Consider the following 56,465-nt stretch of genomic DNA (forward strand, 5'->3'; position numbering starts at 1 on the left):
CTGTTGCCCTGCCTGTGGCTGGGCTTCGCGGTGCAAAATCCAGAGACCTCCTTTTCAACCTTTCTGATTATCGCATTGCTTTGCGGTTTTGGTGGCGCGAACTTTGCCTCCAGCATGTCGAACATTAGCTTCTTCTTTCCAAAAGCCAGGCAGGGCGGTGCGCTCGGCATCAATGGTGGGCTGGGTAACCTTGGCGTTAGCGTGATGCAGCTGGTCGCGCCGATTGCCGTTTCGGTGTCCCTCTTTGGCCTGTTCGGTAGTGAAGGTAAGTCGCTCGCCAACGGCAGTACGCTATGGTTACAAAACGCTGCCTGGATCTGGGTTCCGTTTCTGGCCATCGCCACGCTTGCAGCCTGGTTTGGTATGAACGATATCGCCTCTTCGAAGGCGTCAATCCGCCAACAGTTACCAGTGTTAAAACGCGGACACCTGTGGGTGATGAGCGTGCTTTATCTGGCGGCCTTCGGCTCTTTTATCGGCTTTTCGGCAGGCTTTGCCGTGCTGACCAAGACCCAGTTTCCCGAGGTCGAGATCATGCATTACGCCTTCTTTGGGCCGTTTATCGGCGCGCTGGCGCGGTCATGCGGCGGTATGCTGTCTGACCGTCTCGGCGGTGTAAGAGTGACGCTGGTTAACTATGTCTTGATGGCCGTTTTTGCCGCGCTGCTGTTCCTGACGCTGCCGGTCAACGGTCAGGGTGGTCATTTCGTTGCCTTCTTTGCGCTATTTATGGCGCTGTTCCTGACGGCCGGGTTGGGCAGTGGCTCAACTTACCAGATGATTGCAGTTATATTCCGTAAAACGACGGCAGAAAGGGCTTTAGCGCAGGGTAAAACCGCCGAGGTAGCACAGCGCGAAGCGGTGACTGATACGGCGGCGGCACTGGGCTTTATTTCCTCAATAGGTGCTATCGGTGGCTTCTTTATCCCGCAGGCCTTCGGCATGTCGTTGGCGATGACCGGCTCACCGGCGGGAGCGATGAAAGTCTTCCTGCTGTTCTATGTGCTCTGTGCGGCGATCACTTTTTACGTTTATGGGCGTAAAGGCGCAAAATAGCGGCGTTAACGGGCAAGTTTAGCGTTCTTCCTCCATACTCTTTGAATGGTTAGTTCTCTCCGTTGGAGCGTTATGTTCACTCATCGATTAGTGTTTCCAGCCAGCGTCCTGCGTGGACGAGGCGCAATAAAGCATCTTGGTGCCATGTGTGGCCGACTCGGGCAGCGCGCGCTGCTGGTGGGAGGGGAGCGCGGCATTGCCAGCGTCGAGGAGCAGGTGGCCGAACAGCTTGACCAGCAAATGGTCAGCTATCTCGGGCATGACATGCTCACTGGACAGTGCTGTGAGGAAGAGATTAAGCGTCTCGCCGACCGGCTAAAATTGCAGGGCGTCGAGGTGGTTGTGGCGACCGGAGGAGGAAGGGCGCTCGACACCGCCAAGGCGGCGGGCGTGCTGTGTAATATTCCCGTTGTCACGCTGCCGAGCGTCGCAGGAACCTGCTCGGCCGTTACGCCGCTGGCGTTTCGTTATCACAGCAATGGGCAGTTTCGTGATATGTATCCGCTGGCGTACGGGCCTGCCGCGGTGGTGATTGACGCCGACCTGCTGGCCACATCACCGCTGCACTGGCTTTCCGCCGGACTCGGCGACACGCTGGCTAAATGGTATGAATACCGTGCCATTAGTGACCTCGGTCAATTGACCGGATTGTCTGGTGTGGCGCGCACCAACAGCGAACTCTGTTTTACGCTCATCAAGCACTATGCTGCTGACGCCTGCGAAGCGGTAAGAAAAGGGCAGGCCAACCTGGCGCTCGAACAGGTGCTTGACGCGATTTTCCTCTATGCAGGGTTGACCTCAATTATGAGCAATGGAGCGCATACCGGCGCAGCCCACGCCCTTTACGACGGTTTTACCGCCTGCGAGAAAACCCGCCACATCGCTCACGGCCTGTTGGTCGGCTTTGGTAATCTGTGCCTGCTGGCGCTGGAGAATCGCAGCGACGAAGAGCTTCTGGTCGCCCTCGAGCTCGCCCGCGCCAGTGCTATTCCAGTACATTTAAATGAAATATCTCCCGACCTGTCTGATGCCGACCTCAGTCTGATTATCGATCAAAGCCTGCGAGCGCCCGACATGGCGAACATGCCGACTGAGATAACGCACCGGCAGATGCGCGAGGCGATAGCGCGAGTTCAAACGTTAAGTTTGGTGAAAACTTAAAAAATGAGGTTTTTGGCTGCGCGCCGGCTCTTGCTAACGACCGCTTACTGGGCTGCTGCCCTAGACCTGCTTTTTAAGGTCAACGTCAATTAACTCCGAGGAGTTTTTCCGGTTTGAAAGCTTCAAGGGGTATTTACCTTTCCGCGCCGTCCTGAACCCGCCAATAAACTCTTAGGTAAAACCGTGTTCAGCCTTTGGGCGTTGCCTGCCAGAATAAGGGCGATTTCTGACGGTGGGCATTAGAGATGCCGCACGTTCCCCGCCAATGTGAATCTGACGCAGAAAAGACATCATATTTACAGCAGTTGAGGCAACAAAGAAAAACAAAAAAATCCCGCCGTTAGACCGAGCATGGACTTGACCTCAAGGCTGCCGATTTTTGTTTAGAAGCGGGTTGCGGATTCGTGACTGCGCCCAGCGTGCAAAGCACGTGCCCTTGACCTAAAAGCCCTTGACCCAAAAGCTCTAAAAGCGAATCAGGACCGCTATGCCCTCCGCCCCCCTAACGCCAATAAGCTCACCACACAGGTAGCAACCACGTAATAAGCCGGAATATCGAGATTGCCAGTCTCCTTGATGAGGCCGGTGATAATCAGCCCAGCACAGCCCGAAAACACCGCATTTGATAGCGAATATGACAGCCCAAGGCCGGTGTAACGTGTGTGCGTGGGGAACATCTCTGCCAGCATCGCCGGGCCGGGGCCCGCGACAACCCCGATGGCGGCACCGGCTATCAGCACCGCAATACCCTTAAGCAGCAGACTGCTTTGCGCGTCTTGCAGCAGATGCAGCAGCGGGAAGGTCAGCAGAATAATGACCCCCATCGCCGCAATCATCACTCTTTCTCGGCCAATTTTATCACTCAGCATACCTGCTGGCAGAATGGCTAGCGCGAAGCCGACGTTAGCCAGCACCGTGGCCACCAGCGCCTGTAAAAAGGTCGCATGCAGCGAGGTTTGCAGATACGACGGCATCACCACCAAAAAGGTATATCCACCGGCCGACCAGCCCATCATGCGGCCAATGCCCAGCGCGATAGCCTTTATCGTTTCGCCAAACGAGGCGTTGAGCAGTACGGCACCTTCGGCCTGCGTCTCTTTAAATGCCGGCGTTTCATCGAGGCTCAACCGCAGCCATAGGGCAACCAGCCCCATAGGCAGCGCCAGCAGGAAGGGAATGCGCCATCCCCACTGAGTTAACTGTTCGGGGGCCAGTAAATGGGCGAGCAGAGCAACAAGACCCACGCCGGTCAACAGGCCCAGAGACACGGTGAACGATTGCCATGCGCCATAAAGCCCGCGCTTGCCCTTCGGCGCAAATTCGGTCATCAGCGACACCGCGCCGCCAAATTCGCCGCCGGCAAATAATCCTTGCAGCATACGCATCAGGGTCAACAACAGCGGCGCGGCCACGCCAATCGAGGCATAGGTCGGTAACAGACCGATAGCGGCCGTCGCAATCGTCATCACGACCACCACGGCGATTAACGTCGGTTTGCGGCCAATCCTGTCACCGATGCGGCCGAAAACAATCGCGCCAATCGGGCGACAGAAGAACGCCAGCGCAAAGGAGGCGTAGGTCAACATCAGCCCAGTCAGTCCGCTTTGTCCCTCCAGGGTGAAGAAGTTACCGGCAATCACCGTCGCCAGATAACCGTAAACGCCAAACTCGTACCATTCGATAAAATTACCGACCGAACCTGCCACCAATGCGCGGCGAGACTGCCCGGCAGTGAGGGATGTTGCGGGAATATCGTATGCCATCATCGCCCTTGAAAAGTGATTGTCTGATTATAAGCGTCCCAGATTTTCTAAGGGGATGGCGAAACAATGTCAATGAATTTCATTGTATTAAGGGAGGCAGCACAAGGTTTTGAGAAAAACAAAGGCGTGAAGCGGAGAGGTTTTTTGCCGCCAATCCCTGGCGGGCAAAGTTTGCGTGTAGCGGTCAGAGCGTATGGATATCGATGCCATCGCCGATGTTGCTTTTCTGGTAATAGGCGCGTGGGACTTCAACCTGATACTGCTGGTCACCGTAGGCCACTTCCAGAATGTATTTTTCGTTTTCATAAGACTCGATGGGAATAAATCCAAAGAAGCCTTCCGCCACGCTGATGGTGCGCGACGAGGGTACGGCATAGCGATGAACCACCTTGGCGCGGAGCGGCTGTTGCTTGCCGGTGATGTGGTTCCATACCAGGTTAACCGGTTGCGACAGTGTGCTCAGCACGCCTGAGGCCAGCGAGTTCAGGTCGCTCAAACTGGTTTTCAACGCGGCGGTTGAATACCAGGCGGAACGATCGTCAGGTTTATGTGTTGACATGATCAATACCTCGTTGGTCTGTATATAACCTAATTACTATATTTTTCTGGTCTTAAGATCCAATCATTTTTTCAACTAAGTTAATCCAAAACGGAAGCAAACGGGCGATAAATTGCCCGCTAAGCGTTTATTCGGTAGGGATACGGCGGCGTTTTTCGGCCAGCAACAGCGGGCAGGAAGGGCACATGGCGACGTCTCTCAGCTCATAGCGCAGGCAGCACTGGCGGCGATACAGCGGGCTTTGCGGATCCCTGGGATTTTCAGGGCGCAGCGGTTGAAACAGTGGATTTTTCCTTCCTGCCGCCAGCTCGCGGGCATCCATTAAGGCATTGCCGTCGCGAGTGTCGGCCGCAATTAATTCGGCTTGCTGAATGCCCCAATTGACGCGAACCGCCGCGTTGCCCCAGTAAATCCCAGGCTTGAGACTGGAGGTGTCGGCAAGAGCCTGACACACCGGACGCAAATGTTGTTCGATCATCTCTTCGAAGCGGTGGAACGGCGATTCGGCGCGCGGGGTAAAGGCTTCACCTTCTCCCTGCAGGTAAATCTGACTCGGCAACCCCTCCTCCTGCAAACTCATAAACAGCTTTTCGGGATGGATGGGCAGTTGCCAGTTGTGGCTCAGGGAAATAATGACCCAGCTTGGCAGTAGGTTGGCGAAATACCACTGAGACCACATTGAGATGCGCGCACGGCGTTTGTCGATTTGCCCCGCATCCTCGGCGTGAACGGCCAGATAGCGTTCGAGCAGTCTGGTGCAGCCTTGTTCGCTGGTCAGCAGGCTCAGAGGCAGGGCGTCCGCCACCTCAGGGGTCATAAACTTGAATTGATCGGCAACCCAGGGTATTGGGCCATCGCGAAAGCTATCGAAGAGTGTCTGCATAATCAAAAAAATGAATCAGCCAATACTTTAGAGATAACGCAGAGTATCTAAATCTCAACAGAAATAATAATTATTTCTATTTCTGTTTGTATTGGCTGTTACAGGGCTCGCAAATAAGCGCCATAAATTTGCCTTTTTAGAGCAGCTTAGCGTGCTCAAGAATGGCTTTGACCTGCGCCTTCTTCTCATCGCTTAGCGGCTGAGCCGGGCGCAGTGAGTTAACCGGAATATCCACGCCAACCAGCTGAATTGCATACTTAATCACGTTGTAGAACGGCGTATCCAGCGCATAGAGTGGCGGTAACCAGGAAAGTTGCTGCTGAAGTTCGACCGCCTTGTGGAAATCTTTATCGCGCCACGCCTGATAAATACCGCAGGTGAGCTGCGGGGCAAAGTTGGCGCTGGCAGGGATTGAGCCCGCGCCGCCTAAAATCAGCGTCCCAAACAAGTATTCGTCATATCCGGCAAACACGGCAAAGTCTGGGCGCACCGGTAACACGGCCTGAAGGGTTTCACGGATGTGGTTAAGGCTGTCTACCGTATCTTTCAATCCCACAATATTCGGGTAATTCAGCGCCAGTTTGCGGACAACGTCGACCGGGATCGACTGGCCCGTGAGTGCCGGAAAGTTATAAATAACGATCGGCAGATCGAGGTTTTCGGCCAGGTAGCTGTAGTGCAGGGTGATGTTTTCTTCCGCCAGCGGATTGTAGTAGGGATTGACCACAACAACGCCGTCAGCGCCGACGCTTTTGGCATGACGGGCGAAGCTCAGCGTCGCCTCGGTACCCGGATGCGCGGCGCCAATCAGCACCTGCACGCGCTTATTGACGTAGGCGGTGCAAAAGCGTGCAACCTCGTGGCGCAGGTCGTCGGACATATGGGCAAACTCCCCGGCGCTGCCGAGGAAAAACAGCCCATTTACGCCACCGGCAATAGTGAAATCGATGAGACGTTTCATGCCTTCTTTATCGAGCTGTTCGTTCGCGTCAAGGATAGTCGGGACCGGCGGGATCACGCCGTGAAACAGGGACGTTGTCATTTTGCTTTCTCCATGCGCATAAAAAAAGAAACACCCTCCTTTATAGAACGATGTTTCATTTTTATATAGCGCAGGGGGAAAATTACAGCGCATTCATTGGAGAAGTTGAAGCAGAGTCACATCTTGTCGCTACATCACCAGCGCCTGACCGTCTTTGCGTGATTCGCTTCCGGCGAGGTAGTGACCCTGTGGATGGCGGACTATCACCTGCGCGCCGCCGAAGTTGTGACCCTGTAACGGATCCTCGACCAGCAGTTCATGCCCCATGGCACGCAGCGCCGCGAGCGTATTGGTGTCGAGCGTGGACTCGATAGCGACCTGCCGCCCTTCAATCACCCGCCAGCGCGGTGCATCGATCGCCGCCTGAGGATTCTGGCCGTAAAGCATCACCCGAATCGCCAGCTGAAGATGCCCCTGAGCCTGCATTGGGCCGCCCATCAGGCCAAACGACATCAGCGGTTTGCCGTCGCCGTCGGTGGCAAACGCCGGAATAATGGTATTCAAAGGGCGCTTGTTCGGTGCCACACAGTTGGCGTGCGCGGGGTCGAGCACGAAACCGCAGCCGCGATTCTGCATGCTGATCCCGGTGCCTGGCACCACGACGCCCGAGCCAAAGCCCATATAGTTTGACTGAATGAACGATACCATCATGCCGCTTGCGTCGGCGGTGGTCAGATACACCGTGCCACCCGGCTTCGGTGAGCCATAGGTCACGTCACTGGCGCGTTTTGGGTCAATCAGGCTGGCGCGCTGCTGTAAATAGTCGTCGCTGAGCAGATGCTCGGGACTGAAATGCATATGGTCGACGTCGGCGATGTGCTGGTCGAGATCGGCGAGTGCCAGCTTCATAGCCTCGATCGACAGGTGCAGCGTCTGCACTGAATCCACCGGCTGCGAGCCAAAGTCCAGCTTTTCGAGAATACCGAGCGCAATCAGGGTGGCGATACCCTGTCCGTTTGGCGGCAGCTCATGCACCGTGCCACCGGCAAACGGCTGTTTCAGGGTCTCGACCCAGTCAACCTTGTGGTTTGCCAGATCCCCAAGGGTCATCGCACCGCCGCAAGACTGGCTGTGAGCGATCATCTTCTCGGCCAGCTCGCCGCGATAGAACGCTTCACCTTCACTTTTGGCGATAAGCTCCAGCGTGTCGGCCAGCGCCGGGTTACGGAAAATTTCGCCGACTTCAGGTGCGACGCCGTTCGGCGCAAAGCATTCACTGAAGCCGGGCTGATCGTGCAGCTTATTCACCGCCGCCTTCCACAGTCGACTAATCAGCGGCGAAACGGGAAAACCCTGGCGTGCATAATCGATAGCAGGCTGTGCCAGAGTGGTCAGCGGCAGGCTGCCAAACTTTTTTGCCAGCTCAACCCATGCCGATACCGCGCCCGGCACGCTGACCGAGTCCCAGCCGTAGGTCGGCACCGCGTCTTTACCGGCAAAATATTCTGCCGTCCAGGCGGCAGGCGAACGGCCCGAGGCGTTGAGTGCGTGCGTTTCCTTGCCGTCCCACACAATGGCAAACGCGTCGCTGCCCACACCGCAGCCGCTCGGCTCTACCACGGTCAGCGCCATTGCAGTTGCGACCGCCGCATCGACGGCGTTACCGCCCAGCATCAACATACGCATCCCGGCCTGTGCCGCCAGCGGCTGTGAGGCGGAAACCGCATTGGCGCCGATCATGCTCGGGCGCCGGGTCGGATAGGCAACGTTAAAATCGTAAGACTGAGACATAATGACTCCAGTAAAAAGTAAACCCCTGAAACGCATCAGAATAACTCGCAGACAAAAAAACTATCACACTCGCTGCCTGAATGACCGCGCTTTTATTACACCAAAATGTGCTAAGCACCTACCTGCGGGCCTTTTGCCCCATATGAATAGCAAATGCCTGTCACCTTGCACCGTGTTGGGGATTGTTCCTACGGCGCTCGCGGTGGTTATTTAATGTACAAAACTGTCGAGCCGCATACAGGCTGTTAATTAATCGGTTAGTTAAATTTGGCATGATGGTTGCAGAATGGAATTGGGTTTTTTAGAGATGGCAAACTTTCTACCGGGGGTTTACAAGCATGAAAATGAAATCTATCGCTGTGTCTGCCTTGTCGTATCTTTGCGTTACCCTTGCCAGTGTTTCGGCGACAGCACCCGCCTTTGCGGCAGAAGCGCCTCTGGCTATGAACGCCGAGCTGCATGCCCAGCTTCCTGAAAAAATTCGTCAGAGCAAAGTCATCAATCTGGTGACCGACGCGCACTATCCCCCCTGCGAGTCTTTCGCTGAAGATAATAAAACTATGGTCGGATTCGAACCGGACCTGTGGGACGCGATGGGGCAGGTACTCGGCGTGAAGGTCAAGCCGGTATCGATAGATTTTGCCGGTCTCATCCCAGGCGTGAAAAGCGGCCGCTATGACGTCGCCGTCGAATGCATCTCCGACAGCCTGGAGCGCGAAAAGCAGGTGACCTTCGTTAACTATGCTTACGCCACCAACGAGGTCTATACCCTTGCCACCAACACCCGCGTCAAGGCAGACCCGCTGACCCTGTGCGGATTAAACGCCGGGGTGCAGACGGGCACCGACTTTGAGCACGCCATCAACGAGATTTATACCCCGAACTGCGTTAAGCAGGGCAAACCGGCGGTCAAGACCGTTACGCTGCCGTCGGCGGACGCAGTACTGCTGGCGCTCTACGCCGGACGCGTCGACTTTGTGCTTAACGATGCCGCCGCAGCGGGGGAAATCAAGAAAAAAGCCCCGCGGCCAATTCGGACAGTGCAGATGCCTCTGATGCCTAAATACTATCTCGGCATGGTGGTCGCGCATGAAAACGACGCGCTGTCGCAGGCGTTGCTTAAAGCGCTCAACGTGCTGCATGAAAACGGCACCTACGACAAGATAATGGCCAGGTGGGAACTCTCGGACGTACGTCTTGCCAAGCCGGGCATCAACCTGATGAAAACCAACCCAATCTGAAGCGAGGACTGAACTATGCGTCAGTCAGGGCATAACGCCGCTATCGCAAACGTCGAGACCTGTGACGTGGTGATTATCGGCTCAGGCGGTGCTGCGCTAAGTGCGGCGCTGCGGGCAGCGCAAGGGGGACTGTCGGTGATTATCCTCGAGAAGAGCCCTCTGCTGGGCGGCACCACAGCGATGTCCGGCGGTGCGACCTGGGTGCCTGCCAATCATCATGCGCGTGCGGCAGGTCTGGTGGACTCGCCGGAGGAGGCGTTGCAGTATCTTCGCGCGACGGCGCCCGAAGGCTGGGCCGCAACGGAAGACGCCCTGTGGCGTGCATTTGCCACCTCTGCCTCTGAGATGCTGGCCTTTGTGGAGCAGTATTCGCCGCTGCGTTTTGCCCTGACCGACGAGGCGGATCCGCTGGCGGGTTTCGCCGGTGCCAAGCCCCGAGGCCGCATGCTCGCCCCTTTACCGTTGGCCGCCAGCCTATTGGACCATCGCGGATGGAGGCTGCGGCCCTCGCCATTGCCGCAGCTTTATACCTATCACGAGGTGATTAAAGAGGACATTTGGCACCATCCGCTAGAAGTTGCCTGTCGACTCTCGCCCAGACTGCTGTGGCGCTGGGGGCGGCGGCTGCGCACCAAAGGTGGCGCAATGATTACCGGCCTGCTGGCGGGGTGTGCGGCGCTTGGCTGTGGTATCCAAACGCAGGCGAGGGTAGTCAGCCTGCTCACCGAGGGCAGCCATCGGGTGGTAGGCGTGCGCTATCGTCATCGGGGACGGCTGATTGAGCTCAGGGCGGCACAGGGCGTAGTGATCGCCAGCGGGGGATTTGAAGGCGACGTGAAGCGCCGAGCAACGCATTTTCCCGGTCCTGTGGATTACGTCTGTAGCCCGGACACCAACACCGGCGACGGGCAGCGTATGGCGGAAGAGATAGGCGCCGAGCTGGCGCATATGGATCAGGCCAACATCGGCGGTGCGCTGCCGTGGCGTTATCAGGGGCAACCTTGCGGGCTGTCGGTTTATTTTCACTACGAACCGAATGCCATCCTGGTCAATGCACAGGGTCAACGCTTCACCAACGAATTTATCTTCAATCTTGGCGAGCGCCTGGACGCGCGTGACGCTCAGGGCAATCCTCTGCATTTGCCTGCGTGGCTGGTGGCCGACGCAGAGCTGCTGCGCCGTTCACCGATGCTGAAGCTGATAGCGCTGCGCCATCCTCAGTGGATGGTTAGAGCCGACACGCTGGCGCAGTTGGCCTCGGCGCTCAATCTGCCTGAGGGGAGCCTGGAGGCTACCGTCGCCCGATTCAACCAGTTTTGCGAACGGGGCAGAGACGACGATTTCCACCGCGAGCGGTCCACTGCCCACGGCGAGGCGGATGCCCGTTTCCATGGTGGCCTGATGAAAATCGTCAGGCCGCCGTTTCTGGCGATGCCGTTCAATCGTTCCTTTCTTGCCACCAAGGGAGGACCGCGCACCGATGAATTTGGCCGCGTGCGCCATCGCGAAGGCGGCATCATTCAGGGGCTTTTCTGCGCGGGCGTCGCGATGGCTAATCCCATCGGAACAAGGGCGGTAGGGGCTGGTACGACGCTCGGCCCGAACCTGACCTGGGGATATATTTGCGGGCGTACGCTGGTACAACAGGCGGCGGGCGAGTTTCACCACCGTATGGAAGAAGCGTCATGAGTGACCTCAACGACAAAATTGCGCTGGTAACCGGCGGAGCCAAAGGCATTGGCCGCGCCATCTGTCTCGAGCTGGCGGCAAGGGGTGCCAAAATTGCATTGGTTTATCGCCGCGACGGTCTGAGTGCCGAAAAAACGGCGCAAGAAATCCGACTGGCGGGCGGACAGGTCGGCCTTTACCAGGCGGAGTTGACCGAACGACAGAGTGTAAACCGGGCAGTGGCGCAGGTCGTCGCCGACTGGGGCGCGATAGATATTCTGGTCAATAACGCCGGAGCCAGTGCACCGGCCAGCCTGCTCGAGTTAAACGACAGCCAGTGGCAACAGGTTTTGCAGTTCAACGCCACCGGCTGTTTTATCACTAGCACCGAGGTGGCAAAAGTCATGCTTGCACGCGGCGGCAGCATTATCAGCATCGCCGGGGCATCGGCGCATCGTTGTTATCCCGGCGCAGGCGCTTTTGGACCGAGCAAGGCGGCAGTGGTTAATCTCACGACTCAGATGGCGATGGAGTGGGCACAGTACGGTATTCGGGTCAACGGCGTCAGCCCTGGCCCGATTCGTGAGGCCGACGACGGCTGGCAGCAGCAGGAACCTGCGTTGGCGGAAGAGGTAACCCGGCTGCCGCTGCGCCGCGCCGGCACGCCGCGTGAGGTAGCGAAGGCGGTGTGCTATCTCGCCAGTGAAGACGCCGGTTATACCACCGGCCAGATGCTGATTGTCGACGGCGGTGGCGTCTGCACCTGGTATCTGGCCCCCTGAAATCAGGAGAACATCATGGCATTAGACAGCATTGCGGTCGTAGAAGCGCGTCAGGTGGTGAAGCTGTTTAACGGCGTCGAGATCCTTAAAGGCGTGGATTTACGTATCGAGAGCGGCGAAGTCGTGTGCCTCATCGGCCCGTCAGGCTCTGGAAAATCGACCTTCCTGCGCTGCATTAATCATCTTGAAAAAATCGACGGGGGGTCATTGCAAGTGTTTGGCGAGTGGATCGGCTATCGGCAGGTGGGCGACAAGCTGCACATTCTCAAGGAGTCGGAGATTGTGCGTAAACGCGCGCGTATCGGCATGGTGTTTCAGCGCTTCAATTTGTTCGCTCATATGACGGCGCTGGAAAACGTGATTGAGGCACCGATGCAGGTCAAGAAAATCCCGCGCAGGCAGGCCATCGAAGAGGCAAAGGCGCTGCTCGACCGCGTTGGGTTAAGCCACCGCTACGATGCCTATCCGTCTGAGCTTTCGGGCGGTCAGCAGCAGCGGGTGGCGATTGCGCGCGCGCTGGCAATGAAGCCAGAGATCATGCTGTTCGACGAGCCGACCAGCGCGCTTGACCCGGAGTTGGTCGGTGAGGTGCTCGACGTGATGCGCAATCTGGCGCAAGACGGCATGACCATGGTGGTGGTAACGCACGAAATGGCCTTCGCCCGCGAGGTGTGCACGAAGGTCGCCTTTATGGACAACGGCGCGATTATTGAAACCGGCACGCCGCAGAGCCTGTTTAGCGCACCGGCCCATGCCCGCACACGAGACTTTTTAAACCGCGTGCTGTGAGTTTGCCAGCAACGCAACCGGAGTCCTTCCTTCAGTTTGAGAGAATGAGAGAAATGATGACAGATAATCAGCCTCATCCGCGACTCGGTCTGGCGCAGAAAGACGTCCCGCCGCGCACTCAGCCTTCGGGCGCGCCGCAGCCGGTGCCGCCGCCGCTCAGCGTGGTCGCACCGCGCTATTACGGACGCTGGGTGTCGCTGCTGGTGGCTATTGTGCTGGTGGCAATGGTGGCCCATTCGATGATAACCAATCCCAATTTTGCCTGGGGAACGGTTGGCAAATATCTCTTCTCACCGACCATTCTCGAAGGGCTGTGGGTCACCGTTTGGCTAACGGGGGTGATTATGGCGCTGGCGATTGTATTAAGCATTGCGCTGGCGGTGATGCGGCTGTCGCATAATCCGCTGTTGGCCGGATTTAGCCGCGGTTATATCTGGTTCTTTCGCGGTACGCCGGTGCTGGTGCAGTTAATCTTTTGGTACAACCTGGCGGCGTTATATCCAACCTTCAGTGTCAGCCTGCCTTTTATGCCAACGCTCTATTCCGGCAGCATGAACGACTTAATTACGCCCTGGACGGCGGCGATATTAGGGCTGGGATTAAATGAAGCGGCGTATATGGCCGAGATTATCCGCGCCGGTATCTCTTCGGTAGACGAAGGCCAGCAGGAGGCGGCTCGCGCCCTGGGGATGCAGAAAGTACAGTGGCTGAAGCGCATTATTCTGCCACAGGCGGTGCCGTTCATTATTCCGCCGACCGGTAATCAGGTTATCGGCATGCTGAAAAGCACCTCGCTGGTCAGCGTAATTTCACTCTCGGACCTGCTTTATTCGGCGCAGGCCATTTATTCCCGGACCTATGAAAATATTCCGCTGCTGATCGTCGCCTGCATTTGGTATCTGGTCGCGACAACCGGGTTAAGCGCTATTCAGAGCAAGATTGAACGTTATTTCCAGAAAGGCAAACGTCGTTAATTCATGCAGTTTTCGCCGGGGGGATCATGAAACTTGGATTATTTAATTTAATGTCGTTTAAAGACAATCCTGGAGGTATTCAGGGCGTCATTAAAGATATGCGCAAAATGGTGGCGCTGGCCGAGGAGATTGGCTTTGAGACGGCCTGGTTTGCCGAACACCATTTTACCAACTATTCGCTGAGCGTTTCACCGCTGATGATGGTGGCGCACATGGCCGGATACACGCGGCGCATCAAGCTCGGCACGGCGGTTATCGTGCTGCCGCTGTATCACCCGATGCGCCTGGCGCAGGAAATCGCGCTGGTGGACAGGCTGACCGACGGGCGTCTGGTGCTGGGCATTGGCAGTGGCTATCAGGCCTATGAGTTCGACCGCTATGGGCTCGACGTTGAGGAGCGCAATCAGGCGTTGCTCGACGGCTGGGCGATTATCTCCGGCGCGTTGACTGAGGGCAAGACCCAGTCGCCGGGCTACAACGGCGAACCCCTGCAAACTGACTTTCTGCTCAATACGCTGCAACAGCCGTTACCGCCGCTGTTTGTGACCTCGACCAATCCGCACATTCTGCGCGCTTTTGAGCCGTGGAGTCCGACGCCTTTTGTGACCGCCGGTTATCGCGGGTCGCCGCGTTTGCGCCAAATGGTCAGCGATGCGCGCCACGGCTGGGCACAGGCTGGAATAGACGTAAATCGACCGATTGCGGTGCAGCAATATATCCACGTTACCGACAGTCAGGTTCAGGCACATCAGGCCGCCGAGCGCGCGATGTTCGTCGCCCGCATGATTGCCGCGCTGCATGAGAAAAAAACCGCCACCGAGGGTGCATTTATCAGCGCGCCGCCTTTCGCCAACGAGCCGGACGCCGATGAAATCTGCCACAACCTGATGATTGGCGACCCACAAAGCGTGGCGCAAAGAATCATTCTCGAGGCAAAGGAGACCGGTGCGACGCACTACAACTGTTTTTTTCAGTTTGGAGATATGCCCATAGAGCACGCGCTGCGCTCCTTGACGCGCTTTGGCAATGAGGTCATCCCGCTGCTGGAAAGAGAGCTGGGCAGAGTCCGTAGCTGAGAGTCAGGTAAAGAATCGGTAATAGATTCATCGTCACGATGCAATGTCTTATATAAATTGAATTTATGGAGGCAACACCATGCTCGATCTGTCTCAAAGAATTGACTGTGTATTTGATGATGGCCAAGCCATCGCCAGGCAAATTACCGCTGCGCAAAGCACCGACGCCGGGCTGGCAGGCACCTTGCCGCCGCAGGCCTACAACAGCGACGCGTTCTTTCAGCTGGAAAACCAGAAAATCTTTCGTGAGGACTGGTTGTTCATTGGCCACGTCTCGCAGGTTGCCAACGTAGGAGATTATTTCAGCCTTGATATTATCGACGAGCCGGTGTTGTGCACGCGCAGCGACGACGGCATTCGGGTGATGTCGCGCGTTTGCCTGCATCGCTGGGTGCCGATTATTGAAGGCAGCGGCAATGCAAAAGCGTTCGTTTGCCCGTTCCACAACTGGAGCTATAACACCAAAGGACAGCTGATGGGTGCGCCGCTGATGAATCAGGCCGCCGACTTTGACCGTAAATCCTGCGAGCTGCCGCAAATTCGCAGCGAAATCGTCGCCGGGATGATTTTTATCACCTTCTCCTCCGACATCGATTCGCTGCTAGCCCGCCTTAAGCCCGTCCTGTCGCTGTTTGAAAAATATCATTTTGCCGAGCTGCAAACTGCCTATGAGCTGGACTACGACTGCCCGTTTAACTGGAAGATGGCGGTCGAGACTTTCATGGAGTGTTATCACCATTCGGCAGTGCACCGCACCACGCTTGAAGACAGTTTCCCCGGCCGACTGAGCTATATCGGTGAGGACGGCCCAGGCTGGACCTTCTGCCATCAGCCGCTGCGTAAAAACGGCGAGATTAGTGAAGTCTTAACCGCCGGTCTGCTGCCGTTCGACGGCATGAGCGAAGAGGATCTCCGGCGCATCGATCTGATGCTGATTTATCCGTTCTGCCTGATTGGCATTAACCCTGACCGTATCAGCATCAGCACGCTGTTGCCTGTCAATAAAGACCTAACGATCTGGCATCGGTTGGTGCTGGTCTCGAAGGCCTCTATGGCTCAGGAAGGTTTTGCTGCCACGGCGGAAACGATGAAAACCGGCAGCAAGGCGATTATCGCCGAAGATTTGCAAATCAACAGCCTGCAACGGCGCGGTAGCCGGTCACAGTTGGCCAGGCCCGGCAGGCTGGGACATTTGGAAAGAACCGTTTGGCATCTCGCCAACTATATGAAACGCAAACTTTTATGATCCATCAACTTCAATAACCGATGATTCGAATCAACTAAGGGACGCAGTATGAGAACGTTGAAATTAGGCCGCTCGGGCCTGGAAGTGTCGGCCGTCTGTCTGGGATGTTTGACCTATGCACCGAAAGAGGCCAGCGGCTACACCTGGACGCTCAGTGAACCCGAGAGCCGACCGTTTATCCGCAAGGCGCTGGAGCTGGGGATTAACTTTTTTGACACCGCCAACTCTTATTCCAAGGGTGCCAGCGAGGAGATTCTTGGGCGGGCAATCCGTGATTTCGCCGACCGCGATAACGTGGTTATCGCCACCAAGCTATACAACCCGATTCGCAGCGGTCCGAACAGCAAGGGGCTCTCGCGCAAGACGATTATGACCGAGTGCGACGCGAGCCTGCGCCGCCTAGGCACCGACTACATCGACCTCTACCAGATTCATCGTTGGGACTACGACACGCCGCTCGAAGAGACGCTCGAGGCGCTGCATGACCTGGTCAAGGCCGGCAAGGTGCGTTATCTGGGCGCGTCTTCGATGTTTGCCTGGCAGTTCTCCAAGGCGTTGCAGGTAGCAAAGTACAACGGCTGGACGCGGTTTATCAGCATGCAGAACCACCTCAATCTGCTTTATCGCGAGGAAGAGCGCGAGATGATGGGCCTGTGTGAAAGCGAGGGCGTCGGCGTTACGCCGTGGAGTCCGCTGGCGCGTGGTTTGCTGGCTCGGCCATGGCAGCAACCGACCGACAGCCCACGCGCCGGTCGCGACAGCTATGCAGAAACTTTGTATTCCGCGACGGTTGAGGCCGACAGGCGCGTCATCGATGCGGTTGCCAGGGTCGCTGACGCACGCGGCGTGCCAATGGCACAGGTGGCGCTTGCGTGGCAGTACCGCCATAAATCGGTGATCGCGCCGGTCATCGGTGCCACCCAATTTTCGCATCTGGAAGATGCCGTTGCCGCCAGCGAGCTGGTACTGAGCCGCGAGGAGATTCACGCGCTGGAGGCACCCTATATTCCACACAACGTCGCTGAGCACGATTAGCGGTCACTATTGAGATTGTTTAACAGGCGGAAACCTTAATGAAGAAGACGGCAGAACAAATCGCAGAAGTCGAGCAGTCGCTGAGGGAGAAAGGCGTTGAGTACTGTATCGGGGCCTATGTCGATATTCACGGCATTCCGAAGGGAAAAGTGGTGCCTATCAATCACTTTAAGCAGATGGCGAGCGGCTCCGAACGGTACACCGGCTATGCACTGGACGGACTGGGGCAGTCGCCGCACGAGGACGAACTGACCTCGGTGCCGGATCTTGACCACATCATTCAACTGCCGTGGGAGCCTAAAATTGCCTGGATGCCGGCGGATAACGCCTTTCAGGGCGAACCCTATGCCCTGAACACCCGCGTTGCGCTGCAAAATGTTATCAGGCAGGCCAACGAGATGGGGTTCGGTTTTAATCTCGGCATCGAGTGCGAGATTTATCTGCTTAAGCGCGAGCAGGACGGCTCGCTTTCCGTGCCGGAAAAGGACAACAAGCTAAATAAACCCTGTTACGACATTCAGGGATTTGTTGACCAGTTTGCCTGGCTGGACAAGGTTTCCACCTGCATTAACTCTCTGGGGTGGGATCTCTATTCGCTGGACCATGAAGACGGCAATTCTCAGTACGAATTCGACTTCAACTATGCCGATGCGCTGACCACTTGTGACCGCATGGTGTTCTTCCGCTTTATGGCGAAGCATTACGCCAAAGAGCTGGGGCTGGTGGCGACCATGATGCCGAAGCCGTTCTCTGATAAAACCGGAACCGGCGCGCATTTCAATATGTCGCTCTATGACCTGAAAACCGGCAGTAACCTGTTTAAAACCCATGACGCCAGCGACGAAGACCCTTATGGTCTGGGGCTGACAGAGCTTGGCTATTACTTTATCGGCGGGTTGTTGCGCCACGGCCGCGCGCTGTGCGCCGCCTTCGCTCCGACGGTCAACAGCTATAAACGTCTGGTGCGTCAGGGGGCGATGAGCTATTTCTCCTGGGCACCGGTGTTCAACTCCTACGGCTCGAATAATCGCACCAACTCGGTTCGTGTGCCTGCGGGCGGTGGTCGCTGTGAATCACGCAACGCCGACGGCGCGGTGAATCCGTATCTGGCGGCCACGCTGGCGCTGGCCGCCGGGCTTGAGGGTATTCGTGAGAAAATTGATCCGCGCAGACCAAATGAAGACAACCTGTATGCCATGACCGAGGCGGAACGCAATGCACGGGGTATCGACTTCTTGCCGCAAAATCTGCTGGAGGCGGTCGAGGCTTTCGACAGCGATCCGTTCGTTGAGGTGACGCTCGGCAAGGCGTTGAAGGACGAATTTGTGAAGTATAAGACGCAGGAGTGGAACCAGTATCACCTGAGCATCAGTCAGTGGGAGATTGAGAAATACAGTTCGATATTTTAAAGGATTACGCCTCCTTCCTTGCTAGGGGGAAGGAGGCGATGAGGGGTTGCCTCAGGCCTGGACAGGTTCTAGATGTTCCAGCACAAACTCGCGCATGCAGTTGATGGCGTGTTTGTATTTAAAGTTTGGGAACATCACCGTGCGGAACAGCACGCCGTCAAGAAAGGTTGAGATAAACATCGACATATCGGCAGGATTCACCTCGCGGAACTCCCCGGCGGCAATGCCTTCCTTCAGGGTATTTTTCAGCACCACCGACTCTTTCTCGTAGAACTTTTTAATCGCTTTGTCGATGTTGGTGAGATGCTCGTGGGTGTTGGCATAGTCGAGGCTGATTTTGGCCAGTTTTTGCATCAGCGTGAACTGCAAAATGTGCACCTCAATCCATGAGAAAAGCACCTGACGCGGGCTGGCGGCGTTGGCGGTGATGGTGTCGAACTGGACGAACGCCTTTTCTACCGCGGCCTCAATAACCTTCAGGAACAGGTCTTCCTTGGAGCCAAAATAGTAGTAAATGAGCGCCGAGTTCAGGCCGGTCGCCTTGGCGATGTCCTTGATGCGAACCGAAGAGTAGTTTTGATGGGCAAACAGGTCAAAGGCCGAGTCCAGCAATTTTGCGGCGACGTCGCTCTGATTCTTTTTGGCCGGCTTATCCGCTGCGGGGGCACGCGCCGTGACGTTGGGTTCCTTCATTAGCCATCCTGTCGTTCAGAGTCTATTGTTTAAGCAATCAGTTTCGCATGACAAATCGGGTTAATGAAATGATTTATAGGCATTTTATAGAGTGTTTTTAAAACTCTCAGCATCTCAATAAGTTAACTAGTTAATTAATTAGCGGGCCAAGAGGGAAAGGCATAATGCAGGACTATCAGCAGTTTTCATTGGGGGATTTTGTCCTGCAAAGCGGCGAGGTATTACGTCAGGCGAAGCTTGCCTACGCGACTTTTGGTGAGCTGAACGTGCAGGGCGATAACGCCATCCTGATCCCCAGCTATTATACCGGCACGCACCGCAGCTATCTCAAGCTGATAGGAGCGGGCAGGGCGCTGGACCCGAGGCGTTATTTCATCGTGCTGACCAATATGTTCGGCAACGGCGTCTCGAGTTCGCCGAGCCACGACGGCGCGCAGCACGGAGCAGATTTCCCCACGGTTTCCATTAAAGATAACGTTAACGCCCAGCATCTGCTGAGCAGGTCGCTGGGGATCAACGCTTTTGCACTGGTGACGGGGTGGTCGATGGGCGCTATGCAGGCCTGGCAATGGGCGGTGAGTTTTCCGCAGCAGGTGAAGGCCCTATTGCCGGTGTGCGGCACGGCGCGCTGCTGGCCGTTGAATCACGTCTTCCTTGAAGGCATAAAAGGCGCGTTGCAGGCTGACCCGGTTTATCACCACGGGCGTTATCGCACCTCGCCGCTGGCCGGGCTGGCGGCGTTTGGACGCGTCTACGCCGGATGGGCCTACAGCGCCGAGTTTTTCCGCGCGGCCCGCTATCGTGATTTAGGGTTTGAGACGCTGGAACAGCTGCTACAGAGTTGGGAAAAAGACCATCAAAACTGGGACGCCAATAATCTGTTGGCCATGCTGGCCACCTGGCAGAGCGGCGACGTCAGCCTCGACGCTATCGCTGGTGTGAGCGCTAAAACCTGTGTGATGGTGGGCAGTACGGACCGTTATTTTACTCCAGAGGAGGCCAGAATAGAGTTTGACCGTTTACCGGCAAACGTCGGCGAGTGGCGGCCGTTGGTCTCTCCCTACGGTCACTGTGCGGGTGCGCCAGGGCGCTTTGCGCGCGAAACGGCGGAGATAGAGTGCGCTATCAGCGAACTGCTGCGAGAAAGTTGTGCCTGAACTGAGGGCGGCGTTTGCCGCCCTATCGGGCGTTACTCGATAACCGCCAGCTCGACGGTACGGCCCTGATCGAACCAGGTTTCTAATCCGGTGACCCGCAGCTGCAGCGAGCCTTCAATCACTTCCCCAATGTAGGAAATTGGCAGCGGTTCTTCGGCGGTATCGTCGCCGTAGACTACGCAAAACTGCTGACGTGGGCTGTAGAAGCACACTGAGCCGGTGCAAACGCCGTACTTCTCACGGCGCATCCTGCCGACCTCTTCGGTTTTAAACTTATTTTCCCACGGCGCAACGATCGGCATGGTAAAGAACACCATGTCGCCAATCAGTTTACCGTGCTGCAAGATGCTGGTCATCGGCAGCTTGGCGCGCAGCTCTTTAGCCAGATTCGGCACTTTATCTTCCCATACTTCGATGACGCAGACGGCCTCACCGGCGACGGACATTTGTAATTTCATGGTTCCCCCTGATTAAACAGCAATAGATGATTAGGCTTTTACGCGGCGGAAGCCGTCGCCGAGACCCCAGGGAAGAATGAAATCGACCCACATATGCAGACGGTTTGCCCACGACAGGGCGGCGTGAGAGAGGTTTGCCAGCTCGCCAAGCGTTTCACAACGCTCGGCGGTGGCCACATACAGATGAACCATTTTTGCAGCTTCGGGCAGGCTGACGAAATCGAAAAAGTCTGCCTTGTAACCGATAATCTCTTTAATCAGCAGTTGCAGAGTTTTCAAATCGGCCTCGGGATTGTCTTCGGCCACACGAATGAGTCCCCACAGCATCTCGTCGGCCAGCGTGCGCGCTTCACCTTCGGCAAAGATGATGGTGCTGAGGTACTGGCCGCGTGCCCCGGTGCCGCGCGGAACGATACCCTTACCGAGGTCGGCAATTTCAGCGGGCTGTTCAAACCAGATCTTTTCGCGTTCCTGCTCGAAACGCGCAATCACTTCATCAACCGTCATGACCTGTTCTCCTGATGTTAATGGTGCAATAAAAAACGGCGTTAATTAATTAACTAATTAAATGCAACAGTTATGCCAAACGGGTGAACAATATTTAGTCGATAAAAATCAGTGTGATGAATTTTTGAGCGAGGATGAATAAGCCAGAAGGTGAGAGATAGGGGCGAGCGCAGTGCAAAAATGCACCAAAAAGGCCAGCCGGGGAGGCTGGCTTAGGTGAGGGCGAGTTCTACTCTGCCGCTTCTTCTTCGTGCCAGACCTCGGCCATTAGGGTTTCGAGTCTTTTAAACAGCCGATAGCGCGGATGATGAAATGCAAACTGTTGCTGATTGGGCATAAAGGGCTGTGGCAAGATGCTGACCGCCTGCAGGACGCCCGCCGACAGGCTCGGCCAGATACCGACGCCGACGCCTGCGCAGATAGCGGCACCCAGCGCACCGGTCTCCTTGCACTCGGTGACGCGAATTGGGATGCCTAAAACGTCGGCAAACATCTGCGGCCAGATGCAGCTGCGCGCCGCGCCGCCGGAAAGCGTGGCTTTTTCGAACCTGATGCCCGCGGCACGGAGCCTGTCTATGTGCGCCCGGTGGGCAAAGGTAACGCCTTCGAACAGCGCATAAAGCATATCTGCACGCGTGTGCCAGCCGCCCAGGCCGTAGAATCCGGCCTTTGCAGGGCCTTCTTTTCGCCCCGAATAGAGATAGGGATGATAGAGCGGCAGCTGATTGTTCGGCGTTACGCTGGCGACGATGTCACTGCTGCGCGCCGCGCCCTGACCGGCTCGTCCGTCGTCAAACTCGCGTAAAAACCAGTCAAGATTAGCCGCTGAGGTGGCGCTGGCCTCAATTGCCATATAGCGGTCACCTTCTATCATCGAATTCATAAATACCGGGCGCAGATAGTCCGGCTTGTCGACCACCACCTGATTGATGCTCCAGGTTCCGGCGACAATAGAGGCCTCCCCGACATTGACCACGCCTGACCCGACGGCGCTGGCCACCACGTCAAAAATCCCGGCTACCACCGGAATACCTGCGGGTAGACCGGTCAACGCCGCGGCCTGTGGCGTGACCTTGCCCACCACTTCACAGGACTCATGCAGCGGTGGCAGCAGCGGCAGCGCGTCTTCAATATCGTAAAGCGCCATCAGTTCAGGGTCATAGCTGCGGCTGGCGTAATAGAGCAGACCTGCCCCGGCGGCGTCTGAATAGTCGCCCGAAATCTCGCCGCTGAGAAAATGGGCAATCACGTCCTTGGCAAGCAGCAGGTGGCCGATGCGGCGATAAACGTCCTGGCGGTGGCATTTTAGCCAGCTGATAAGCACCGGCGTGGCCGCAGGCCAGGGTTTTTGCAGCGAACGAGTATAAATGGCGCGGTCAAGTCCCGTGAGTTCCAGTTCATGCACGCGGGCAAAAGCGCGATGATCGATAGACTGAATACCCAGCAGCGGTCGCTGCTGTGGGTCGAGCGCATACAGGCCGTTGCCGTGTCCGGCGGCACCGACGGCAATGACCCGCATATTTTGCTGTGGTGCGCGCAACAGGCAATCGCGAATGGCCTGCGTGACGCCGAAATAGATGTCCTCAACCGGGCGCTCTGCAAAGCCCGGCTGCGGCTGATGCGTTTCACCGGCACATTCTGCGACGGACAAGACGGTGCCACTAAGACTAAACAGCACCGCCTTGATCATGGTGTTACCCGCGTCAATCCCAAGCAGACATTCACTCATAAATACCCCGCAATCTAGGGTTTACGGCGCACCGCTTAAGCGCCAGTTCAAGCAATATGCACATCAGAACCGCTGATAAATCTCCAGCGCATCCGTGCCGCTTGCGCCCTGATGGATAATAGCCATCAGCGCCTTCACCACCTGTGACGGATTGCTGTGCTGGTATACGTTGCGGCCGTAGACCATCCCCGAGGCACCCTGGGCCATCAGTGCGGCGGTCTTGTCCAATACTGCCGACAGTTCACCCTTACCGCCGCCTCGTACCAGCGTCGGGCAGCGTGCGGCTTCCACCACGCGATGAAAGTCTTCAACGTTATCGGTCGGGTCGGCCTTGATAATATCGGCACCCAGCTCGCGGGCCAGTCGGACCAGCGGCACAATCTTGTCGACGTCGCCCAAAGATCCGTAGGCTGCGCCCTGACCGGCGGGGGCCATCACCAATGGTTCAATCATCAGCGGCATGGCGTATTTTTCGCAGGCGTGGCGCAGACGGCCAATATTTTCGACGCATTGGCGGAAAATGCCTGGTTCATCGGGGATCATGTAGAGATTAACCACGACTGCGGCGGCATCCATTTGTAAGGCGGCGAGGATAGGTTGTTCGGGATTGTGCAACACCGCCCACATTTCACGGTGACGTGCGGCGTTATAGGCGTTGCCGACGTCGGTACGCAGCACCAGCGCCGGTTTTTTCTGCGCCACCTGTTGCAGCAAGTCAGCCTGACCGTAGTTAACCTGAATAGCATCGGGCTGCGCGGCGATGAGGCTGCTCATCACGGTGCTGATATCTTCAAGCCCAATCAGAAAATCCGGTTCGTTGGCGATGCCGTGATCGATAGCGACATCGAGACATTTTCCATTGTTAAACAGTCGATTAAGCCTGACCTTATGGGTTGCTGACATGACTGACTCCCTCTGAAGCGTGCAGCGGATAAAGCCCGGTCAGCCCGTGCAGGCTGGCAAGGCGTGAAAGGGTGGTTTCAAGATGTTCGGCGGTGCGCGCGGTGCTCCAGCCCAGCTCGTCACCGAGCAGTTCGGCGAGCTCCTTAACCCTTGCCAGCGTGAGTTGGCCACTGATTGCCAGCGGCGTGCGTCGCACCAGCAGGTCCTCCAGCGCCTCAACCTGTTCGCGTTGAATGAGATAGCGTAGTTCGTTGCGGCTGTAGTCCGGCAACTGCGATAAATTGCCGTCAGGCTCAGGCTGTTGATTTATAAAGGTCGCAATGTTTGCCGCCAGAGTGCCATAACGCGCCAAAAGCTGGCTCAGGCGTTCGATAGGCACGCCCGTCCGTTGACTGACCTGCTGAATCCATTTGGCTTTTCTTTCGGGCTGTGGGTAGTCTTTGCCGCCGCCAATCGCCATGTCGCCCGTGCTCACCTTGCGCCGCTCGCCAATCAGCTTCAACACTTTATCGGCGGCCTGTTGGCCAAATTTCCGGAAGGTCGTCCACTTGCCGCCGACCAGACACAGCGTGGTGTAGTCGCGTCCGGCTTCCGGTGGCAGCAGCACCAGAGAGTGGTTACGCGAAATGCGACCGTTCACTTCGCTGTCGCTCGCGGGCAGGGGACGCACGCCACTGAAGGTGTAAAGCACGTCTTTGTCATCGACGGTAAAATGCGGAAAGACAAAGCGCAGCGACTCGAGGATATAGCGCTGTTCCTCCGCCTCGCACACCACATTATCCGGGTCGTCGATGCGAATATCGGTCGAGCCGACCAGCACGTTGCCATACCACGGAAACATAATGCACACCCGGCCTTCCTGATTTTCGTAGTACACCATCTCGCCGTTAAGCTCGGCCAACAGCTGCGGATGGCGGATAATCAGATGCGAACCCTTGGTACCGCCGATCAGTTTTTTGCCGGGATGATTTTGCATCAATGTGCGATTGAGGCGATCAATCCAGGCACCGGCGGCGTTAACCACCACGTGAGGATGCAGCGTAAAATGCTGACCGCTGAGCGTATCCAGCAGGGTGAGATTTTCCCCGTCGCTGCCAATCAGCTGCACATAGTTCAGCGCCAGAGCCTGAGGATTGGCCTGTTCGGCGTCGTTAATCAGTTCAACTCCCAGCCTTTCCGGTGCGCTAATCCACGCATCGTAATAGGTCGCACTGCATTTAACCCAGTGGGCAAAATCCGGCCAACGCTGCCGTGTGGCGCTCTGGCCGTTCAGCTCGTGGCGCGGCATAGAGCCGTATTGCCGGGTGTAAAGGTCATACATCGACAGACCGGTTTTAATGATCAGGGCGCCGCGTCGCGATGGGCGCTCACTCAGGCGCAGAAAGCGTTTTCCAGCGTTAATCAACCCGCCGCTCCAGCCGTCAATAGGCACCGTAGTCCGTAGAGGGTGAACGTAGTGTGGGGCATTCTTGAGCAACCGGTCGCGCTCCTGCACCGATTCTTTGACCAACGAAAACTCGCCGGTTTCAAGATAGCGCAGTCCGCCGTGGATCATCCTCGACAGCGCGCCGCTGGCGGCCTGACACCAGTCTCCCTGTTCGACCATAATCACCGGGATCCCCTGCAACGCCAGTTCACGGAAGGTGCTGATGCCGTTGATACCGCCACCGATAATCACCACCGGCGTCGCAGTTAATTGCTGCATTTTTTCGATTTTAACCGAGCGAGGAGAACTGAACGGCGGTAACGCGTTATCGTGTTCCATCAGTAAATGCTCCGCATGAGGGGGATAAAAATAATGTCGATAAATGAAGAGGTTTTTAATGAGAGGTATAGGGGAAAAACGGGGTGTGGGCAAAAAATAGCGTCTTCACAGTGACGGGAGTGTGATCGGCGTCGGTGAATCAGACGAAAAGAGGGCAGAAAGAGGGGAAAACCAGGCTGGGATTAAGCCTGGATACCGAGAATGGCTTTAGTGGTAATCATCGATTGGGCCAGCGGTTTGCCGTCGCGGTGCAGTTTATTGAGAAGACTGCCGCCGAGCCACAGTTGATAAAGCGCGGACGCCGTCTGTCGGGCATCGATAACTGTCAGGGAGCCGTCTTGCTGGCCCTGTTGTATACAGGCGCTGATCAGGTTAATCACCTGCGTGGTACCGTCGCGCAGCGTAAGGCGCATTGCCTCGGAAAGGTCGGCGACCTCGGCGCTAAGCTTAACGACCAGACACTCCAGCGCATCGCAGGCCTGAGTGCTACAGTCGTAGGAGTAGCGGTCGTGCCAGTTTTGCCAGTAGCTCATTAGCCGCTCACGGCCGGTCAGGTCGGCGGCGGAGAATCGGGTGTCCATGGCGGCAAGATAGGTGCGGAAGTAGTCCTCCAGCAGAGCCTGGCCGTATTGTTCCTTGGACTTGAAGTAGTGGTAGAACGAGCCCTTGGGCACGCCGGCCGTTTGCAGCAGTTCGTTGAGCCCTACGCTGGTAAAGCCCTTCACTGCCATCATTCGGTAGCCGGTATCAAGTATGTGCTGTCGAGTATCATCGTATGCTTGTTTCATGGCAGCGATAATATCACTCACTAGACCAGTCGTCTAGTTTTCGTCCGACGACAAGCACGATTTTCTATAACTGCCCAAAAAAGCGTTTTAAAAAAACCATTGACTTCATAAATCGAGAGGTAGAGACTGCATTCAGTTTCTAGACGACTGGTCTGTTATTGGTTTTAAGCTTCGAGCTTGCTCTGCAAAATCAGGCTTGAAAACCAATGGCAGTCCGCGTGTCACCGTTCAAATCACTCACGTAAGGGTTCAACATGAAAATTCTGATGGTTCTGACTTCTCACGACAAACTGGGCAACACCGGACGTAAAACAGGCTTCTGGCTGGAGGAGTTCGCTGCGCCTTATTACGCTTTTAAAGATGCCGGTGCCGAAGTCACGCTGGTCTCTCCGGCAGGCGGACAACCTCCGCTGGATCCAAAAAGTGATACCCCTGAAGCACAAACTGCCGAAACTGACCGCTTCCGTCAGGACCCGCAGGCCCAGCAGGAACTGGCCAGCACGGGGCTGCTTGCCGACGTCAATGCGGCAGACTTTGATGCGGTGTTTTATCCGGGCGGTCATGGCCCGCTGTGGGACCTGGCCGAGAGCGCAGACTCGATTGCCTTAATAGAAGCTTTCGCCAACGCCGACAAGCCACACGGCTTCGTCTGTCATGCACCGGGCGTGTTGCGCCACGTGAAGGCCGCCGACGGCTCAGCGCTGGTCAAAGGTCGCAAGGTTACCGGTTTCACCAATTCTGAAGAGGCCGCCGTGGGGCTAACCGACGTCGTGCCTTTCCTGGTTGAAGACGAATTTATCCGCCTCGGTGCCGACTACTCGAAGATTGGCGACTGGCAGGATTATGTGGTGGTCGACGGCCAGCTTGTTACCGGTCAAAACCCGGCCAGCTCGGCGTCAGTTGCTAAAGCACTGATTAAAAAACTGGCTCACTAAGTCTTTATCCTTTCTAAAAATCGCTTAAATCCGCCGACCGCTTTGGTCGGCGGATGAGTAAAAGAGAATTATTGTGAATAACGAATTTAAAAATATCACTATCGACCAGCTTCCTGGCGTTGTCGCGACCATGAAACAGGCGCACATTGAAGCGGGCCCGGCGAGCCTCGAGCTGCGACTCGACCGACTACAGCGCGCCGAGCGCCTGCTTAAGGAAAATCATCAGGCGCTGGCCGAGGCTATCTGCGCCGATTATGGCAATCGTAGCCGCTATCAGTCGCTGGCTGCCGACGTCGGTATGTCTATTAAATCTTTGCAACATGCGCAGGAAAACGTGGCGCAGTGGATGCAGACGCAGGAAAACAGCGAGCCAATGCCAGGCATGCAGGCGCGAATCGAGTTTCAGCCGCTCGGCGTTGTCGGCATCATCGTGCCGTGGAACTTCCCGCTGAATCTGGCGTTCTCTCCGCTGGCTGGCGTGTTTGCCGCCGGTAACCGGGCAATTTTCAAGCCTTCCGAACTGACGCCGAAAACCTCCGCGCTGCTGGCTCAGCTGGTCAGCCAGTATTTTGACTCGCTCGAACTGACCACCGTGCTAGGTGAGGCCGATGTGGGCGCGGCGTTCAGTGCACAGAAGTTTGACCACCTGATCTTCACCGGCAGTACGGCCGTGGGTCGCCACGTGATGCGCGCTGCGGCAGAAAACCTGGTGCCGGTCACGCTGGAGTTGGGCGGAAAATCGCCGGTGCTGGTGGCGCCTGACGCTAATTTGCGTACTGCGGTCGAGCGTACGCTCACAGTCAAAACCTTCAACGCCGGGCAAATTTGTATGTCACCCGACTATGTTCTGCTGCCGGAAGGGGCGCAGGATGAGTTTGTGCGCCATGCGCGCGAATTTATGCAGCAGGCGTTTCCCACCCTGCAAGGCAATGCGGATTACACCTCGCTGGTGTGTGACGCGCACTTTGAGCGACAAATTGCGCTGCTTGAAGACGCGAAAAGCAAGGGCGCAACCGTTGTGTCGCTGGCACCCGAAGGTGAAGTCGCCTATGACGCGGCCACCCGTAAAATGGCCACCGTGCTGGTGCTGAACGCGACCGATGATATGCGCGTGATGCAAGAAGAGGTGTTTGGTCCGGTTCTGCCGCTGAAAAGTTATCAGCAGGAGCAGGAAGCGGTGGCTTACATCAATGCGCATCCTCGTCCCCTGGCTGCCTACTACTTTGGTGATAATGCCGAAAATCAGCGTCGTATGGCCGATATGACCACCTCGGGTGGCCTGGTCATTAATGACATCATGACGCACTCCTCGGTCGAGAGCCTGCCGTTTGGCGGTGTGGGTCCGTCAGGGATGGGTGCCTATCACGGCATTCACGGCTTCCTGCGTTTTAGCCACGCCAAAGCTGTGGTTGAGCAAAGTCCGAGCGGTGAATCCAGCCTGAGACTGCGGGCACCTTATGGTGAAAAGCTCGAACAGTTAGAACAAATTCTGTCTCATTAATTTATTCGTATAAAATAGCCGCAACGAACCTGTGCAATGCAGGTTCGTTTTATGAGAATATTCGCAGAGAATATTATTTCCGGGTAACTAAGTGTTATATTTTTCCTTTCCGTCTATCCCCGTAATTATTCTGATTAAAATAACGCCATGTAAATTAATGAGTTATATTAAAAGTGCGTCAGATCAAGGAATTGTGTGATTTATTATTTTTGATAAGCTTATCAGAAATTACTGATATTTTTGCTCGTAATATTCATGTTATATTTTTCACACTTAATTCCCCGTGTCGTTAATTTAACGTAAGAGAACGTCTGGACTTATCATGATCTTATTAACCGGTGCGGCCGGATTCATCGGCTCTAATGTGCTGTCATCATTAAATAAAACCGGTATTACGGATGTGGTTATTTGCGATGCAATGGGCTGTGATGAAAAGTGGCGTAATATTAGCAATTGCGAATTCAGTGACTTCATCCCGCTGTCAAAACTCGATGCCTGGTTAGAGAAGAAACCAAAAATCGAGGCTATCATCCACCTGGGGGCTAAATCTGAAACCACGGCGGTTGACGCCGATGACGTGCTCGAGAACAACTTCTCCCGCTCGGTCCGCCTGTGGAAATTCTGCGCAGAGAACGAAGTCACTTTTATCTATGCTTCCTCCTCCTGTACCTACGGCGACGGCTCCGAAGGATTCAAAGACCATCAGTCCCCGCGCTTTCTGAATAAACTGACCCCGCTTAATCTTTATAGCTGGAGCAAGAATATTTTTGATTTACGCGTGGCTCGCGACGTTGAAAATAAAAATATTCAAACGCCTAAGCACTGGTACGGGCTTAAACTATTTAACGTTTACGGTCCCGGAGAGTACCACAAAGGCAACATGAAGAGCTCGGTAGGCAATATATGTCAGTCGGTGTTAAATGATAAACCGGTGACATTATTTAAGTCTGAAATTCCCGAGTTTAATGACGGCGAACAGTCGAGAGACTTTATCTATATCGATGATGTGACTCAGGTCATTAACTGGTTATTAGTCACCCAGCCTCAGTCGGGTATTTATAATGTCGGCACCGGTGAGGCCAATTCGTTTCTCACTATTGCAAAAACGGCCTTCGACCTGTCGCAAAGAAAGCAAAACATCCATTTTGCCCCGTTTCCCGAGGTGTTGAAAGAGAAGGCGCAATACTTTACTCAGGCTGACATCAGCAAAATTAGAGCTGCAGGCTATACCTCGAGCTTTACCCCGCTGCGTGAAGGGATGGCAAAATATATCGAATACTTGAAGCAGGTTGGCGGTTAAACGATCTTATCAAGACTTCCCGCCGCGCCATTTTGCGATAGAGTGAAAGCCTTATTTCACCTCTTCAGCCAAAGGATTGTCTATGTTTCCCTGCCATATGCGCATTGCGCGCCCGGTTACCGACTTAGCACGCAGTTTCCAGCTCTACCATGATGGATTAGGTCTGAACAAAATTGCCGAATTTGCTGACCATGACGGCTTCAGCGGCATTATGCTGGGCCATGACTCCCTCGCCTGGCACCTTGAATTTACCGTCTGCCATTCTCATCCTGTCAAACCTCAGCCCTCTACCGAAGATTTGCTGGTGCTGTACATCCCCGAGACCTCCGAGTGGCAGGCCTCCTGTGAGCGTATGTTGAGGGCAGGATTCGTTGCCGTTGAATCTTTCAATCCTTACTGGGACGTCGCAGGTAAAACCTTCATCGACACGGACAGTTACAGAGTGGTGCTACAGAACAGGGCGTGGGGATAACATAAAGGTTTTACCCAGGCGGCGATGCGCGGTTATTATCGAAAACGGGGTTTTTCCTAAAACCGAGCATTTAAGGAGAGAGCATGAGCGTTCAACGTGTCCAGCAGTTCCTTGCTGAGCATGCACCTGAGGCAACGGTCACGGTGCTGGAAAAAAGTACCGCTACGGTTGCCGAGGCAGCAGAGGCCTTCGAGGTTGAAAGCGGGCAGATAGCAAAAACGCTGTCGTTTCGGGTGAATGATGAGGTTGTACTGTTGGTGATGGCGGGCACGGCCCGGATCGACAATAAAAAGTACAAGCAGCTTTTCGGCGTCAAGGCGCGCATGTTGGCGTCTGACGAAGTCGAAACTTTGACCGGTTATCCGCCGGGTGGCGTTTGTCCGTTCGCCGCCGCTGATGCGGTCAAAGTGTATTGTGACCACAGTCTAAAAAGTTATGACGAAGTGCTGCCTGCGGGCGGCAGCGTTAATTCCGGCGTTCGCATTGCCCCGGCCAGACTGGCGAGCATTACCGGTGCAGACTGGATTGACGTGACCCGTTAAAGAAAGCGTTTTCTCACTCTGTTTGCAAAGAGCGGCCAAAAGGCTGCTTTTTTTATTTGAGCCTTTCAGACTTGGATGACTTCCTGCCTCTAAAAATCGTGCATCCTATTTCAGGATGGCTTAGCATTATCCTATCCCCCCCGATAGGATAGTAAAATGCATGCACATGAAACACATCCTGAAATCATAAAGCGCCTCAAGCGCGCGTCCGGCCATTTGAACAGCACCATCAAAATGCTTGAAGACCAGAGAACCTGTCTCGATATTGCGCAGCAGCTGCACGCGGTTGAGAAGGCGGTCATTAATGCCAAAAAAGTGTTGATCCACGACCATCTCGACCACTGTCTTGAACACGCGATTCAGGACGGCGAGGTGTCAGCCGACGTTATTCGCGCTTTCAAAGAAATTACCAAGTATCTCTAAGGATCAGCATGACCGATTTTTCTGCACTGTTGCAGTCGGGTATGGGTAATGCCTGGCTCTTTATTCCCAGCGCCATTTTGCTCGGCGCGCTGCACGGCCTCGAACCCGGGCATTCCAAGACCATGATGGCCGCGTTTATCGTGGCGATACGCGGTACCGTTCGTCAGGCGGTTTACCTTGGGCTGGCGGCGACAATTTCACATACGGCCATCGTCTGGCTGATTGCCATGGGGGGCATGGCGCTGAGCCACAAGTTTTCTGCCGAATCTACCGAGCCGTACTTTCAGCTTATTTCTGCGTTTATTATCGTCGCCACGGCGGCCTGGATGTTCTGGCGCACCTGGCGCGGTGAGCAGCAGTGGAAGGCCGAGCAGCGTTACCAGCAGGTCCATCAGGACAGCGATGAGTCAAAGCTCGTCGATACCGGGCATGGAAAGATTCAACTCTCGATTGTTGAAGAGGGCGGGCAGTCACGTTGGCGGATTAAGCGTATCTCGGGCCAGCACTGGAGCGCTAAGTCTGTTTCTGTTACCACCCGGCGTCAGAAAGGTTTTGCGCAGATTTTCGATTTTGAAGAAAAGGGGGATTTTCTGCAGTCAGTCCGCGCTATTCCCGAACCTCATCAGTTTATGGCTCGCCTGTCGTTGGGCCACGCGGGGCATTCGCATGATTATGATGTCGAATTTGCAGAAAGCTCGCACCCAAGTTCTCACGCTGAACTGGCAGGGTTAGACGTTTCTTCTCAGGAGTATCAGGACGCGCATGAGAAGGCGCACGCCAATGACATTAAACGACGCTTCGCAAATCGTGACGTGACCACGGGGCAGGTTATTCTTTTCGGGCTGACCGGAGGGCTAATTCCTTGTCCAGCGGCCATCACCGTGCTGTTGCTGTGTATCCAGGTCAAGGCATTCACGCTCGGTGCCGCACTGGTTTTCTGTTTCAGCATTGGACTGGCCATTACGCTGGTCACGGTTGGGGTTATTGCGGCCTACAGCGTGCGCAAGGCCACCCAACGCTGGAGCGGTCTGAACACTCTGGCGCGGCGGGCACCGTATTTCTCGAGCTTGCTGATAGCAATAGTCGGTTTATATATGGGGATCCACGGCTGGATTGGCGTGATGCGCTAGCTCTGCAAAGGCTAAAGAAGGATCAGGAGAGGCTCTGTTCAGACTCTCTTTTAACCCTGCTTCTGCTGGTGGGCCTTCTTGCGTTTAAGGTAATCGTCATCGGCGCGAAGTCGGTCCCAGTAGGTTTTGAAGATAGCGGCGGAGGCGGCTTTTTCTTCATCAATATCGCGCGGCAAAACAGAGCGGTCTTTGGCGTATTTCTTTCCTCCGGGATAATTGGCATAACGACGGGCGCGGGTGTAACCCATTTGGATAAATTTACGCGCCATATCCATGCCAACAAAATCATCCTGTTCGCGATAGCGTTCAAACAGCGTCATAATGGCTTCGGCTGAGGCCTTGGCAACGTCGGGGGTTTTGAAGCGCCAGTGGGGCAAAATCTCGGATTTATAAGGCTCAACCATCAGCACGCCCTGTTCACCGCGTCCAACCTGATAAAGCTCGGGGTGCTGGCGAAAGTCGATATTGTCGAAATCCTGCTGGTAATTAAACTTGCCCATTTTATCCGTCCTTGAAAAGTGTTTCGGGCGGCGAAATTGCGCCACGCCCCTTTGAATTATGTGTCAGGGTTTCTCATTCTGCACGCAGGACATGCCCTGAGCGAGGCCTGTGGTAAACTCCGAAAAACTTTTAAAGCGACAGGTGACCTGTGTCCCAGGAAATCAACACCCGGCTGCCGAGCCTGAATGCACTCCAGGCGTTGGTTCTGTGTGCAAAAACGCACAGCATCAGTAAAGCCGCACAACTTTTACACCGAAGCCAGGGCGCCATCAGCAGGCAGATAAAACAGCTGGAAGAAATGTACGGTATCTACCTGTTCGAACGTGAGCCCACCGGACTTACCCTGACTAAGGAAGGGCGCTTCTTCCTTGAAAATGCGCAGGCAATACTGGACAAAGTCAGTCAGTTAGAGACCGACTTATCGGCGATGAACAAGGTTGTGCTTATCAAGGCCCCTTCAACTTTTGCCATGCAGTGGCTGTTTCCGAAACTCGATAAAATTCAGCGCGCATTGCATGATTATATTATCAAGGTCGATACCTCTGCGGATGACAAGCAGCGCCAGGCCGGCGAGTTGGGCGACGTGAGCAGCATTATCATCACCCGAGACAGTATCGGATTGCCGTTCTATACCAGCTATAAGCTGTTTTCAGAAACGTTGACGCTGATGTGTTCACCCGCGCTTTATCAGCAAATACTGCTCGACCGAGAGGTGGTGAACACCGCCTGCAAGTTACGTATCTTGCCGAACATGAAACTGTGGAACCTTTGGCTTGCCGAAAACGGTTTTGAAATGGCCAATACCGAGAAAACCATTACTTTCGACACCTCAGAGATTGCCATGTCGGCGGCCGCAGACTCGCTGGGCGTTGCCTTGCTTGACCCCAGAATGGCCGCCTCGAGGATCGCACATAAATCTTTGGTCATCCCATTTGCGCATCAGGTCGCCAGCGGCAAAAGCTATTTTATGAACATTAAAGAGAAGGATCAGGCGAGTCCCGCCGTGGTGGCAATTAAAGAGATGATCCTTGGATTCACATGATCTCTTCTATTTCATGATGTTACTGATAGTTTCACTTTGCGCCCCCCTCTGAGTTTTTTAGATGGGGGTATGTCTTTTTTTACTTTGTATCGTCTGGCACAAACCCCTAGAGTACGTCGGATTCATTTGGCACCGCTGAAGAGACATTCTCAATGACCGCAATTGCCCCTACATTGACCCGCCAGGATTATAAAGTCATTTCACTTTCGCTCCTTGGCGGAGCGTTAGAAGTTTTCGATTTCATCATTTTTGTGTTTCTTTCCACTACCATTGCAAACGTCTTTTTCCCTGCCGATACCCCAGAATGGATACGTTTACTGGAAAGCATGACTATCTTCTCCGTCGGCTATCTGGCGCGTCCGCTCGGCGGCCTGCTGATTGCCCATTTCGCTGACCGCTATGGCCGTAAGCACATGTTTAATTTCACGGTGCTTTTTATGGCGATGCCTTGTCTGGCGATGGGGTTGTTGCCGGTCTATGCGCAGATTGGCTATTGGGCACCGCTGCTCCTGCTGGTGGCGAGGATAATTCAGGGGGCCGCGCTAGGGGGCGAGGTGCCCAATGCCTGGGTCTTTGTTGCCGAACATACGCCGACTGAACATCGGGGATTCGCGCTGGGTCTGCTTCAGGCTGGCCTGACGTTTGGCTATATGCTGGCCGCGCTGACCGTCACCTTTATCTCAAGCTACTTCACGGCCGATGAGCTTAACGCCTGGGCGTGGCGCATTCCTTTCATTGTCGGGGGACTGCTCGGTTTCATCTCGCTGTGGCTGCGCCGCTGGTTGCAAGAAACGCCGGTGTTTATCGCGCTGCAAAAGGAAAAGTCTCTTTCCGAACGTCTTCCATTGATGGACATTTTGCGCAAACACCGCAGGGCGGCCATCCCTGCTTCCCTGCTGACCGCCGTGTTGACCTCGGCGGTTATTATTGCCGTCGTCGCGTTACCCATTATCCTGCAGAAAAGCTGGCAATTTGATGCTGCAACCACCTTCAAGGTGAGCTGTTTAGGCATTCTGATGCTCAATATTGGCTGTATTATCGCGGGTCGTCTGGTTGACAGATTTGGCGCCTGGAACATTTTTGCCGTCTATTCCGTCATGCTGGCCATTGGCGTCACGGTGATGACCCTGTTTCTCGGCAGCAATGTGAAGACCGTTCTGGGCTGTTACCTTTTCCTGGGGCTGTGTTGCGGTGTGATTGCCGCCGTGCCGGCGGTGATGGTGCAGCTTTTCCCGCCGCAGGTGAAGGTGACGGGGATTTCTTTAATCTACAATCTGGCCTATTCGCTCTGTTCGAGCACGCTGCCACTGATCGTTTTGGCGCTTTATCGATATGCCCATTGGACGCTGGCGGGCATGGCATGGCTGGTTGCCGCCGTTGGCGTAATGACGTTTGTGTTCTACCGTAAAATTTCCGTTTACCGTTAACGGAAACTGTCACCCTGCGCGCTATGCCACTCTGAGAGGTTTACATTATTCTGAGCAGTGTGGCGCTACCCTATGGCCCGAAACCAGCCATTACAGCAGTTTCACTCCCTGTGGAATATGCCGGGGTACGCGGCTCATCATAAAGGTGCAGAGCTGCTCAATATTATTTTTCCGCTGACTGTTGGCCGACCAGACGAGGTAATAACCGTCCCCCGTGCTCACCGCCTGTTCGAAGGGCAACGCCAAAAGGCCGCTGTTGATGGCCTCCAGACTCAGCAGCAGATCGCCAACCGAGACGCCGTGGCCGCTGATCGCTGCCAGATTTCCCTGTTCAAGGGTATCAAAGACCTTACCTCGCGCAATATTCAGCGAATGCTGGTTTCCACTGCCCTTGAGCCAGCGTCGCCAGTCTCTGCGGTCGGTCGACGGATGAATAAGCTCACAGTCTGGCAGATTTTCACGCGCCTTTTGGTAAAGCTTCGGTGCACAGACCGGGATTAACCATTCTTTGAACAACAACGTGCTTTCCGTATTAGGACCAAATTTTCCATTGCCCAAAAGAATGGCGCAATCATAAGGTTCTTTACTGAAATCAATGGTATCGATGTCCATCCACACGCTGGTTATTTCGATGGTCGGCGTTGAGTTTTCTTCCCTGAAGACGTTCAGCACATCGAGCAGCCAGCGCATGGTCAGCGTCGACGGCGCTTTCAAACGAAGCTGGTGACTGTTGCTTTGAAAAGCACGGCAGGCATTTTCCAGACTCTGAAATCCCTCCTGCAACTGCCCGGCAAGAAAACGCCCGGCGTCAGAAATCTCGACGCGCGGGCCGCAACGGGTGAACAGCTGACACTCAAACCAGGCTTCTAATGTGCGGATATGTCTGCTTACGGCACCCGGCGTGACGTTAAGTGCCGCAGCAGCCTGGCTAAAAGAGCCGTAGCGTGCGGCAGTTTCGAAGGCCCGCAGTGCGTAAAGCGGCGGAAGAGACTGATTCATTCTTGGCGCTCATTGTGAGTTTTACTCACAGTTAACTGTAGTTTTATCCGTTTTTCAAGACCCCGTTCTCTGGGAATAATCTCAGTCAGCGTAGCCAAAATTAATAAGGAAAGTTGATGGAAAACGGTTTATTGGCTAATGGAGAAATGGTCAAACAGGCTGATTTAAGAATGATAGGCCATGATATTGGAAAATTCACCGGCGAAATTGACTGGCGAGTCGAGGCCTTCTTCGATATCAGCCTGTGTATGAACGATCCTTTGTTTCCTTGTCTTTTTGCCCGTAACGCATGGAAAAGTGAAGCGCTTAACTTTGCCTTTGTCAGCACGAGCTCCACGCAGGTGGACGTGATTAGTGCGTTAAAGGCCTTTGTACATCGTACAAAAACAGTCAAAGAGGAAGACAGGCTTTATAGCCCCCTGCTGATGGTCTTCGAGCAGACCGGTTTCCAGAATTTGCGTCAGGAGCATGAGTTTGCCTGGCAGCGCATTCAGGAAATGCACGACGGCGACCCGCAGAGTTGGCCGGATGCCATTCCGACCGATCCACAAAGCAGCGAATGGTCATTTTGCTTTGGGGGCATAGAGCTTTTTATCAACATCAGCTGTCCGAGTCATCTCCAGCTGCGAAGCCGGAATCTCGGACAGCATGTTGTTTTTGTTATTAATCCCCGGGCCCATTTTGACATTGTGGCCAGCCATAAAGATGTAAAAGGTGTGAAAGTGAGAGAGAAGATCCGCAGGCGCGTCTGCAATTACAACAATGGCTATCTGCCGAAGGCGCTGGGCTTTTACGGCGATGAGCACAATCTGGAATGGAAGCAGTATCAGATGAATGAGCCGGGCAGTGCGGATTTCTCGCGGTGTCCGCTGCATATTCATAATAAAGGGGGTAAAGCATGAATCTCACACTGCTGAGCGCCTATATTCTCTCAGTGCTGATGCTGCTGCTTACACCCGGCCCCGTGGTGGCGTTGGTCACAGGCACGGCGGCGCGCCATGGTTATCGTAAGGCGTTCGCCACGGTCGTAGGGACCAATGGGGCTTCTCTGGTACTGATTGCCTTTGCTGCGCTGATGCTTGCTGGCGTGGTCTCTCTGAAATCAATCTATCTGTATGTGCTCGGCACCGTCGGCTCAATCTTCATCGGTTACATGGCCGTGCAGGGGTTGATAGGCCTGAGCAAGACGGAGACGGCAATAGACGAAGAGTTGCCTGCCCCCGTGATACAAAGCAGCGGCGGATTTTTTCGCGGCTTCATGACCGGGATCTCTAACCCTAAAGATATCCTGTTCTTCGTTTCTTTCTTTCCACAGTTCATTACCGTAACACGTGATTTTGGTAGCAGTATCATGACCTTATCCTTGGTGTGGATCTTCTTCGACTTTTCCGTTCTGACCCTTTATATCCTGGCGGTAAGACGGTGGGTCCCTGCTAAACACAGTAAGAAGTTTGAGCTTGCCTCTTCAATTTTCCTGCTGGGCGTTGCGTTTTGCGGCGTCATTTATAACGTAGGTGAGATAATCTCCAGCCTTAACGCACCTGTATAGCTTCCTCCCCGATTTGAGGAAAAGCGCGCCTACGGTATGTAGAGCGCGTTTTTTTTTACCCTTACTTACCGTTGCGCCTCAAATGTGCGTTATTGATCGACATGACGAGGTTGCTTTTTCGTTAATGACTTCTTATTCTTATGTTCGAAGGTTTTAATTCTTCATTCGAAGGTTGATAACCCCTATGTGGAGCAGAATATGGAACAGTCATTTACCAGCCAGACCCTACCAGAAGACCATAAAAAGAATATTGTACAAATGAAGAAAGAGCTTCGTCGCCAGATTGGCGATGTTGAAGCGCTTTTCGCCGAGGTTTGTAATAAGATTGAGCAAGAGTTAGAGGAAATCAGTGCCGTCAAGGCCCAGGGACAAACCGCGTGGCCGGTGGTGGATTACGCCGAGATTGAGGCAGGGACAGTTTCACAGAACACCCTTGCCCAGATTAAGAAACGCGGATGCCTGGTAGTCAGGCAAAACTTCCCCCGTGAGCAGGCGCTGGCGTGGGATAAATCGATGATTGATTATCTCGATTCCAACAACTTCGACGAGCAGTATCGCGGTCCGGGTGACAATTTCTTTGGCAGTCTGGAGGCTTCAAAGCCTGAAATTTTCCCAATCTATTGGTCTCCGGCGCAGATGAACGCCCGACAAGATCCGCGCATGGCGAACGTGCAGTCATTCATGAACCGCCTCTGGAAGTTTGAGTCCGGCGGCCTAAGCTGGTTTGATCCTGATATCAACATTATCTATCCCGACCGTATCCGCCATCGTCGTCCGGGGACGACCTCCAAAGGCCTCGGCGCCCACACCGATTCTGGCGCACTGGAGCGCTGGCTGCTGCCTGCTTATCAGAAAGTGTTTCGTAAAATCTTCACCGGACGTTTCAGTGAATACGATCCGTGGGATGCGGCATACCGTACCGAAGTCAATGAATATGAGGTAGGCAACACCACCAAATGTTCAGCTTTCCGGACGTTTCAGGGGTGGACGGCGCTGTCGGATATGGCGCTGAACCAAGGGTTACTGCACGTCGTGCCTATCCCGGAAGCGATGGCGTACGTCCTGCTGCGCCCGCTGCTGGATGACGTGCCGGAAGACGAGCTTTGCGGCGTCGCACCCGGCAGAGTATTGCCTATTTCTGAAAAATGGCATCCGCTGTTAGTCAAAGCGCTGAGCAGCATTCCGGCGTTAGAGGCGGGGGACTCCGTGTGGTGGCACTGCGACGTAATTCACTCGGTAGCCCCGGTCGAAGACCAGAAAGGCTGGGGGAATGTGATGTATATTCCCGCCGCGCCGCTGTGCGAGAAAAACGTCGAATACGCCAAAAAAGTTGCCCAGGCCTTTGCGCGCGGTGGTTCTCCGGCCGATTTCCCGAAAGAGGATTACGAGGCCGAGTGGCAAAACCGCTTTAAACCTCAAGACCTGAACGCCATCGGCAAGAGGGCGCTGGCGTTAAACGGCTAAATACGACGTAAAGCCCCAAAGCCCGTGTGTGAGCCCAAATCATTGATTTGGGCCTTTTACTTTCATTCGAAAGTCTTACGGATTAACGATGTTAAGCGCAATGCCCATGGCTTCGAGTTTATGCTGATACTCGGCAGGCAGTTCAGCATCGGTAATGACCCTGCTTATGGGATATTGTTCGGAAAGGGGATAGGGCTGAATAGACCCGAACTTTGAGGAGTCGGTCAGCACGATAGTTTCTGTGGATTTAGCCAGAATCGCATTCACCACGTCGCTGCGCATCATATCGCGCCCGGTAAAACCGGTACTGTCGTGGAAGCCGTCGATACCGATAAACGCCTTGCTGAAATGCACCTGCTGAATGCCACTGCGGGTTAGCGGGCCGACAACCGACTGACTGCCTTTCTGATAAAAGCCGCCAAGAATGATGACGTCGCACTCGGTATCTTTCAAAAGATTGGCAATGTAATAGCTCACGGTAATGAGAGTGACATTGCCACGTTCAGCTAGCGTGCGCGCCAACAGGGCATTGGTGCTGCCCCCCTCGATAAACACCGACTCTCCGTCTTCCACCAGCGAAGCGGCAAACTCTGCGATAAGCTTCTTGGTGAGGAAGTTGGTTTGCATGCGTTGATCGAGATTATCGCTCTCGGTCGACACCGCCGATCCGTGGACTCGCTTGAGGTAGTGCTGACTCTCGAGCGCATTGAGATCCTGACGTACGGTAACCTCAGACACGCTGCAAAGCTGCGCCAACTCGCTGACGCTGACGCTTTTACGCTGATTAACGATTTCGAGAATTTGCTGTTGGCGTGTGTTCATAGTTCTCATTCGGGTTGCTGAGTACCAAAATACTCTATCACAACAACGAGATGGCCTGTTACTCCCGAAATGAATTCCGTCTTATTGGCACGCTACAGGCTTTGTCTCCTTATCGGTCTACCAGGGGGACGACATCATGACGACAATCAGTGACTCAGTATCGCTATCACGTCAGTCAAAATGGAGCCAGCTGCTCCTCGGGCTTATCTGTATGGCGTTCATCTACAGCCCGCTGTTTGTGCTGCTTTCCGGCCTGGTGTTCTTCGGCTGCGCCATTTCCTTCGACTTCATCACCGCCGCGCTTGCTCTCTGGCGGCTGAAGCCGTGGTGAGCAAGGTTTATGCAGGCGCGCTACTTCAGGTATTCTGCTGGTCGATACGCTCTGCCAGCAGGCCGTGAAACAGCTTCGTCGCCATGGAGAGCGTGCGTTGGCGAGGCAAACACAGGCTGACGTTCACTACGCCCATCAACGGGTCGGCTAACGGAATCGCCATCAGTTTCTCATTCTCGACGGTATCACCGACGTTGAGTTGCGGCAGAATGATCAGCGCCAATCCCAGGCTGGCCAGCTTCTTTTGTACGTCCAGTGAGCTCACGATAAATCGCATATCAAAGGTGAGTCCTTCCCGTTTCGCCGCCGATTCTAAAAGCTGCCTAACCGAGAAGTTTGAGGGAGGAATCGAAATCGGATGCGCCGCCACGTCCCTTAAGGTCAGAAAGCCACGCCCCGCAAGGGGATGATGCACCGACATCAACACCTTATGCTGTAGTTTACAGCCGTGAGTCTGCATCGCCTCAGTGCTGACCGGCATATAAAAGGTCAGTGCCACGTCAGCCTTTCCGGAAACCAATACCTCGGCAATGTGCGGCGCGCTGCCAATTTCTATTTCAAAGGTGACTTTGGGATGCAGTTTGCGAAAGTCTTCAATGGCGGGGGCGATGAACGAGGAAATGAGACTCTCAGCGGCGCAGACTCTGACGGTGCCGGAGACGATGCTCTGCGACGCCGAAATCTTTTCCTTCACCGAATCCAGCTCCTGAAGCGTTGCCTGCACGGCCTGCGCCAGATACTGCCCCTCACGGGTTAATTTTATTCCCCGCGGGCTGCGCTCAATCAAGGGTGCGCCATAAAAGTGTTCGAGTATTTCAATTTGCCGCGTCACGGCGGTGGGAGTAACAAAAAGCTTGTCTGCCGCCTCTCGCAGCGAGCTCGATTTTGCCACCTGACTGAAATATCGTAATGCGCGCAGCTGCATATTATTCCCTTTTTTAAACGGCAGCGTTGCTCTTTAAAGAGGCAAAGAGATCACTTTCCGTGCATTTAAATTAAAACGCCGTTAATTGAACAGCAGCGTCTTTATAAAAAACGATTGGCAATCATCGTCATACTTTGTGTTTCCGGAATAAATAGTTTTGCCGATTATTCGCGGGGCGCACATTTTGAGTGCATTGCTGCGCAAAGAGAATGCGCCAGTAAAATTCATGATAAAAAATATTTTATTTTTATCGATTAATATCAATGGGTAATATTAATTGATAATGTTTATTTAAAGCAAAGTCCAGCATTGGGTGCACACATTTTTTATACGCTGAACATGATATTTAGTGATAGTGGCGCTAAGCGCGTTTTGTTATTCAATAGAGAGCTTAAATAGCGATGCCCGTCTCGGTAATATCACCTGACAATATTGAGGAACGCCTTAATGTCGAATGAAATAACCCTGGGTCGTGTCAGACCCGCCCCAACGCGAAAGGAAGTGGTCGCTGTGGTGCTGGGGGCGGCCGTAGAATTTTTTGATTTTAGCGCTTATGCGACTTTTGCCTTGATGATAGGAAACGTCTTCTTTCCCTCCGATACGCCTTTTATGAGTCTGTTATTGTCCGTTTCGGTATTTGGGATAGGTTTTATTGTGCGTCCGCTGGGGGCAATATTTATCGGCAGCTATGCCGATAGGGCAGGCCGTAAACCCGCCATGCTGTTGACGATGGTATTAATGACGCTGGGCACCGGTGGACTGGTTTTTCTTCCGGGCTATGCAACGATAGGCGTGGCAGCCCCGGTGTTGCTGGTGATTATTCGTATGATTCAGGGGCTGGCATGGGGAGGCGAAGCCGGGCCAGCGACGACGTTTATTATGGAGGCTGCGCCGAAAGGCAAACGCGCGTTCTTTACCAGCTGGCAAATTGTGGCACAGGGTATCGCCGGTATTACCGCCGGGCTAATCGGTTATTCCCTTACCGTTTTTCTGACCCACGACCAGCTGGCAAGCGGGGGATGGCGAGTGCCGTTCGCCTTTGGCCTTCTGGTGCTGCCTATTGCCCTCTATCTGCGCCGCAATTTGCATGAAAATTTCACTCAAGAGGACCGGGCGGCCAGTAAAAACACCAAAACGCTGCTGACCGACGTCGCCAAAAATCATGGCAGACTGGTGCTGCTCGGCATCTTTATGCTTTCGGGCAGTACCATTACTCAATATTTTCTCAATTACATGACCACCTATGCGCTTAATGAACTGCATTTTGCGCCGAGCACCGCCATGGTGTCGACCATCCTGATTGGCGTCTGTGTGGTGGTCTTCTCGTTGACTGGTGGTTGGATGGCCGACCGCTTTGGCCGCAAGGTCACGATTATCGCACCGAGGCTGCTGCTGTTACTGTTACTCCTTCCGGGTCTGGAGATTATCAATACCTGGCGCAGTGATGCGGTGTTCTTCAGTGTTATTACCGTTTTGGCCGCGCTACAGTGCATCAGCGGTTCCGGCGTGCTGGTGGTACTTTGCGAAAACTTTCCAAAAGCCATCCGTTCCACCGGTTTCTCTATTGCCTACGCCTTCGGCATTACGCTGTTTGGCGGCACGGCGCAAATCGTCTTTTCATGGCTTATCAAACTTACTAACAACCCTGTTTCACCGGGCTATTACCTGATTGCCGCCAATATCCTCTGCCTGGTCTCTGTGATGTTGATCAAGGCACCTTCACGCGCCCCGATAGCGCTGTCGATGAATGCCGGGAACGGCTGACCGCTGCTGTTCAACGATGGGATATTAACTTTTAAATCAAAAGGATCAGTAACCATGACCCACGTAATGAGCTGGGATGAATGGACCGCCTGCGATGCGGTTGGCATGAGCGAACTGTTGAAAAAAGGCGAGGTGCTGCCTGCCGAACTGGCGGCGCAGGCGGCTGAGGCAACGGCACGGGTCAATCCACAAATTAGCGCAGTCGTTGAACTGTTTGATGATGCGATCCGCGAACCCTCCACCGACGGCACAAATATGGCCGGTCCGTTCGGCGGTGTGCCTTTTCTGGTCAAAGATCTTGGGCCTGGCGTCAAAGGACGGCTTCAGGAGCAGGGGTCGAAATTCCTGCAAGGAAACCGGCCAGGCGAAGACAGCTTTCTTACCCAGCAGTTCAGAAAAGCCGGGCTGAATATCATTGGCCGCAGCGCGACGCCCGAGTTTGGCGTATGCAGTTCCGCCGAAAATCCAGAGGTCTATATCACGCGCAACCCGTGGAATACCGCGTATACCCCCTTCGGATCGTCGGCCGGAGCTTCGGCCTCGGTGGCCGCTGGCATTTTGCCGCTTGCCCACGCCACCGACGGCGGCGGTTCGATACGTATTCCTGCGGGCGCCAATGGCCTTATCGGGCTCAAAAGTTCGCGCGGCGTTTTCTCGATTGCACCGGCGCTGTCGGACATCACCGGCTATGTCTCGACCCAGGGCTGTGTGAGCCGCACGGTCAGAGATACGGCCTTTTTTGTCGACTGCTGCCGAGGGGCCGCGCCGGGCGAATTCATGCCTTACTGGAACAGTGATGAGCCTTACGCCGAACTGATAAAGCGCGACCCCGCGCCTTTGCGCATCGCCCTCTCACATCAGTGGGGGCCTTATCAGTCGGATTCACACTTCGTCAGCGAGCTGGAACGCACCGGCAGACTGCTTGAGGAGTTAGGGCATCAGGTAGAGTGGGTTACGCCCGATATCGATTTTGAGGCCGCCTTTGCCGCACAAACCGCCTGCTATATCAGCAACTTTGCCCAGTTTATTGCGCGTCTGCTTGAGAAAAAAGGGTTAACCCGCCCGCCGCCCGAGTGGGTTGAGCCGATAAATATCAAAATCTGGCAAAAGGGGATTGATATGTCTTACAGCGAACGTTGGAAAATGCAGGAGGTGTTCAATACCACCTCACGGCGTTTGGGCAATTTTTATCAGCAGTGGGATCTTATCCTCACGCCGACGTTCTCCAGGCCGACGCCGCTGATTGGCGAAACGCGTTATTTGACGCTGAGCGATAATCCCGACGTGCTGAGCTGGTTTTACCAACTGTGGGACATTTTCTCCTACACCCCGCTCGCCAGCCTGACCGGTACGCCGGGGATATCGATTCCGCTGGCAACGCAGCAGTCAGGGCTGCCGCTGGGAATGCATCTGCAAACCCGACAGGCGAATGACGGCCTGCTGTTGCAGGTGGCCGCGCAGCTTGAGCGCGCATTCGGCGGCAGTTTCTATAAAAATACCCGCCCGTCGGTGCACGTCACGCGATGAAACCTGAGAGCCGCCGGGGTGGGCCGTTATTCACGCAGATGCTGGGTCGGTAGGGCGGTGGTGTATTTTACCTGACTCAGCGCAAAGCTTGAGCGGATACTGGCGACGCCGTCAATCTGCGTCAGGCAGTCCATCATCAGCGCCTGATATTTTTGCAGATTCTCGACCACCACGCGCAGCATAAAATCAGACTCGCCGGTCATCAGGTAACACTCCATCACCTCCGGGCGCTCGCTTACCGAATCGGTAAAGCGCTTCAGAGAGTCTCTGTCCTGCTGCTTTAGGGTGACGTGCACAAACACGTTGACCGCTAAACCCAGCGCCAACGGATCGACCAGCATCGCCGATCCGCGAATAATGCCTTTCTCGCGCATGTCGGCCACCCTGCGCCAGCATGGCGACACCGACAGCCCAACGATTTCAGCAAGCTCGGCGTTACTGATATCGGCGTTTTGTTGCAAAACGTCGAGGATCCGCAGGCTGGTTTCATCCAGCGAGATTTTATCTAAAGGCATGACGCGTCTCTTGAGGTATAAAAAACCTTGATTTGGTTTTATGAGGAAATAGTTGTTCTTAATTTAGCATTTGTATGAAAATTGAGAACAGTTTTTCTTCAGCCGCTCCCATAAAATAATTTATCAATTTTCTACGCCAGGAGCGGGTAATGAGTGCTGTAAACAATGAGCCAGTCGACAATTCTGTCAGTCACCGCACGCAGCCCGCGACCGTGGTCTGGCTGGTGGTCATGGTGGTCCTCTGGGGCTTGAGCTGGCCCGCGACCAAGCTTGCACTCGATGTCGTACCGCCGCTGTGGCTGGCAGCAATAAGGTTCGGATCCGCCTGTTTTTGCCTGTTTGTTTTTGTTGCCCTGCGCGGCAGCCTGCGTCTGCCTTCACGCGCCGACCTGCCGGTGGTGGCCAGCGTCGGGCTGTTGCAGATGATGGTGTTTACCGGCCTCGGCATGATAGCGATGCAGCACACCGACACCAGTCACGCGGTATTATTGGCTTATACCACGCCGCTGTGGGGGATTCTGACCTCGTGGCTGTTGATGCGCAAAGCGCCGTCGAGGCTACAAATCGTGGCGCTGGTCACCGGGCTGATTGGCATCGCGCTCATCTGTTCACCCGCCGAGATGGATTGGGGCCGCCCGGGGGCGATTATGGGCTGTAGCCTGCTGATTATTGGTGCAATTTCCTGGTCGCTGGTGATTGTTCACGTGCGCCATCATCGCTGGAGCAGTACGCCGCTGTCGCTGGCTCCGTGGCAGATGCTGCTCGCGACCCTTCCTCTGACGTTGCTCGCCGCGCTGATTGACGGCTCGCCGTCGACCGTTGTTTTTAGCCCGCACCTGCTGTGGCTGCTGCTGTTTATCGGGCCGGTGGCGACCTCGGTCTGCTTCGTGATTGCCACCGAGCACGGGCGTCGGATCAGCGTCTTCGCCATGTCCAATTTTACCCTCGGCGTCCCCTTGGTGGGTGCCGCGGCCTCGGTAGTTATTCTCGGCAGCCACCTTTCGACACTGTTTATGGGCGGCCTGCTGCTGGTGTTCCTCGGTGTCTCAATGACCGCGCTGTCAGGCCGGCGAGCGCGTCACTGACAGTACTGTTTCAACAGTGCGTGCTGCTCCGGCTGTAGCTGATAGCGATAAACCGGGCGTCCGGTCACGCCATAGTGAATACTGGTGAACAAAATATTCATCTGTGCCAGCCAAATCAGATACTTACGGCATGACACTCGCGAGATATTGACCTCGCTGGCGAGTTCATCGGTTGAGAATTCGCTGGCGGGATGAGCGTCAATCCACTGGCATAAGGTGCGCAGCGTTTGCTGCGTTAGCCCTTTGGGCAGGCGTTTCTGCTCTTCTTCTGCGGGGGTGCCGTGCAGCAGTCTGTCGATGTCCGCCTGTTGATAGAAGGGCTGATTGTCCATCAGCGATTTCTTCTGCCGCCAGCCTGACAGCGCCTCTTCAAAGCGCGAGAACTGAAACGGCTTAATCAGGTAATCGACCACGCCATAGTTCAACGAGGTCTTGATGGTCTGTGCATCGGCGGCGGAGGAGATGACGATGACATCCACCGGATGTGCCGCGCTGCGCAGTTCGGGCAGCAGACTCAGCCCGTTTTCCTGGTGGAGATAGATATCCAACAGAATAAGGTCAACCGGGGGACGACCATTCGCCAGCCGTTCCTTTGCCTGCTGCAAGTTCGAGGCGACGCCACAGCAGCTAAAGCCCGGGATTTGGCCGATATAACAGCGGTTGAGCTCGGCGACCATCGCGTCATCATCAACTACCAATACGTTGATCATTGGATACTGACTCCTCGTCCCCACGGAAGCTGGACTAAAAATTGCGTATAAACGCCGGGTTCCGACTCGACGGTAACATTGCCGCCGAGGCTGTCTATTTGCTGGCGAACCAGGAATAGCCCAACGCCGCGCTCGCTGCCTTTAGAAGACACGCCTTTCTCAAAAATTGTCGTTAGCTGTTCTGCCGGGATCCCCGGACCGTCGTCGCTGACTTCACACGCCAGCCAGCCATTCTGATAGTGCAGCAAGACGTGGATTTCGCCCTGTGACTGTTGCCCCAGAGCCTCAAGCGCGTTCTCAATTAAATTTCCCAGCACGGTTATCAGCACCGCAATCTGCTCTTCGCTCCCATTATTGGGCAAATCGCTGGCGTCGCTGAGCATCAGCCGGTGGCCACTGCTCGAGGCGCGATTGATTTTGGTCAGTAAAAATCCGGCAATCAGCGGCGACTTAATCTTTTGCAGTAGCGAGCCAATTTCGGTCTGATAACCGTTGGCGGTTTTCAGGATAAAGGCTTCGAGCTGGCTGTAATTTTTCATGTGCAGCAGGCCAAGGATGACGTGCAGCTTGTTCATAAACTCGTGAGAGCGCTCACTCAGGATATCGACATAGTTTACCATGCCGTCCAGACGCAGCATCAGTTCGCTAATTTCGGTCTTGTCGCGGAAGGTACAAACCGCGCCGATAATGCGCTGCCCGCTGCGCACGGGCACGGTGTTGCTGATAAGCGTGCGGCCGCGAACGTTGAGTTTTTCGTCGTGCCAGGCCCTGCCGTGGTGCAGGGCGTCATGCAAATGGCTGAGCATGATTGAGGACGCGGGAATCACGTCACCGGTCAACGGCGCCTGCGTAGAGGTTTCGCTCAACAGCTGCCGAGCGGCCTGATTAATCAGACTCACGCGCGAGTGTTCGTCGACAGCGATCACGCCCTCTTTAATTGATTCGAGAATAGCCTGCCGCTCTTCAAACAGGGTGGAAATCTCGTGCGGCTCCAACCCGAACAGAATGCGCTTCAGGCGTCTCACCAGAATCAGAATCCCCAGCAGGCCGACCAGCGCGCCGAATATCACCGTCCAGAAGATGTTCCAGCGGCTTTGATTTATCTGTTGCGTTACGTCGTCGAGAGAGATCCCCACCGCCACCACGCCAATCTGTTGGTGTTTTGCATTATACACCGGCGTAAATGCCCGCAGCGCCTCGACCAGCACGCCGTGGTTTACCGAAACATTTTCCTCACCCTTAAGCGCCGGAATGAAATCATCGCCGACAAAATGCTTGCCGATGTTGTCGGGATTCGGGTGGGACAGGCGAATCCCCTGCATATTGACCACCACGATAAACAGCAGGCAGTCGCGCTTTTGCACCTCGACGGCGATGGGTTGAATAATGCCGCTGTCAGGCGGCAGCGTCAGCCCGCGCTGGATCTCGGGGGAGGAGGCTAGCGTGCGTGCTACGGCTATCGCCTTATCTTTAATGTGCATTTTGGTAAAGTTTTCAATCTGCACGTAGTACAGCACATGCACGCTCAACAGCACGGTAATGATGACCGCACCTATCATCAGGCTCACCAGAGTGCTGAGTTTTAACGGGCGTTTATGCCGCGCTGGCTGGGGCAGTGGTTGATTCATCGTGATTATTCTTTCGAGACGCTATGCCGGGCGCGCAGTATAGCGCCGATGGGCGGCAGGATGGAGAGCAGAGTGATCCGCCTCGCTTTTGTAACTAAAAAAACAGAAAATCGGTATTATTAGTTAAAAAACTAAAATTACTTTAACTTATCCATAACAATATCTTAAATTCCCCGCACTTTTTTACGACCATAAATAACAAAGTGACGATCTGGAATGAACAAAGCAACAAAACTACTTCCGACGCTTTCCCTGTCGGCATTATTAATTTGCTCAGCGGTTCACGCTGAAACCTCACCAGAGAAAACCGACGTACTGCTGATAGGCGGCGGTATCATGAGTGCATCGCTCGGCACCTGGCTTGAAGAACTGCAACCAAGCTGGAAACAGCTGATGGTCGAGAAGCTTGACGGCGTGGCGCTCGAGTCGTCTAACGGCTGGAACAACGCCGGTACCGGGCACTCTGCCAACATGGAGCTTAACTATACCCCTGAACGTCCTGACGGCAGTATCGACGTCAGCAAGGCGCTTGAGATCAACGAAGCCTTTATGATTTCGCGCCAGTTCTGGACCTCTCAGGTGAAGAGCGGCGTGCTGAACGATCCGCACTCTTTCATCAACTCTACGCCGCACATGAGCTTCGTTTGGGGCGATAAGAACGTCGAATACCTCAACAAACGCTACCAGGCGCTGCAAAAAACCGTGCTGTTCCAGGGCATGAAATTCTCAACCGACCATGCGCAGATCCAGCAATGGGCACCGCTGATTATGGAAGGGCGTGACCCGCAGCAGAAAGTGGCTGCGACCTGGACGCCGGTCGGAACCGACGTCAACTACGGCGAAATTACCCGTCAGCTGATCGGTAGCCTGAAGAAGAACAGCAACTTCAAGCTGGAAACTTCTTCTGAGGTGACCGACTTCAAGCGCAACGCCGACAACTCCTGGCATGTGACTATCAAAGACGTGAAGAGCGGCGATGAGCGCAGCGTAGATGCGAAATATGTCTTCATTGGCGCAGGCGGCGGCGCACTTAAGCTGTTGCAGCAAACCGGTATTCCAGAAGCCGAAAATTATGCCGGTTTCCCGGTGGGGGGCTCGTTCCTGGTTACCGAAAACCCGGCGATTGCCAACCGTCATCAGGAAAAAGTCTACGGTCAGGCTTCTGTAGGCGCACCGCCGATGTCGGTTCCGCATCTGGATGCGCGTTATCTTGACGGCAAGCGCGTCGTGCTGTTTGGCCCGTTCGCGACCTTCTCGACCAAGTTCCTGAAAAACGGCTCACTGTTTGACCTGCTGGGGACCACCACGACCCATAACGTGATGCCAATGACCCACGTCGGGCTGGACAACTTTGACCTGGTTAAATATCTGATAGGTCAGGTGATGCTGAGTGACGACGATCGTTTCGCGGCGCTGAAAGAGTACTATCCGGACGCGAAGAAGGAGGACTGGAAACTGATTCAGGCCGGTCAGCGTGTACAGATAATCAAGAAAGATGCCGACAAGGGCGGCGTGCTGAAGCTGGGTACCGAAATCGTGACCGATCGGCAGAAAACCGTCGCTGCGCTGCTGGGGGCTTCTCCGGGTGCGTCAACGGCTGCACCGATTGCGCTGAACGTGATGCAGAAACTGTTCCCGGAAGAGTTCAAGTCCGCAGAATGGCAGAGCAAAATCCGTCAAATCGTTCCGAGCTTCGGCCAGAAGCTGAATGACGACCCGGCGTTGACTCAGCGCGTGTGGGATGAAACCGCTGCGACCCTGCAACTGGTGAAACCGCCGGTCATTCAGATGACCGAGAAAGCGGCCGACGCCAAGGCTCCTGAGCAGGAAACGGCGGCTCCAGCCCCTAAGCACGACATCGCACTGTAAGCGTTAACCCGCGCCGCCACGGCGGCGCGGGATTTATCTCGATCCAAGTAGCGCCTTCTCATCCTCTGGGACGGCAGACGTTAAGCACCAACTGCCGCAGCCAGCGGTGAGCGAGGTCCGCCTCAGCACGTGGATGCCAAATCTGCGAAATCGTAATTCCCTGCGTTTTTACCGGCAGTTCAAACTGATACAGCGGCGCATACGTGCTCAGCTGGAGTTGTGCCGACTGATTCAACATCACCCGCTGATTATTCAAAAATGAGGCCGGAACCAGCGCCACCAGATCTGAGGCCAGGGCGACGGCGAGCGCAGCGGGAAAGCTTGGCACCACTGAGGCGATACGACGTTCCAGCCCCAGAACCGCCAGCGCCTCGTCTACCGGACCGGTGGTCAGCCCGCGGCGAGACGCGACGACGTGGCTGCAAGCCGCATAACGCTCGGGGGTAATTTCTCCCTGCATCTCGAGCGGGTGCCCTTTACGCACGACGCCGACAAATCGGTCGTGGAACAGCGCCTGTATGCGAATCTCCGGCCCCATTTCACCCAATACCCCAATCTCGAGATCGACCATCCCCTCGCGCAAATGCTTCGAGGTTTTCTCCGGCTTGGCAGCAAAGCGCAGCCGCACTAGCGGGGCAGCGGCGGCCGCGGCGGCAATCAGTTGCGCGCCAAAGGCTTCGACAAAACCTTCGTTGGAACGCAGGGTAAAGGTGCGTTCCAGCGTCGCCAGGTTCAGCGCCGTCGTTGAAGGACGCAGTACGGCCCGCACCTCAATGACGGCGCGCTGGGTGCGTTCTCGAATTTCTTCTGCGTAGGGAGTCAGTACCATATTACGCCCGGCGCGGACCAACAACGGGTCACTCGTTGCCTCGCGCAGGCGGCTCAGGGTACGGCTCATGGCCGAGGCGCTGAGCGAAAGACGTCGTGCCGCGCCCGCCACGCTCCCTTCGTCGAGCAGCACGTCGAGCGCTATCAATAGGTTAAAATCAGGATCGCTCATGTTGTTGTCCTTGAGGCATACGTTCTGATGTGGCGTTTCATGCAGGTATAAAGTGCAAACGTTGCGTCTTCCGCCTTATCTGGCGTCGGGATATAGTTTTACCCTCTACCAGCAAAGATCAATAGAGGTTTTTCCAAGATGGAATTATTTTCTGACCAACCCGGGGACGACGGACTGCCGGGCCGCCAGCGCTGTTTAGCGATGATAGCGGTGATGACCTGCACCGCGATGGCCGTGTTTGACGGTTCGATGGTCAACGTCGCGCTGCCGCAGATTGCCCGCGAGCTCAATGTTTCAACCGGCGACGCCGTCTGGGTCGCCAACGGCTATCTTTTGGCGGCCGCCATGACGCTGGCGATATTTGCCGCACTGGCCAAGCGCATGGGATTTCGCACGCTGTTTACGCTTGGCCTGTGCGTATTTACGCTTGCCTCGCTGGGATGCGCCATGTCGACCTCGCTCGACATGTTGGTGGTGATGCGCATCCTGCAAGGCGTCGGTGGCGCGGCGACGCTGAGTATCAGCCCGGCCATTCACCGCTCGGTGTTCCCGACCCGTTTGCTGGGGCGAATACTCGGGCTGAATGCGTTACTTATCGCCGTCAGCACCGCGATTGCACCGATCCTCGGTGGCACGCTGCTGTCGACCCTGAGCTGGCAGTGGCTGTTTGCGATTAATATCCCGTTCGGGGCGGTGGCGTTGGCGCTCTCATGGCGTACTATCCCGACCCAACGGGTGCAGGAAAGTCAGTCAGCGCCGTTCGATTTCGCCGGTGGGGTGCTGTCAGCCGTACTGCTGGGGTCGCTTATCATGGCGGCGAATGCTTTTTCCCATACCGACCACGGTGGGCTTTCCCGTGAGACGCTGACCACCGCCGCCGCGTATGGCTTGACGGCGGTGATTGCCGGAATGGCGTTCGTCTGGCGTCAGCGCCGGGCGGCCGAGCCGCTGCTGCCGTTGCAGATCTTCGCGTCTTCGCGTTTTTCACTCGCGGCGCTGACCTCAATGACCTCCTTTGTCAGTCAGGGGATGACCTTCGTGGCGCTGCCGTTTCTGTTCCAGAGCGTGTATGGCTACAGCGCGTTCGTTTCGGCGCTGCTCTTTACCCCGTGGCCGATTGGCATCATGCTCGCCGCGCCGCGTGCCGGGCGTCTCGCCGACAAGTTCAGTCCAGCGGTGATTTCCACCGCCGGACTCTGTCTGTTTGCCGTGGGACTGTTCTTGCTGGCCCAGCTTCCTGAGCATGCGCAGCCGTGGGACATCGGTCTGAGGAGTCTGGTGTGTGGCCTGGGATTTGGGTGTTTCCAAAGCCCGAATAACCGTGAAATGCTGGCTAACGCCTCGCGTGAAAACAGCGGTTATGCCTCGGGTGTACTGGCTATTATGCGCACCTTCGGCCAGTGTCTGGGGGCGGCGTTTGTCGGCGTTGTCCTCTCGGCCTATGCCCAGCCTTCGCTCGACGCTGCCGGACGTATGATGGAGGAAGGGCAGGCCGTCCGGCTTTGTCTGTGGATCTCGGTGGTCGCCACGCTGCTGGCGATTATCATCAGCGTGAGCCGTCTGCGTCGGATACGCGGTGAGGCACACGTCTAAATCAGGCGCGCACCCGGCGTTTTATCGACATCATGTACCCGGCAATGGCACAGGCGGCGATTAACCACGGCACCAGCTGTACCGCTTTGGAGTCACTTCCGCTGAGGATTTGTAGGTTGTTCACCACCAGAATCACGGTGATGAGCATGCCTGCCATCGACAGCAGAGGAGCCCAAAAAACTTTCCATGCACCGAGATTACCGGCCCCTTCGCGGCGGAAGAACAGCATAACCGCCGCCGAGACCCCAATCTGCAACACCAGAATGCACAGGGTGGCAATCGCCGAACCGAAGGCAAAGATGTGCAGGATAGGGTCGACATGAGTGCTGCCGAGGCCTGCCAGCAACAGCAGTAAAATCATGCTGTGCAGGTGGCTGGCGTTGTGTGGCGTGCCGTTGGTCGGATGGGTCTTGCACAGCTCTTTCCAGATAAGCCCGTCGCGGCTGATATTGAAAATATAGCGCGAAATATTGTTGTGAAAGGCGAGGGTGGCAGCGAACAGGCTGGTAATCAGCAGCACGGTCATGGTATCAACCGCCCACTGGCCGACGTACTGCCGGGTAATATTAAACACGAAGTTGCCCGGATCTTTCGCCGCGATGGCCACAATCTTGTCGAAGCCGTAGGCTTGAACCAACGACCAGCTGGTAAAGCAGAAGAAGGCGGTGATTAGCAGCAGGGCGCATACGGTGGCACGTGGAACCGTCTTCTCGGGGTTGCGGCACTCTTCGGCGTAGATAGCCGTTGACTCAAAGCCGATGAAAGAGGCTATTGCGAACACGAAGGCGATACCGAGATTGCCGTGCAGAAAAACGGCAGGTTCGAAAGATCCCAAATTTAGCGGGCCGGTTTTTTTTATCAGGATCATCACGTCCATCAGCAGTACGATAGCGACTTCGGCAATCATTAATATTCCCAGCAGCTTACCGCCGACCTCGACTCTTTTTACCCCCAGCATCCAGGCTATCAGGGTAAACAGCATACTGCATGCCCACCACGGAATATGCGCTCCGACGTGCTGCTCAATAAACTGTTGGCTAAAGAACCCCAGCATGGCCACCACGGCTAATTGCACCGAGAAATAGGCCATCAGCGCTAAAATTGATGCCGATCCACCCCAGCTTTCTCCCAGCCCTTTAGAAATATAACTGTAAAAAGCGCCAGAGCTTTTTACGTAGCGGCTCATGGTTATAAAGCCGACCGAAAAGACCATTAAAATTATGCAGGCCAGGATATAAATGACCGGAATACCGCCGCCGTTACCGGAGAATATCGCCACCGGCAGACCGCCAACCACGCCGGTCAGCGGCGAAGCGGCCGCCACGACAAAAAATACCAGTGAAAATAAGCCCAACGTATTTTTTCTTAATGAATGAGTGTTGCTCATCGCCAGCGCCTTATTTAACAGTGAAAACGAATTAAAAGAACGGGGGTTCTTTTCGTCATACATCGATAAGCATCATTCATCAGCCATGCGGGCAGAGATAGAAAAAATCGGACAGGCCCGGGGTGCATCGCAGGCACTATTTTGGTGCTTTTTAAAATCATTCAGCATGTCGCAAATATTCAATACACCCTCTGCCGACCACGTTATTTATGACTACCTCTGCCGCAGAACTTTGATTTAACGGCAAAGCGTATGACTTATTAACGTTAGGTTGAGAGAGGGATTAAAAATGTCTGAAGCGACGAGAATCGATTTTATCTATCTGTCCGAGCAGGACATGATCCGCGCCGGTGTCACCGATATGCCCGCCTGTGTTGATACCATGGAAGAGATGTTTGGCCTGCTTTATCGGGGCGACTACCGCATGGCGGGGTCTAACAATGACTCGCACGGTGCGATGGTCACCTTTCCCGAAAACTCCCCGTTTCCTGCCATGCCAAAACCCACGGCCGACCGTCGCCTGATGGCTATGCCTGCCTATCTTGGCGGCAATTTCTGTACCGCCGGGGTCAAGTGGTACGGCTCCAATATCGCCAACAGGGAGAAGGGCCTGCCGCGCTCGATTCTGATGTTTACGCTCAACGATGCCGACACCGGTGCACCGTTGGCACATATGTCGGCGAATTTACTGTCGGCCTACCGCACCGGGGCTATCCCAGGCGTTGGCGCGCGTCATCTGGCGCGTAAAGACTCGCGGGTGATTGGTCTGCTCGGCCCTGGCGTAATGGGTAAAACGACCGTTGCCGCCTTTATGGCCGTTTGCCCGCGGATTGACACCCTCAAAATCAAAGGTCGTGGACAAAAAAACCTTGATAACTTTATCACCTGGGTGAGCCAGACCTTCCCGCAAATCACCCGCGTGCAGGTGGTCGATACGCTTGAAGAGGTGGTGCGTGATTCAGACATTGTGACCTATTGCAGCTCGGGAGAGGTTGGCAACCCCGAGACTTATCCTCTGGTGAAGCGCGAATGGGTCAAGCCGGGAACCTTTCTGGCGATGCCTGCGTTGTGCAACATCGACGAAGGCATGGAGCAGCGCGACGTGCGCAAGGTGCTCGACAACACTGGCCTGTATAAAGCCTGGTTTGAAGAGGTGCCAAAACCGGCGCACCACACCATTCCGGTGATCGGCGTGCGCTTTATGGACATGATAGCCGAGGGCAAAATCACCGAAGACGAGGTGGAGGACATCGGAAAAATCATCGCAGGTGATGCCCCGGGCCGCCGAAATGACGAGGAAATTATTATCATGTCGGTCGGCGGCATGCCGGTAGAAGACGTGGCTTGGGGCACGGTGATTTATCGCAACGCAGTCAAAAACGATATCGGCGTAAAACTCAACCTGTGGGAAACCCCGGTGCTGAGCTAAGGCTGTGCCTTTTTCTTGTCCATTCAAACTATCGGGAACAACATCATGACGCGCATTGTAAAAGTAAAAACCGGCTCGGCCTTTGAAGAACAGGCCAGTTATTCACGCCTGGTGGCGGTAGATAACTGGATTTATGTCTCGAATACCGCCGGACGCAACCCACAGACCAAAGAAATTCCG

Annotated in this window: 53 protein-coding genes (2 of these 53 cut by a window edge); 32 read left to right on the forward strand and 21 right to left on the reverse strand. The window is 55.0% G+C overall.

Annotated features, from left to right (window positions below; all coding sequences use genetic code 11):
- Nucleotides 1-1,056 carry the 3' portion of a NarK family nitrate/nitrite MFS transporter gene (locus tag BS640_RS08480; RefSeq protein ID WP_017490339.1) on the forward strand. The gene continues 339 nt to the left of window position 1, outside the view, so only the last 1,056 of its 1,395 coding nucleotides appear in the window; its start codon lies off the left edge, out of view; its stop codon occupies nt 1,054-1,056.
- Between the two features lie 72 nt (nt 1,057-1,128).
- Complete coding sequence (locus BS640_RS08485; protein WP_026110320.1) at nt 1,129-2,217, forward strand: iron-containing alcohol dehydrogenase family protein; 1,089 nt, start codon at nt 1,129-1,131, stop codon at nt 2,215-2,217.
- 485 nt (nt 2,218-2,702) lie between these two features.
- Here the strand turns inward: BS640_RS08485 and BS640_RS08490 are convergent, their stop codons facing one another.
- The 5 genes from BS640_RS08490 to BS640_RS08510 form a co-directional block, all read right to left on the reverse strand.
- Nucleotides 2,703-3,980 carry an MFS transporter gene (locus BS640_RS08490; protein ID WP_084912370.1) on the reverse strand — a complete coding sequence of 426 codons (1,278 nt, stop codon included), beginning with the start codon at nt 3,978-3,980 and terminating at the stop codon, nt 2,703-2,705.
- A 184-nt stretch (nt 3,981-4,164) separates the two neighbouring features.
- Nucleotides 4,165-4,539 (reverse strand): hypothetical protein, encoded by a 375-nt coding sequence (locus BS640_RS08495; RefSeq protein ID WP_017490342.1) that lies wholly within the window; start codon nt 4,537-4,539, stop codon nt 4,165-4,167.
- Nucleotides 4,540-4,666: 127 nt separating this feature from the next.
- Nucleotides 4,667-5,422: a siderophore-iron reductase FhuF gene (gene fhuF / locus BS640_RS08500; RefSeq protein ID WP_193791214.1), complete on the reverse strand. Its 756-nt coding sequence runs from the start codon at nt 5,420-5,422 to the stop codon at nt 4,667-4,669.
- A gap of 136 nt (nt 5,423-5,558) precedes the next feature.
- The gene (locus tag BS640_RS08505) at nt 5,559-6,464 is read right to left on the reverse strand and encodes a dihydrodipicolinate synthase family protein (protein WP_084912371.1); all 906 of its coding nucleotides are present in this window, start codon (nt 6,462-6,464) and stop codon (nt 5,559-5,561) included.
- A 129-nt stretch (nt 6,465-6,593) separates the two neighbouring features.
- Nucleotides 6,594-8,195: a gamma-glutamyltransferase family protein gene (locus tag BS640_RS08510; protein ID WP_017490345.1), complete on the reverse strand. Its 1,602-nt coding sequence runs from the start codon at nt 8,193-8,195 to the stop codon at nt 6,594-6,596.
- Nucleotides 8,196-8,533: 338 nt separating this feature from the next.
- On the opposite strand from BS640_RS08510, the gene BS640_RS08515 reads away from it, so the two are divergent.
- The 9 genes from BS640_RS08515 to glnT all read left to right on the forward strand — a co-directional run bounded on the left by BS640_RS08515 (nt 8,534) and on the right by glnT (nt 18,415).
- Nucleotides 8,534-9,436, forward strand: coding sequence for an ABC transporter substrate-binding protein (locus tag BS640_RS08515; protein WP_017490346.1), 903 nt, complete (start codon nt 8,534-8,536; stop codon nt 9,434-9,436).
- A 15-nt stretch (nt 9,437-9,451) separates the two neighbouring features.
- Complete coding sequence (locus BS640_RS08520) at nt 9,452-11,125, forward strand: FAD-dependent oxidoreductase (protein WP_084912372.1); 1,674 nt, start codon at nt 9,452-9,454, stop codon at nt 11,123-11,125.
- Complete coding sequence (locus BS640_RS08525) at nt 11,122-11,886, forward strand: SDR family NAD(P)-dependent oxidoreductase (protein WP_084912373.1); 765 nt, start codon at nt 11,122-11,124, stop codon at nt 11,884-11,886. The genes BS640_RS08520 and BS640_RS08525 overlap by 4 nt, the downstream gene beginning before the upstream one ends.
- Nucleotides 11,887-11,901: 15 nt before the next feature.
- Entirely contained in the window at nt 11,902-12,675 is a 774-nt protein-coding gene (locus BS640_RS08530) for an amino acid ABC transporter ATP-binding protein (RefSeq protein ID WP_084912374.1), read from the forward strand.
- Nucleotides 12,676-12,728: 53 nt separating this feature from the next.
- Entirely contained in the window at nt 12,729-13,649 is a 921-nt protein-coding gene (locus tag BS640_RS08535) for an amino acid ABC transporter permease (RefSeq protein WP_225741464.1), read from the forward strand.
- 26 nt (nt 13,650-13,675) lie between these two features.
- Complete coding sequence (locus tag BS640_RS08540; RefSeq protein ID WP_084912376.1) at nt 13,676-14,725, forward strand: LLM class flavin-dependent oxidoreductase; 1,050 nt, start codon at nt 13,676-13,678, stop codon at nt 14,723-14,725.
- A gap of 79 nt (nt 14,726-14,804) precedes the next feature.
- Complete coding sequence (locus tag BS640_RS08545) at nt 14,805-15,971, forward strand: aromatic ring-hydroxylating oxygenase subunit alpha (protein ID WP_084912377.1); 1,167 nt, start codon at nt 14,805-14,807, stop codon at nt 15,969-15,971.
- Between the two features lie 48 nt (nt 15,972-16,019).
- Entirely contained in the window at nt 16,020-17,006 is a 987-nt protein-coding gene (locus BS640_RS08550; RefSeq protein ID WP_084912378.1) for an aldo/keto reductase, read from the forward strand.
- 38 nt (nt 17,007-17,044) lie between these two features.
- A complete protein-coding gene (gene glnT / locus BS640_RS08555; protein ID WP_017490353.1) occupies nt 17,045-18,415 on the forward strand; it encodes a type III glutamate--ammonia ligase in 1,371 nt (456 codons plus the stop codon).
- Between the two features lie 51 nt (nt 18,416-18,466).
- On the opposite strand, the gene BS640_RS08560 is transcribed toward glnT, so the two are convergent.
- Nucleotides 18,467-19,108: a TetR/AcrR family transcriptional regulator gene (locus BS640_RS08560; RefSeq protein ID WP_017490354.1), complete on the reverse strand. Its 642-nt coding sequence runs from the start codon at nt 19,106-19,108 to the stop codon at nt 18,467-18,469.
- 164 nt (nt 19,109-19,272) lie between these two features.
- Here BS640_RS08560 and BS640_RS08565 point away from each other — a divergent pair, with 164 nt between their 5' ends.
- Complete coding sequence (locus BS640_RS08565; RefSeq protein ID WP_084912379.1) at nt 19,273-20,265, forward strand: alpha/beta fold hydrolase; 993 nt, start codon at nt 19,273-19,275, stop codon at nt 20,263-20,265.
- 32 nt (nt 20,266-20,297) lie between these two features.
- On the opposite strand, the gene BS640_RS08570 is transcribed toward BS640_RS08565, so the two are convergent.
- The 6 genes from BS640_RS08570 to BS640_RS08595 all read right to left on the reverse strand — a co-directional run bounded on the left by BS640_RS08570 (nt 20,298) and on the right by BS640_RS08595 (nt 26,415).
- The gene (locus BS640_RS08570) at nt 20,298-20,723 is read right to left on the reverse strand and encodes a hypothetical protein (RefSeq protein WP_017490356.1); all 426 of its coding nucleotides are present in this window, start codon (nt 20,721-20,723) and stop codon (nt 20,298-20,300) included.
- Nucleotides 20,724-20,753: 30 nt separating this feature from the next.
- The gene (locus tag BS640_RS08575) at nt 20,754-21,230 is read right to left on the reverse strand and encodes a cucumopine synthase-related protein (RefSeq protein WP_017490357.1); all 477 of its coding nucleotides are present in this window, start codon (nt 21,228-21,230) and stop codon (nt 20,754-20,756) included.
- Between the two features lie 229 nt (nt 21,231-21,459).
- Entirely contained in the window at nt 21,460-22,959 is a 1,500-nt protein-coding gene (locus BS640_RS08580; protein ID WP_084912380.1) for an FGGY-family carbohydrate kinase, read from the reverse strand.
- Nucleotides 22,960-23,022: 63 nt separating this feature from the next.
- Entirely contained in the window at nt 23,023-23,862 is an 840-nt protein-coding gene (locus BS640_RS08585) for a class I fructose-bisphosphate aldolase (RefSeq protein ID WP_017490359.1), read from the reverse strand.
- Nucleotides 23,846-25,627, reverse strand: coding sequence for a glycerol-3-phosphate dehydrogenase/oxidase (locus tag BS640_RS08590; protein ID WP_084912381.1), 1,782 nt, complete (start codon nt 25,625-25,627; stop codon nt 23,846-23,848). The genes BS640_RS08585 and BS640_RS08590 overlap by 17 nt, the downstream gene beginning before the upstream one ends.
- Before the next feature lie 182 nt (nt 25,628-25,809).
- The gene (locus BS640_RS08595; RefSeq protein ID WP_026110323.1) at nt 25,810-26,415 is read right to left on the reverse strand and encodes a TetR/AcrR family transcriptional regulator; all 606 of its coding nucleotides are present in this window, start codon (nt 26,413-26,415) and stop codon (nt 25,810-25,812) included.
- 254 nt (nt 26,416-26,669) lie between these two features.
- Here BS640_RS08595 and BS640_RS08600 point away from each other — a divergent pair, with 254 nt between their 5' ends.
- The 7 genes from BS640_RS08600 (at nt 26,670) to BS640_RS08630 (ending at nt 32,718) form a co-directional block, all read left to right on the forward strand.
- Nucleotides 26,670-27,350: a type 1 glutamine amidotransferase domain-containing protein gene (locus BS640_RS08600; protein ID WP_084912382.1), complete on the forward strand. Its 681-nt coding sequence runs from the start codon at nt 26,670-26,672 to the stop codon at nt 27,348-27,350.
- 73 nt (nt 27,351-27,423) lie between these two features.
- Nucleotides 27,424-28,851, forward strand: coding sequence for a coniferyl aldehyde dehydrogenase (locus tag BS640_RS08605; RefSeq protein WP_084912383.1), 1,428 nt, complete (start codon nt 27,424-27,426; stop codon nt 28,849-28,851).
- A gap of 322 nt (nt 28,852-29,173) precedes the next feature.
- Entirely contained in the window at nt 29,174-30,151 is a 978-nt protein-coding gene (gene rfaD, locus BS640_RS08610; RefSeq protein WP_084912384.1) for an ADP-glyceromanno-heptose 6-epimerase, read from the forward strand.
- Between the two features lie 82 nt (nt 30,152-30,233).
- A complete protein-coding gene (locus BS640_RS08615) occupies nt 30,234-30,623 on the forward strand; it encodes a VOC family protein (protein WP_017490364.1) in 390 nt (129 codons plus the stop codon).
- 83 nt (nt 30,624-30,706) lie between these two features.
- Nucleotides 30,707-31,165 carry a YbaK/EbsC family protein gene (locus BS640_RS08620; RefSeq protein ID WP_017490365.1) on the forward strand — a complete coding sequence of 153 codons (459 nt, stop codon included), beginning with the start codon at nt 30,707-30,709 and terminating at the stop codon, nt 31,163-31,165.
- A 156-nt stretch (nt 31,166-31,321) separates the two neighbouring features.
- A complete protein-coding gene (locus tag BS640_RS08625; RefSeq protein ID WP_084912385.1) occupies nt 31,322-31,588 on the forward strand; it encodes a metal-sensing transcriptional repressor in 267 nt (88 codons plus the stop codon).
- An 8-nt stretch (nt 31,589-31,596) separates the two neighbouring features.
- On the forward strand, nt 31,597-32,718 hold the full coding sequence (locus tag BS640_RS08630) for a nickel/cobalt efflux protein RcnA (protein ID WP_084912386.1): 1,122 nt from the start codon (nt 31,597-31,599) through the stop codon (nt 32,716-32,718).
- A 50-nt stretch (nt 32,719-32,768) separates the two neighbouring features.
- Here the strand turns inward: BS640_RS08630 and BS640_RS08635 are convergent, their stop codons facing one another.
- The gene (locus tag BS640_RS08635; protein ID WP_017490368.1) at nt 32,769-33,218 is read right to left on the reverse strand and encodes a DUF4385 domain-containing protein; all 450 of its coding nucleotides are present in this window, start codon (nt 33,216-33,218) and stop codon (nt 32,769-32,771) included.
- A 149-nt stretch (nt 33,219-33,367) separates the two neighbouring features.
- On the opposite strand from BS640_RS08635, the gene BS640_RS08640 reads away from it, so the two are divergent.
- Nucleotides 33,368-34,261 carry a LysR family transcriptional regulator gene (locus BS640_RS08640; protein WP_084912387.1) on the forward strand — a complete coding sequence of 298 codons (894 nt, stop codon included), beginning with the start codon at nt 33,368-33,370 and terminating at the stop codon, nt 34,259-34,261.
- 152 nt (nt 34,262-34,413) lie between these two features.
- The gene (locus BS640_RS08645; protein ID WP_084912388.1) at nt 34,414-35,688 is read left to right on the forward strand and encodes an MFS transporter; all 1,275 of its coding nucleotides are present in this window, start codon (nt 34,414-34,416) and stop codon (nt 35,686-35,688) included.
- A 90-nt stretch (nt 35,689-35,778) separates the two neighbouring features.
- Here BS640_RS08645 and BS640_RS08650 read toward each other — a convergent pair whose 3' ends face one another.
- The gene (locus tag BS640_RS08650; RefSeq protein ID WP_017490371.1) at nt 35,779-36,687 is read right to left on the reverse strand and encodes a LysR family transcriptional regulator; all 909 of its coding nucleotides are present in this window, start codon (nt 36,685-36,687) and stop codon (nt 35,779-35,781) included.
- Between the two features lie 116 nt (nt 36,688-36,803).
- Between BS640_RS08650 and BS640_RS08655 the strand changes: the two genes are divergently transcribed.
- The 3 genes from BS640_RS08655 (at nt 36,804) to BS640_RS08665 (ending at nt 39,700) form a co-directional block, all read left to right on the forward strand.
- On the forward strand, nt 36,804-37,589 hold the full coding sequence (locus BS640_RS08655; protein WP_017490372.1) for a YqcI/YcgG family protein: 786 nt from the start codon (nt 36,804-36,806) through the stop codon (nt 37,587-37,589).
- The gene (locus BS640_RS08660) at nt 37,586-38,236 is read left to right on the forward strand and encodes a LysE family translocator (protein WP_084912389.1); all 651 of its coding nucleotides are present in this window, start codon (nt 37,586-37,588) and stop codon (nt 38,234-38,236) included. The genes BS640_RS08655 and BS640_RS08660 overlap by 4 nt, the downstream gene beginning before the upstream one ends.
- A gap of 198 nt (nt 38,237-38,434) precedes the next feature.
- Nucleotides 38,435-39,700: a DUF1479 domain-containing protein gene (locus BS640_RS08665; protein ID WP_017490374.1), complete on the forward strand. Its 1,266-nt coding sequence runs from the start codon at nt 38,435-38,437 to the stop codon at nt 39,698-39,700.
- Between the two features lie 75 nt (nt 39,701-39,775).
- Here the strand turns inward: BS640_RS08665 and BS640_RS08670 are convergent, their stop codons facing one another.
- Nucleotides 39,776-40,522, reverse strand: a complete 747-nt coding sequence (locus tag BS640_RS08670) for a DeoR/GlpR family DNA-binding transcription regulator (RefSeq protein ID WP_017490375.1) — start codon at nt 40,520-40,522, stop codon at nt 39,776-39,778.
- Nucleotides 40,523-40,658: 136 nt separating this feature from the next.
- Here BS640_RS08670 and BS640_RS08675 point away from each other — a divergent pair, with 136 nt between their 5' ends.
- The gene (locus BS640_RS08675; protein WP_017490376.1) at nt 40,659-40,853 is read left to right on the forward strand and encodes a hypothetical protein; all 195 of its coding nucleotides are present in this window, start codon (nt 40,659-40,661) and stop codon (nt 40,851-40,853) included.
- 25 nt (nt 40,854-40,878) lie between these two features.
- On the opposite strand, the gene BS640_RS08680 is transcribed toward BS640_RS08675, so the two are convergent.
- Nucleotides 40,879-41,778: a LysR family transcriptional regulator gene (locus BS640_RS08680; protein ID WP_017490377.1), complete on the reverse strand. Its 900-nt coding sequence runs from the start codon at nt 41,776-41,778 to the stop codon at nt 40,879-40,881.
- 447 nt (nt 41,779-42,225) lie between these two features.
- Between BS640_RS08680 and BS640_RS08685 the strand changes: the two genes are divergently transcribed.
- Nucleotides 42,226-43,542, forward strand: a complete 1,317-nt coding sequence (locus BS640_RS08685) for an MFS transporter (protein ID WP_084912390.1) — start codon at nt 42,226-42,228, stop codon at nt 43,540-43,542.
- Between the two features lie 54 nt (nt 43,543-43,596).
- On the forward strand, nt 43,597-45,069 hold the full coding sequence (locus tag BS640_RS08690) for an amidase (RefSeq protein ID WP_084912391.1): 1,473 nt from the start codon (nt 43,597-43,599) through the stop codon (nt 45,067-45,069).
- Between the two features lie 26 nt (nt 45,070-45,095).
- Here BS640_RS08690 and BS640_RS08695 read toward each other — a convergent pair whose 3' ends face one another.
- A complete protein-coding gene (locus BS640_RS08695; protein ID WP_017490380.1) occupies nt 45,096-45,584 on the reverse strand; it encodes an Lrp/AsnC family transcriptional regulator in 489 nt (162 codons plus the stop codon).
- A gap of 149 nt (nt 45,585-45,733) precedes the next feature.
- On the opposite strand from BS640_RS08695, the gene BS640_RS08700 reads away from it, so the two are divergent.
- Nucleotides 45,734-46,669: a DMT family transporter gene (locus BS640_RS08700; protein ID WP_084912392.1), complete on the forward strand. Its 936-nt coding sequence runs from the start codon at nt 45,734-45,736 to the stop codon at nt 46,667-46,669.
- Here BS640_RS08700 and dcuR read toward each other — a convergent pair.
- Nucleotides 46,663-47,379: a two-component system response regulator DcuR gene (gene dcuR, locus BS640_RS08705; RefSeq protein ID WP_017492846.1), complete on the reverse strand. Its 717-nt coding sequence runs from the start codon at nt 47,377-47,379 to the stop codon at nt 46,663-46,665. The genes BS640_RS08700 and dcuR overlap by 7 nt on opposite strands.
- Nucleotides 47,376-49,007, reverse strand: coding sequence for a sensor histidine kinase (locus tag BS640_RS08710; RefSeq protein WP_084912393.1), 1,632 nt, complete (start codon nt 49,005-49,007; stop codon nt 47,376-47,378). Before BS640_RS08710 ends, dcuR begins: the two co-directional genes overlap by 4 nt.
- A gap of 216 nt (nt 49,008-49,223) precedes the next feature.
- Here BS640_RS08710 and mqo point away from each other — a divergent pair, with 216 nt between their 5' ends.
- Complete coding sequence (gene mqo, locus BS640_RS08715) at nt 49,224-50,876, forward strand: malate dehydrogenase (quinone) (RefSeq protein ID WP_084912394.1); 1,653 nt, start codon at nt 49,224-49,226, stop codon at nt 50,874-50,876.
- 58 nt (nt 50,877-50,934) lie between these two features.
- Here mqo and BS640_RS08720 read toward each other — a convergent pair whose 3' ends face one another.
- On the reverse strand, nt 50,935-51,876 hold the full coding sequence (locus BS640_RS08720; protein ID WP_084912395.1) for a LysR family transcriptional regulator: 942 nt from the start codon (nt 51,874-51,876) through the stop codon (nt 50,935-50,937).
- 138 nt (nt 51,877-52,014) lie between these two features.
- Between BS640_RS08720 and BS640_RS08725 the strand changes: the two genes are divergently transcribed.
- Nucleotides 52,015-53,469: an MFS transporter gene (locus BS640_RS08725; protein WP_084912396.1), complete on the forward strand. Its 1,455-nt coding sequence runs from the start codon at nt 52,015-52,017 to the stop codon at nt 53,467-53,469.
- A gap of 1 nt (nt 53,470) precedes the next feature.
- Here the strand turns inward: BS640_RS08725 and BS640_RS08730 are convergent, their stop codons facing one another.
- A complete protein-coding gene (locus BS640_RS08730; RefSeq protein ID WP_017492850.1) occupies nt 53,471-54,856 on the reverse strand; it encodes an APC family permease in 1,386 nt (461 codons plus the stop codon).
- Nucleotides 54,857-55,145: 289 nt separating this feature from the next.
- Here BS640_RS08730 and BS640_RS08735 point away from each other — a divergent pair, with 289 nt between their 5' ends.
- Nucleotides 55,146-56,285 (forward strand): ornithine cyclodeaminase family protein, encoded by a 1,140-nt coding sequence (locus BS640_RS08735; RefSeq protein ID WP_017492851.1) that lies wholly within the window; start codon nt 55,146-55,148, stop codon nt 56,283-56,285.
- A 45-nt stretch (nt 56,286-56,330) separates the two neighbouring features.
- On the forward strand, nt 56,331-56,465 hold the start of the coding sequence (locus BS640_RS08740; protein WP_084912397.1) for a Rid family hydrolase. Its footprint extends 288 nt past the window's final position; only the first 135 of its 423 coding nucleotides appear in the window; it begins with the start codon at nt 56,331-56,333; its stop codon lies beyond the right edge, outside the window.

This window comes from Rouxiella badensis, assembly GCF_002093665.1.
GTDB classification, from domain to species: domain Bacteria; phylum Pseudomonadota; class Gammaproteobacteria; order Enterobacterales; family Enterobacteriaceae; genus Rouxiella; species Rouxiella badensis.

Excerpts from the sequence above, each read along its gene's own strand:
- BS640_RS08635 (WP_017490368.1), bottom strand. The coding sequence starts at position 33,218 with ATGGGCAAGTTTAATTACCAGCAGGATTTCGACAATATCGACTTTCGC.
- BS640_RS08580 (WP_084912380.1), bottom strand. The coding sequence starts at position 22,959 with ATGAGTGAATGTCTGCTTGGGATTGACGCGGGTAACACCATGATCAAG.
- BS640_RS08675 (WP_017490376.1), top strand. The coding sequence starts at position 40,659 with ATGACGACAATCAGTGACTCAGTATCGCTATCACGTCAGTCAAAATGG.
- BS640_RS08595 (WP_026110323.1), bottom strand. The coding sequence starts at position 26,415 with ATGAAACAAGCATACGATGATACTCGACAGCACATACTTGATACCGGC.
- BS640_RS08625 (WP_084912385.1), top strand. The coding sequence starts at position 31,322 with ATGCATGCACATGAAACACATCCTGAAATCATAAAGCGCCTCAAGCGC.
- BS640_RS08570 (WP_017490356.1), bottom strand. The coding sequence starts at position 20,723 with ATGAAATTACAAATGTCCGTCGCCGGTGAGGCCGTCTGCGTCATCGAA.
- BS640_RS08730 (WP_017492850.1), bottom strand. The coding sequence starts at position 54,856 with ATGAGCAACACTCATTCATTAAGAAAAAATACGTTGGGCTTATTTTCA.
- BS640_RS08690 (WP_084912391.1), top strand. The coding sequence starts at position 43,597 with ATGACCCACGTAATGAGCTGGGATGAATGGACCGCCTGCGATGCGGTT.
- BS640_RS08550 (WP_084912378.1), top strand. The coding sequence starts at position 16,020 with ATGAGAACGTTGAAATTAGGCCGCTCGGGCCTGGAAGTGTCGGCCGTC.
- BS640_RS08645 (WP_084912388.1), top strand. The coding sequence starts at position 34,414 with ATGACCGCAATTGCCCCTACATTGACCCGCCAGGATTATAAAGTCATT.
- BS640_RS08700 (WP_084912392.1), top strand. The coding sequence starts at position 45,734 with ATGAGTGCTGTAAACAATGAGCCAGTCGACAATTCTGTCAGTCACCGC.
- BS640_RS08505 (WP_084912371.1), bottom strand. The coding sequence starts at position 6,464 with ATGACAACGTCCCTGTTTCACGGCGTGATCCCGCCGGTCCCGACTATC.
- BS640_RS08485 (WP_026110320.1), top strand. The coding sequence starts at position 1,129 with ATGTTCACTCATCGATTAGTGTTTCCAGCCAGCGTCCTGCGTGGACGA.
- dcuR (WP_017492846.1), bottom strand. The coding sequence starts at position 47,379 with ATGATCAACGTATTGGTAGTTGATGATGACGCGATGGTCGCCGAGCTC.
- BS640_RS08510 (WP_017490345.1), bottom strand. The coding sequence starts at position 8,195 with ATGTCTCAGTCTTACGATTTTAACGTTGCCTATCCGACCCGGCGCCCG.
- BS640_RS08630 (WP_084912386.1), top strand. The coding sequence starts at position 31,597 with ATGACCGATTTTTCTGCACTGTTGCAGTCGGGTATGGGTAATGCCTGG.
- BS640_RS08725 (WP_084912396.1), top strand. The coding sequence starts at position 52,015 with ATGGAATTATTTTCTGACCAACCCGGGGACGACGGACTGCCGGGCCGC.
- BS640_RS08620 (WP_017490365.1), top strand. The coding sequence starts at position 30,707 with ATGAGCGTTCAACGTGTCCAGCAGTTCCTTGCTGAGCATGCACCTGAG.
- BS640_RS08525 (WP_084912373.1), top strand. The coding sequence starts at position 11,122 with ATGAGTGACCTCAACGACAAAATTGCGCTGGTAACCGGCGGAGCCAAA.
- BS640_RS08710 (WP_084912393.1), bottom strand. The coding sequence starts at position 49,007 with ATGAATCAACCACTGCCCCAGCCAGCGCGGCATAAACGCCCGTTAAAA.
- BS640_RS08545 (WP_084912377.1), top strand. The coding sequence starts at position 14,805 with ATGCTCGATCTGTCTCAAAGAATTGACTGTGTATTTGATGATGGCCAA.
- BS640_RS08575 (WP_017490357.1), bottom strand. The coding sequence starts at position 21,230 with ATGACGGTTGATGAAGTGATTGCGCGTTTCGAGCAGGAACGCGAAAAG.
- glnT (WP_017490353.1), top strand. The coding sequence starts at position 17,045 with ATGAAGAAGACGGCAGAACAAATCGCAGAAGTCGAGCAGTCGCTGAGG.
- BS640_RS08515 (WP_017490346.1), top strand. The coding sequence starts at position 8,534 with ATGAAAATGAAATCTATCGCTGTGTCTGCCTTGTCGTATCTTTGCGTT.
- BS640_RS08660 (WP_084912389.1), top strand. The coding sequence starts at position 37,586 with ATGAATCTCACACTGCTGAGCGCCTATATTCTCTCAGTGCTGATGCTG.
- BS640_RS08585 (WP_017490359.1), bottom strand. The coding sequence starts at position 23,862 with ATGTCAGCAACCCATAAGGTCAGGCTTAATCGACTGTTTAACAATGGA.
- BS640_RS08600 (WP_084912382.1), top strand. The coding sequence starts at position 26,670 with ATGAAAATTCTGATGGTTCTGACTTCTCACGACAAACTGGGCAACACC.
- BS640_RS08495 (WP_017490342.1), bottom strand. The coding sequence starts at position 4,539 with ATGTCAACACATAAACCTGACGATCGTTCCGCCTGGTATTCAACCGCC.
- BS640_RS08490 (WP_084912370.1), bottom strand. The coding sequence starts at position 3,980 with ATGGCATACGATATTCCCGCAACATCCCTCACTGCCGGGCAGTCTCGC.
- BS640_RS08665 (WP_017490374.1), top strand. The coding sequence starts at position 38,435 with ATGGAACAGTCATTTACCAGCCAGACCCTACCAGAAGACCATAAAAAG.
- BS640_RS08655 (WP_017490372.1), top strand. The coding sequence starts at position 36,804 with ATGGAAAACGGTTTATTGGCTAATGGAGAAATGGTCAAACAGGCTGAT.
- BS640_RS08720 (WP_084912395.1), bottom strand. The coding sequence starts at position 51,876 with ATGAGCGATCCTGATTTTAACCTATTGATAGCGCTCGACGTGCTGCTC.
- BS640_RS08695 (WP_017490380.1), bottom strand. The coding sequence starts at position 45,584 with ATGCCTTTAGATAAAATCTCGCTGGATGAAACCAGCCTGCGGATCCTC.
- BS640_RS08520 (WP_084912372.1), top strand. The coding sequence starts at position 9,452 with ATGCGTCAGTCAGGGCATAACGCCGCTATCGCAAACGTCGAGACCTGT.
- BS640_RS08615 (WP_017490364.1), top strand. The coding sequence starts at position 30,234 with ATGTTTCCCTGCCATATGCGCATTGCGCGCCCGGTTACCGACTTAGCA.
- BS640_RS08685 (WP_084912390.1), top strand. The coding sequence starts at position 42,226 with ATGTCGAATGAAATAACCCTGGGTCGTGTCAGACCCGCCCCAACGCGA.
- mqo (WP_084912394.1), top strand. The coding sequence starts at position 49,224 with ATGAACAAAGCAACAAAACTACTTCCGACGCTTTCCCTGTCGGCATTA.
- fhuF (WP_193791214.1), bottom strand. The coding sequence starts at position 5,422 with ATGCAGACACTCTTCGATAGCTTTCGCGATGGCCCAATACCCTGGGTT.
- BS640_RS08735 (WP_017492851.1), top strand. The coding sequence starts at position 55,146 with ATGTCTGAAGCGACGAGAATCGATTTTATCTATCTGTCCGAGCAGGAC.
- rfaD (WP_084912384.1), top strand. The coding sequence starts at position 29,174 with ATGATCTTATTAACCGGTGCGGCCGGATTCATCGGCTCTAATGTGCTG.
- BS640_RS08590 (WP_084912381.1), bottom strand. The coding sequence starts at position 25,627 with ATGGAACACGATAACGCGTTACCGCCGTTCAGTTCTCCTCGCTCGGTT.
- BS640_RS08530 (WP_084912374.1), top strand. The coding sequence starts at position 11,902 with ATGGCATTAGACAGCATTGCGGTCGTAGAAGCGCGTCAGGTGGTGAAG.
- BS640_RS08565 (WP_084912379.1), top strand. The coding sequence starts at position 19,273 with ATGCAGGACTATCAGCAGTTTTCATTGGGGGATTTTGTCCTGCAAAGC.
- BS640_RS08540 (WP_084912376.1), top strand. The coding sequence starts at position 13,676 with ATGAAACTTGGATTATTTAATTTAATGTCGTTTAAAGACAATCCTGGA.
- BS640_RS08670 (WP_017490375.1), bottom strand. The coding sequence starts at position 40,522 with ATGAACACACGCCAACAGCAAATTCTCGAAATCGTTAATCAGCGTAAA.
- BS640_RS08680 (WP_017490377.1), bottom strand. The coding sequence starts at position 41,778 with ATGCAGCTGCGCGCATTACGATATTTCAGTCAGGTGGCAAAATCGAGC.
- BS640_RS08650 (WP_017490371.1), bottom strand. The coding sequence starts at position 36,687 with ATGAATCAGTCTCTTCCGCCGCTTTACGCACTGCGGGCCTTCGAAACT.
- BS640_RS08560 (WP_017490354.1), bottom strand. The coding sequence starts at position 19,108 with ATGAAGGAACCCAACGTCACGGCGCGTGCCCCCGCAGCGGATAAGCCG.
- BS640_RS08535 (WP_225741464.1), top strand. The coding sequence starts at position 12,729 with ATGATGACAGATAATCAGCCTCATCCGCGACTCGGTCTGGCGCAGAAA.